This window comes from Subtercola sp. YIM 133946, assembly GCF_036553535.1.
GTDB lineage: Bacteria > Actinomycetota > Actinomycetes > Actinomycetales > Microbacteriaceae > Subtercola.
Window position 1 is genome coordinate 1 of sequence record NZ_JAZHPE010000013.1, and the last position, 57,422, is coordinate 57,422.

The 57,422-nt window shown below is 65.4% G+C and carries 53 protein-coding genes (1 of these 53 running past the window's edge); 35 read left to right on the forward strand and 18 right to left on the reverse strand.

From position 1 onward, the window contains the following. Nucleotides 1–141: 141 nt before the first annotated feature. The gene (locus tag V3W46_RS03190) at nt 142–1,005 is read left to right on the forward strand and encodes a bifunctional 5,10-methylenetetrahydrofolate dehydrogenase/5,10-methenyltetrahydrofolate cyclohydrolase (protein WP_331781648.1); all 864 of its coding nucleotides are present in this window, start codon (nt 142–144) and stop codon (nt 1,003–1,005) included. Nucleotides 1,006–1,057: 52 nt separating this feature from the next. Here V3W46_RS03190 and V3W46_RS03195 read toward each other — a convergent pair whose 3' ends face one another. Together V3W46_RS03195 and V3W46_RS03200 are read right to left on the reverse strand one after the other, a co-directional pair. Further along, complete coding sequence (locus tag V3W46_RS03195) at nt 1,058–1,708, reverse strand: GntR family transcriptional regulator (protein ID WP_331781649.1); 651 nt, start codon at nt 1,706–1,708, stop codon at nt 1,058–1,060. A 45-nt stretch (nt 1,709–1,753) separates the two neighbouring features. Then, complete coding sequence (locus tag V3W46_RS03200; RefSeq protein WP_331781650.1) at nt 1,754–2,209, reverse strand: VOC family protein; 456 nt, start codon at nt 2,207–2,209, stop codon at nt 1,754–1,756. A gap of 142 nt (nt 2,210–2,351) precedes the next feature. Between V3W46_RS03200 and V3W46_RS03205 the strand changes: the two genes are divergently transcribed. Further along, nucleotides 2,352–3,359 (forward strand): alpha/beta hydrolase fold domain-containing protein, encoded by a 1,008-nt coding sequence (locus tag V3W46_RS03205; protein ID WP_331781651.1) that lies wholly within the window; start codon nt 2,352–2,354, stop codon nt 3,357–3,359. A gap of 31 nt (nt 3,360–3,390) precedes the next feature. Here V3W46_RS03205 and V3W46_RS03210 read toward each other — a convergent pair whose 3' ends face one another. The 8 genes from V3W46_RS03210 to acs all read right to left on the reverse strand — a co-directional run bounded on the left by V3W46_RS03210 (nt 3,391) and on the right by acs (nt 15,982). Further along, nucleotides 3,391–4,488, reverse strand: a complete 1,098-nt coding sequence (locus V3W46_RS03210; RefSeq protein ID WP_331781652.1) for a helix-turn-helix domain-containing protein — start codon at nt 4,486–4,488, stop codon at nt 3,391–3,393. A gap of 77 nt (nt 4,489–4,565) precedes the next feature. Then, entirely contained in the window at nt 4,566–5,609 is a 1,044-nt protein-coding gene (locus tag V3W46_RS03215) for an ABC transporter permease (protein WP_331781653.1), read from the reverse strand. After that, nucleotides 5,606–7,162: a sugar ABC transporter ATP-binding protein gene (locus V3W46_RS03220; RefSeq protein ID WP_331781654.1), complete on the reverse strand. Its 1,557-nt coding sequence runs from the start codon at nt 7,160–7,162 to the stop codon at nt 5,606–5,608. Before V3W46_RS03220 ends, V3W46_RS03215 begins: the two co-directional genes overlap by 4 nt. Beyond that, nucleotides 7,159–8,301: a sugar ABC transporter substrate-binding protein gene (locus tag V3W46_RS03225; protein WP_331781655.1), complete on the reverse strand. Its 1,143-nt coding sequence runs from the start codon at nt 8,299–8,301 to the stop codon at nt 7,159–7,161. Before V3W46_RS03225 ends, V3W46_RS03220 begins: the two co-directional genes overlap by 4 nt. A gap of 33 nt (nt 8,302–8,334) precedes the next feature. Further along, nucleotides 8,335–10,557, reverse strand: coding sequence for a hydantoinase B/oxoprolinase family protein (locus V3W46_RS03230; protein ID WP_331781656.1), 2,223 nt, complete (start codon nt 10,555–10,557; stop codon nt 8,335–8,337). Nucleotides 10,558–10,619: 62 nt separating this feature from the next. Continuing rightward, nucleotides 10,620–12,731 carry a hydantoinase/oxoprolinase family protein gene (locus tag V3W46_RS03235; RefSeq protein ID WP_331781899.1) on the reverse strand — a complete coding sequence of 704 codons (2,112 nt, stop codon included), beginning with the start codon at nt 12,729–12,731 and terminating at the stop codon, nt 10,620–10,622. 91 nt (nt 12,732–12,822) lie between these two features. Next, entirely contained in the window at nt 12,823–13,827 is a 1,005-nt protein-coding gene (locus V3W46_RS03240) for an NAD-dependent epimerase/dehydratase family protein (protein WP_331781657.1), read from the reverse strand. Between the two features lie 157 nt (nt 13,828–13,984). Then, the gene (gene acs, locus V3W46_RS03245) at nt 13,985–15,982 is read right to left on the reverse strand and encodes an acetate--CoA ligase (RefSeq protein ID WP_331781658.1); all 1,998 of its coding nucleotides are present in this window, start codon (nt 15,980–15,982) and stop codon (nt 13,985–13,987) included. Nucleotides 15,983–16,134: 152 nt separating this feature from the next. On the opposite strand from acs, the gene V3W46_RS03250 reads away from it, so the two are divergent. Beyond that, nucleotides 16,135–16,857 (forward strand): TetR family transcriptional regulator, encoded by a 723-nt coding sequence (locus V3W46_RS03250; RefSeq protein WP_331781659.1) that lies wholly within the window; start codon nt 16,135–16,137, stop codon nt 16,855–16,857. Between the two features lie 104 nt (nt 16,858–16,961). Here V3W46_RS03250 and V3W46_RS03255 read toward each other — a convergent pair whose 3' ends face one another. Beyond that, nucleotides 16,962–17,819, reverse strand: a complete 858-nt coding sequence (locus V3W46_RS03255; protein WP_443069926.1) for a helix-turn-helix transcriptional regulator — start codon at nt 17,817–17,819, stop codon at nt 16,962–16,964. Between the two features lie 235 nt (nt 17,820–18,054). On the opposite strand from V3W46_RS03255, the gene V3W46_RS03260 reads away from it, so the two are divergent. The 10 genes from V3W46_RS03260 to V3W46_RS03305 all read left to right on the forward strand — a co-directional run bounded on the left by V3W46_RS03260 (nt 18,055) and on the right by V3W46_RS03305 (nt 27,589). After that, nucleotides 18,055–18,999 (forward strand): SDR family oxidoreductase, encoded by a 945-nt coding sequence (locus V3W46_RS03260; protein WP_331781661.1) that lies wholly within the window; start codon nt 18,055–18,057, stop codon nt 18,997–18,999. A 220-nt stretch (nt 19,000–19,219) separates the two neighbouring features. Continuing rightward, a complete protein-coding gene (locus V3W46_RS03265) occupies nt 19,220–19,813 on the forward strand; it encodes an LGFP repeat-containing protein (protein WP_331781662.1) in 594 nt (197 codons plus the stop codon). A gap of 4 nt (nt 19,814–19,817) precedes the next feature. Beyond that, the gene (locus tag V3W46_RS03270; RefSeq protein ID WP_331781663.1) at nt 19,818–21,203 is read left to right on the forward strand and encodes an LGFP repeat-containing protein; all 1,386 of its coding nucleotides are present in this window, start codon (nt 19,818–19,820) and stop codon (nt 21,201–21,203) included. A 321-nt stretch (nt 21,204–21,524) separates the two neighbouring features. After that, nucleotides 21,525–22,661: a M20/M25/M40 family metallo-hydrolase gene (locus V3W46_RS03275; protein ID WP_331781664.1), complete on the forward strand. Its 1,137-nt coding sequence runs from the start codon at nt 21,525–21,527 to the stop codon at nt 22,659–22,661. Between the two features lie 59 nt (nt 22,662–22,720). Beyond that, the gene (locus V3W46_RS03280; RefSeq protein WP_331781665.1) at nt 22,721–23,869 is read left to right on the forward strand and encodes an FAD-dependent oxidoreductase; all 1,149 of its coding nucleotides are present in this window, start codon (nt 22,721–22,723) and stop codon (nt 23,867–23,869) included. Then, complete coding sequence (locus tag V3W46_RS03285) at nt 23,866–24,447, forward strand: amino acid synthesis family protein (protein WP_331781666.1); 582 nt, start codon at nt 23,866–23,868, stop codon at nt 24,445–24,447. Before V3W46_RS03280 ends, V3W46_RS03285 begins: the two co-directional genes overlap by 4 nt. 29 nt (nt 24,448–24,476) lie before the next feature. Further along, on the forward strand, nt 24,477–25,256 hold the full coding sequence (locus tag V3W46_RS03290; protein ID WP_331781667.1) for a class II aldolase/adducin family protein: 780 nt from the start codon (nt 24,477–24,479) through the stop codon (nt 25,254–25,256). Between the two features lie 60 nt (nt 25,257–25,316). Then, nucleotides 25,317–26,252 (forward strand): 3-hydroxyacyl-CoA dehydrogenase NAD-binding domain-containing protein, encoded by a 936-nt coding sequence (locus V3W46_RS03295; protein WP_331781668.1) that lies wholly within the window; start codon nt 25,317–25,319, stop codon nt 26,250–26,252. After that, nucleotides 26,252–27,091: an alpha/beta fold hydrolase gene (locus tag V3W46_RS03300; RefSeq protein ID WP_331781669.1), complete on the forward strand. Its 840-nt coding sequence runs from the start codon at nt 26,252–26,254 to the stop codon at nt 27,089–27,091. Before V3W46_RS03295 ends, V3W46_RS03300 begins: the two co-directional genes overlap by 1 nt. Before the next feature lie 39 nt (nt 27,092–27,130). Beyond that, nucleotides 27,131–27,589 carry a YbhB/YbcL family Raf kinase inhibitor-like protein gene (locus V3W46_RS03305; RefSeq protein ID WP_331781670.1) on the forward strand — a complete coding sequence of 153 codons (459 nt, stop codon included), beginning with the start codon at nt 27,131–27,133 and terminating at the stop codon, nt 27,587–27,589. Here V3W46_RS03305 and V3W46_RS03310 read toward each other — a convergent pair. The 4 genes from V3W46_RS03310 to V3W46_RS03325 all read right to left on the reverse strand — a co-directional run bounded on the left by V3W46_RS03310 (nt 27,586) and on the right by V3W46_RS03325 (nt 31,139). Continuing rightward, nucleotides 27,586–29,127, reverse strand: a complete 1,542-nt coding sequence (locus tag V3W46_RS03310) for a GMC family oxidoreductase (RefSeq protein WP_331781671.1) — start codon at nt 29,125–29,127, stop codon at nt 27,586–27,588. The genes V3W46_RS03305 and V3W46_RS03310 overlap by 4 nt on opposite strands. Further along, nucleotides 29,128–29,859 carry a pyridoxal 4-dehydrogenase, SDR-type gene (gene pldH, locus V3W46_RS03315; RefSeq protein WP_331781672.1) on the reverse strand — a complete coding sequence of 244 codons (732 nt, stop codon included), beginning with the start codon at nt 29,857–29,859 and terminating at the stop codon, nt 29,128–29,130. It lies immediately after the preceding gene. A 3-nt stretch (nt 29,860–29,862) separates the two neighbouring features. Further along, the gene (gene pldA, locus V3W46_RS03320) at nt 29,863–30,618 is read right to left on the reverse strand and encodes a 4-pyridoxolactonase (protein WP_331781673.1); all 756 of its coding nucleotides are present in this window, start codon (nt 30,616–30,618) and stop codon (nt 29,863–29,865) included. Between the two features lie 116 nt (nt 30,619–30,734). Then, nucleotides 30,735–31,139, reverse strand: a complete 405-nt coding sequence (locus V3W46_RS03325) for a hypothetical protein (RefSeq protein WP_331781674.1) — start codon at nt 31,137–31,139, stop codon at nt 30,735–30,737. 184 nt (nt 31,140–31,323) lie between these two features. Here V3W46_RS03325 and V3W46_RS03330 point away from each other — a divergent pair, with 184 nt between their 5' ends. Genes V3W46_RS03330 through V3W46_RS03350 form a run of 5 tightly spaced genes read left to right on the forward strand, consistent with a single transcriptional unit; the run spans nt 31,324 to nt 36,952 of the window. After that, the gene (locus tag V3W46_RS03330; RefSeq protein ID WP_331781675.1) at nt 31,324–32,427 is read left to right on the forward strand and encodes a putative B6 ABC transporter substrate-binding protein; all 1,104 of its coding nucleotides are present in this window, start codon (nt 31,324–31,326) and stop codon (nt 32,425–32,427) included. 5 nt (nt 32,428–32,432) lie between these two features. Next, nucleotides 32,433–34,037 (forward strand): putative B6 ABC transporter ATP-binding protein, encoded by a 1,605-nt coding sequence (locus V3W46_RS03335; RefSeq protein WP_331781676.1) that lies wholly within the window; start codon nt 32,433–32,435, stop codon nt 34,035–34,037. Then, entirely contained in the window at nt 34,037–35,149 is a 1,113-nt protein-coding gene (locus V3W46_RS03340) for a putative B6 ABC transporter permease subunit 2 (protein ID WP_331781677.1), read from the forward strand. The genes V3W46_RS03335 and V3W46_RS03340 overlap by 1 nt, the downstream gene beginning before the upstream one ends. Further along, nucleotides 35,146–36,081: an ABC transporter permease gene (locus tag V3W46_RS03345; protein WP_331781678.1), complete on the forward strand. Its 936-nt coding sequence runs from the start codon at nt 35,146–35,148 to the stop codon at nt 36,079–36,081. The genes V3W46_RS03340 and V3W46_RS03345 overlap by 4 nt, the downstream gene beginning before the upstream one ends. 46 nt (nt 36,082–36,127) lie before the next feature. After that, nucleotides 36,128–36,952 carry an IclR family transcriptional regulator gene (locus V3W46_RS03350; protein WP_331781679.1) on the forward strand — a complete coding sequence of 275 codons (825 nt, stop codon included), beginning with the start codon at nt 36,128–36,130 and terminating at the stop codon, nt 36,950–36,952. Nucleotides 36,953–37,310: 358 nt separating this feature from the next. On the opposite strand, the gene V3W46_RS03355 is transcribed toward V3W46_RS03350, so the two are convergent. Further along, nucleotides 37,311–38,072, reverse strand: coding sequence for a FadR/GntR family transcriptional regulator (locus V3W46_RS03355; RefSeq protein WP_331781680.1), 762 nt, complete (start codon nt 38,070–38,072; stop codon nt 37,311–37,313). Nucleotides 38,073–38,155: 83 nt separating this feature from the next. Between V3W46_RS03355 and V3W46_RS03360 the strand changes: the two genes are divergently transcribed. The 8 genes from V3W46_RS03360 to V3W46_RS03390 all read left to right on the forward strand — a co-directional run bounded on the left by V3W46_RS03360 (nt 38,156) and on the right by V3W46_RS03390 (nt 45,639). After that, nucleotides 38,156–39,673, forward strand: coding sequence for an APC family permease (locus tag V3W46_RS03360; protein ID WP_331781681.1), 1,518 nt, complete (start codon nt 38,156–38,158; stop codon nt 39,671–39,673). Nucleotides 39,674–39,689: 16 nt separating this feature from the next. Then, a complete protein-coding gene (locus V3W46_RS03365) occupies nt 39,690–40,613 on the forward strand; it encodes a dihydrodipicolinate synthase family protein (RefSeq protein ID WP_331781682.1) in 924 nt (307 codons plus the stop codon). Then, nucleotides 40,610–41,902 (forward strand): D-arabinono-1,4-lactone oxidase, encoded by a 1,293-nt coding sequence (locus V3W46_RS03370; RefSeq protein WP_331781683.1) that lies wholly within the window; start codon nt 40,610–40,612, stop codon nt 41,900–41,902. The genes V3W46_RS03365 and V3W46_RS03370 overlap by 4 nt, the downstream gene beginning before the upstream one ends. A 35-nt stretch (nt 41,903–41,937) precedes the next feature. Next, the gene (locus V3W46_RS03375; RefSeq protein WP_331781684.1) at nt 41,938–43,437 is read left to right on the forward strand and encodes an aldehyde dehydrogenase; all 1,500 of its coding nucleotides are present in this window, start codon (nt 41,938–41,940) and stop codon (nt 43,435–43,437) included. After that, nucleotides 43,434–44,540 carry a mandelate racemase/muconate lactonizing enzyme family protein gene (locus V3W46_RS03380; protein WP_331781685.1) on the forward strand — a complete coding sequence of 369 codons (1,107 nt, stop codon included), beginning with the start codon at nt 43,434–43,436 and terminating at the stop codon, nt 44,538–44,540. The genes V3W46_RS03375 and V3W46_RS03380 overlap by 4 nt, the downstream gene beginning before the upstream one ends. Before the next feature lie 46 nt (nt 44,541–44,586). Continuing rightward, a complete protein-coding gene (locus V3W46_RS19600; RefSeq protein WP_443069916.1) occupies nt 44,587–44,889 on the forward strand; it encodes an ArsR/SmtB family transcription factor in 303 nt (100 codons plus the stop codon). A gap of 100 nt (nt 44,890–44,989) precedes the next feature. After that, nucleotides 44,990–45,256 (forward strand): type II toxin-antitoxin system Phd/YefM family antitoxin, encoded by a 267-nt coding sequence (locus V3W46_RS03385; RefSeq protein WP_331781686.1) that lies wholly within the window; start codon nt 44,990–44,992, stop codon nt 45,254–45,256. Further along, nucleotides 45,253–45,639: a type II toxin-antitoxin system VapC family toxin gene (locus V3W46_RS03390; RefSeq protein ID WP_331781687.1), complete on the forward strand. Its 387-nt coding sequence runs from the start codon at nt 45,253–45,255 to the stop codon at nt 45,637–45,639. The genes V3W46_RS03385 and V3W46_RS03390 overlap by 4 nt, the downstream gene beginning before the upstream one ends. Before the next feature lie 179 nt (nt 45,640–45,818). Here V3W46_RS03390 and V3W46_RS03395 read toward each other — a convergent pair whose 3' ends face one another. Next, the gene (locus tag V3W46_RS03395) at nt 45,819–47,057 is read right to left on the reverse strand and encodes a sensor histidine kinase (RefSeq protein ID WP_331781688.1); all 1,239 of its coding nucleotides are present in this window, start codon (nt 47,055–47,057) and stop codon (nt 45,819–45,821) included. Further along, a complete protein-coding gene (locus V3W46_RS03400; RefSeq protein ID WP_331781689.1) occupies nt 47,054–47,803 on the reverse strand; it encodes a response regulator transcription factor in 750 nt (249 codons plus the stop codon). Before V3W46_RS03400 ends, V3W46_RS03395 begins: the two co-directional genes overlap by 4 nt. 107 nt (nt 47,804–47,910) lie before the next feature. Between V3W46_RS03400 and V3W46_RS03405 the strand changes: the two genes are divergently transcribed. From V3W46_RS03405 to V3W46_RS03445, 9 genes are all read left to right on the forward strand, one after another. Further along, entirely contained in the window at nt 47,911–48,504 is a 594-nt protein-coding gene (locus tag V3W46_RS03405; protein WP_331781690.1) for a DUF6790 family protein, read from the forward strand. Nucleotides 48,505–48,649: 145 nt separating this feature from the next. Beyond that, nucleotides 48,650–49,603, forward strand: a complete 954-nt coding sequence (locus tag V3W46_RS03410; RefSeq protein WP_331781691.1) for a serine hydrolase domain-containing protein — start codon at nt 48,650–48,652, stop codon at nt 49,601–49,603. A 250-nt stretch (nt 49,604–49,853) separates the two neighbouring features. Further along, complete coding sequence (gene add / locus V3W46_RS03415) at nt 49,854–50,957, forward strand: adenosine deaminase (protein ID WP_331781692.1); 1,104 nt, start codon at nt 49,854–49,856, stop codon at nt 50,955–50,957. 8 nt (nt 50,958–50,965) lie between these two features. Next, nucleotides 50,966–51,712: a GntR family transcriptional regulator gene (locus tag V3W46_RS03420; protein ID WP_331781693.1), complete on the forward strand. Its 747-nt coding sequence runs from the start codon at nt 50,966–50,968 to the stop codon at nt 51,710–51,712. A 252-nt stretch (nt 51,713–51,964) separates the two neighbouring features. Further along, the gene (locus V3W46_RS03425) at nt 51,965–52,993 is read left to right on the forward strand and encodes a BMP family ABC transporter substrate-binding protein (protein WP_331781694.1); all 1,029 of its coding nucleotides are present in this window, start codon (nt 51,965–51,967) and stop codon (nt 52,991–52,993) included. A gap of 2 nt (nt 52,994–52,995) precedes the next feature. Continuing rightward, nucleotides 52,996–54,477 carry an ABC transporter ATP-binding protein gene (locus tag V3W46_RS03430; RefSeq protein ID WP_331781695.1) on the forward strand — a complete coding sequence of 494 codons (1,482 nt, stop codon included), beginning with the start codon at nt 52,996–52,998 and terminating at the stop codon, nt 54,475–54,477. Nucleotides 54,478–54,479: 2 nt separating this feature from the next. After that, on the forward strand, nt 54,480–55,586 hold the full coding sequence (locus V3W46_RS03435) for an ABC transporter permease (RefSeq protein ID WP_331781696.1): 1,107 nt from the start codon (nt 54,480–54,482) through the stop codon (nt 55,584–55,586). Beyond that, nucleotides 55,583–56,542, forward strand: a complete 960-nt coding sequence (locus V3W46_RS03440; RefSeq protein WP_331781697.1) for an ABC transporter permease — start codon at nt 55,583–55,585, stop codon at nt 56,540–56,542. The genes V3W46_RS03435 and V3W46_RS03440 overlap by 4 nt, the downstream gene beginning before the upstream one ends. Further along, nucleotides 56,539–57,422, forward strand: partial view of an acyl-CoA dehydrogenase family protein gene (locus V3W46_RS03445; RefSeq protein WP_331781698.1) — the 5' portion only. It continues 244 nt past the right edge of the window; the window shows 884 of its 1,128 coding nt (coding positions 1–884); it begins with the start codon at nt 56,539–56,541; its stop codon lies off the right edge, out of view. The genes V3W46_RS03440 and V3W46_RS03445 overlap by 4 nt, the downstream gene beginning before the upstream one ends.

The window sequence follows — 57,422 nt, forward strand, 5'->3', positions numbered from 1 at the left end:
GAAGAACGCAAGAAGGGCCAGGCCTGGGGCATGCAGACCATCTCCACCTTCCACACACACGGCGCCCCCACCGCACCACCATCCGGTCACCTCGCTGAGTCCGATGGCTGAGTCCGAGACGGAGATCGGAGACTCACCGACGTGAGCGCCATTGTGATCGACGGCAGAGTCGTGGCTCGAGCGAGCCGAGACAAGACGGCCGAACGCGTCAGGGAGTTCGTTCGCGTGAACGGGTTCGCTCCCGGCCTGGCAACAATCCTCGTCGGAGGCGACCCGGCCAGCGAGGTCTACGTGCGCAACAAGCGCACGGCCGCCGCCGAAGCAGGGTTCGTCGATTTTCACCGGCATCTCGAGGCGACGGCATCGGAGCGCGACGTCGAGCGGACGATCGTCGAGCTCGCCGCCGACGATACAGTCGCCGGCATTCTGCTGCAGCTCCCCCTGCCCGACGGACTCGACCGTTCGGCTCTCATCGAATGCATTCCGCCCACGAAAGACGTCGACGGCCTCACTACGCTGAGTCAGGGGCGGTTGGCGCGCGGTACCGTGGGGCTGCGGCCCTGTACCCCGAGCGGCATCATCGAGATGCTCGACTTCGCCGGCATCGACATCGCAGGCACGAACGCAGTAGTGGTCGGGCGCTCGGAACTGGTCGGGCATCCCGCAGCAGAGTTGCTACTGCGCCGCGGCGCTACCGTGACGATCTCCCATTCTCAGACGAGAGATCTGCGTTCGGTCACCTCGCGAGCCGACATTCTGGTGGCCGCGGCAGGTATTCCCGGGCTCATCGGCGCTGGGCACGTGAAACCGGGGGCTGCCGTCATCGATGTCGGTATCCATCGAACCGAGAACGGCCTGGTCGGCGATGTGCTGCCCGAGGTCGCCGAGGTCGCCGGCTGGGTCACACCGGTTCCGGGCGGGGTCGGCCCGATGACTATCGCAACGTTGCTGTCGAACACCATCTGGGCTGCAGAGCTGTCGATCGCGGGTGGCGCATCCATCTGACCGGTCGACGACACCCTGCGTCGTTGCCGATGGCGGCCGGCCTCAGTTGCGCTCACCTCGTAGCCGAACCGGGTGAAGACAGAGTGCGCAGGGCGTCGATGACGCTGCGCAGATGAGCCTTCATGGCGTCTTCTGCGCCTCGCGGGTCGCGCGCGACCACGGCGGCGATGACGGCTTCGTGCTGCGGCAGTGACTGGGCCGGGCGACCTGGAACCAGGGCGAGCGAAGACTGGTGGCGCGCCGTCTGGTTGCGCAGCTCACGCAACAGCCGCGCCGATGTCTCATGCCGGGCAGCGGATCGGATGCTCGCGTGAAGTGCAACGTTCAGGTCGCTGTAGACCACGAGTTCGCCGGCCTCGACAGCCGAACGCATTCGCTCGCCGATCACCGACAGTTCTGCTGCCTCGTGGTCGGTGATGCGTTCGGCGGCGAGCGACGCCTCCATTCCCTCGAGCACGACGCGCACCTCGGTGATCTCGATGGCCTCGTCGACCGAGATGCTGCGCACCCGGGCGCCCTTGTTGGGCTGGAACTCGACGAGCCCCTGCGACACCAGCTCCTGCAGGGCGATGCGCACGGCCGAACGGGATGCGCCGAAACGCTCGCTCAGGTCGCTCTCGATGAGACGCTGCAGGGGAACGAATTCACCCCGCAGAATAGCGCCCCTGATTTCGTCGGCCGACCGGCACTGGAGTGTATCCACGCGGCACCGACACGTCGGAGTTCCAGCCCACCGCGACACGAGTGCTCAGTCGGCGTCGGGAAGCATCTTCGGCGTGCGGTTCTGCTGCAGCTTCACGCCGTCAGGCGTCACCGGCGCGTACAGGTTGATCAGCGATCCCTCCGGGTCACGAATCAACACAGATCGGTTTCCCCACGGCATCGTGGTCGGCTCCTGGACGACATCGAGTTCGTCGCCGAACTCTGCCAGCAATGTGCCGTAGAGCGCCTCGACGTCACCCACGAGAAACTCCACAATGGCGGTGTTGTTGGCGCCCGCACGCGGAGTGTTCTCAGTGATGAAGGCGACTCGCTCCGGGGTGCTGAGGGCGAACGTGGCCGAGGGGGTCACGAGCTCCACGAAGTCTTCAGTCAGGTACTGCGGAGTCGCTCCCGTCAGCACCTCATAGAAGCGCACGAGGGCCGGCAGGTCATCAGTGATCACACGGATCGAAGCGAGTTGCACAGAGGTCGAATTCGTCATGGACTCATGCTGCTCGGCGTCGGCCGTGGGCGGGAACCGCCACCCCGCTGCTTGTGGGGCCGAAGTTTCCGCCGTTCGGCGGTAGATTCCCCAGCGGCTAAAATCCAGAATGATCTCTACTGCATGACGAAGAAGGCTCTCCGTGGTTCAAAATGAAGTGGGTAACAACGAGGCGAGGCCCCTCGCTCACCCCCTTGATCCGGAATTGCGCGCGATCCTCGACTTCTATCCGCCCGGTCTGCGCGCAACCGTCACGCCAGACACCATAGGCCCGTACAGGGAAGCGATTCACGCTCGACAGCCCACGCTTGCCGAGCTCACCGCTTCTGGCACCGTCGAGGCGGAGATCCGTTCTATACCTGGGGCGCACGGATCTCCCGACATCAGGATATTGATCCTGCGCAAAGTCGGGGGTTCACGGCGTCCTCGCCCGTGTCTTTACAACATTCACGGCGGGGCCACGATTGCGGGAGACGTGTTGATGCGGGCGGATTCCCTGTCGCAGAGCGTGGTCGAACTCGATCTGGTGGGCATCTCGGTCGAGTACAGGCTCGCCCCCGAACATCCGTTTCCGGCGGGGCTTGAGGATTGCTACTCAGCCCTGGTGTGGATCTCGAAACACGCGGCCGAACTCGGCATCGACCTGAGTCGCATCATCACACAGGGCGCCAGTGCCGGCGGGGGGCTCGCGGCTGCGACCGCTCTTCTTGCCCGCGATAGGGGCGGGCCGGCTATCAGCAACCAGATTCTGCAGTGCCCGATGCTCGACGATCGCACCTCCATCGGTCAGGAGCTGGCGGAGACCGAAGACCTGCCCTGGGGCCATGTGTCCAACGCGACGGGCTGGAGCGCCTTGCTGGGCGGCTCGGCCGGCGGGCCAAGTGCGCCGGATTACGCGGTACCGGCTCGCGCCGTGAACCTGACCGGCCTCCCCACTACGTACATCGACGTCGGCCAAGCTGACATCTACAGGGGTGAGGTCATTGCGTTTGCAGACCGTCTTGCCTCGTCGGGGGTGCTGGTCGAATTTCATCTCTGGCCGGGAGCCTGGCACGGCTTCGACTATGTCGCGCCGTACGCCGCGCTTTCCCAGCTCTCGAATGACACCAGGCACGCCTTCCTGGCTCGTGCTGTGGGTCTCACCAGCTAGGCCTGTTCGACACCCCCTGCGCCGGCACCCCTCACGGAATTGTTCCGTTACGAACGGCGCGAACCAGGGCCAGCCCCACATTGAGCCGAGCCCGACCCGGGGAGTCCAAGCTGTAGCCCAAAGCGATCTGCAGTTGCGTCAGACGAGACTGCAGCGTCGAATGGTGCACGTGAACGCGCTCTGCTGCCTGGCGGAGGCTGTCTGTCGCAGCTATCGCCTCCAAAAATTCCAGGCTTCGCGGGGCGACGCGTTCCATCTCGATCAGACGGATGACATCCGCTGCGTTGGCGGCACCGGCACCCATGGCCTCCACCGCGTCAGCGATCACGCCGACGTCGTCGTATCGGACACGGCGCGGACCGGGCTGGGTTGGCGTACCCTCCCCCGTCAATCGGAGTGCGAGCACGGCCCTTCTCCACGACTCGGGAAGATCGAGAACGCCTCCTGCCGGCCCGATCCCCTGCCTGAGCGAAGCCAGTTCCGCGGGGATCTCCGTTTCACCGCGCGCGAGGATGACCGCGGTCACCCGCCCGATCTGGGTGGTGCGACTCAGGAGCGGAGCCGCGGTGACCGGGAGGGCGGGCCGCACGTGGTCGAGTGTCGCCAGAACCTGGAGGCGCTGCTCGCCCTCGAGTACCAGGCGACGAGCGGCCACATTGCGGTCGACCTCGCTGGTTGCCGAGTCGAGGAGAACATCGACGCTCGCCGGGTCGTGCGTCTCTGAGTGCCGGGTGCGATCGAGCGCGATTCTCACGCCCGCGGCCATACGTTCGAGCACGATCGCATCGAGCGCGCCAGGCGTGTCTCGCCTTTCGATCCACACCTTCGCCGTCGCATCCATGCCCAGTTCGACCGTCGGCCACTCCTCATAGGTCTCGACGTCAGAGGCAGCCCGGCCTTCAGGGGCAGCACGGCCTTCAGAGGCAGCTCGACCTTCAGGGGAGACGCGCAGACGCAGATGCCGTTCGGAGTCGGCGAAGCCGACCACGCTCTCTGTCAGGGCGGCTCCCGCGCGAAGCAGCGCGTCGAGACCGGCTCTGTTGGCAACGAGAGAGTCGAAGTATCGGATGACGCGGAAGGCGTCGGCCGCAGACGCGTCAAGATCGCGCAGACGTCCAAACTCTTGCATGTGCCTCCTTCGCCGCTAAATGTACCGTGCCCCCGATTGCTTTTTCAGCCTTCTGATTTCTCTGTCTGCGACACGGTCTACTGCGCCCGCGTGCTTTTCCTTCGACGCCCAGCGGCCGCCCGTCGCGCGGCGACGACGGCGATGGAGACGGCACCCAGCAGTGCGACCCCATTGAAGGCGTCAGTGATCCACTGTTGGCCACCGACCAGCTGCAGGCCCTTCACCCCAGTAGCGAGCAGGCCGATTGCGATCAACGTGCCCCACACGTTGAACCGCCCGGGCTTGAGTTGCGTTGTGCCGAGAAAGCAGGCTGCGAAGCACGGCAGGAGGTAGGCCGGGCCGATGGTCGGCCCGATGCTGCCGATCTTCGCGGTCAGCAGCACTCCCGCGATACCGGCAGCGAGTCCAGACAGGACGAACGAGAGAAGGAGGTACCGAGATGTGCGCACACCGGCGAGAAAGGCCGCATCCGGTCCCGCACCCGTGGCGTACATCTTGCGGCCGAACGGGGTGTGCTCGAGCACATACCACGCTACGAAGGCCAGCAGGATCGCGTAGATCGCGATCCCGGGGATCCCGAAGGGCTGCCAGGCCGTCACCGCCCCCAGCTCGGCAGGAATCGGGCCGCGGAATTTGTGATCCGACACGATCTGCGACAGAGCGAGAAGGATAGACGTAGTGCCAAGCGTTGCGATGAGGCTGTTGATGCCGACCAGTGCCACGAGCACACCGTTCAGCAGCCCGATGGCCGTGCTGATCAGAATCGCCGCGAGGGCCGAGCTCCACGGGTCCCATCCGCCGACGGTGGAGAGAGTGGCAACGACGATCGCACTCAGACCGAGGTTCTGGCCGATAGACAGGTCGAAGCCGCCTGCTGCGAGGGTGAACAGCAGTCCCACGGCCAGAATCGCGGTCACCGCCTCATCCGAGAAGAGGCTTGCGAGCGTCTGGCTGGTCAAGAAGACGTTGGGCACCCATACGGCGAAAACGATGATGATGGCGGCCCAGATGTAGAGGCCGCTGAAGCGATTGAAGCCGAGTCTGACGCGCCGACGAGGCCTCTCCCGCGGCGGTGCGCTCGCCGGGCTGACCGATTCGACCTGGGTTTCTGTGGTGCTCATGCCGTTTTCCTCTCGTCTGGGGTGTTGCTCATGCACGCCACGAGAAGACGGTCGACCGTCAGGCCCGCCCCCTCCAGCACGGCACCGATACGGCCGCCGTTCATGACCAGCACGCGATCACAGATGTTGCACAGTTCCTCGGCGTCAGACGACGAGATCACGACTGCGGTGCCGGCCGCCAGGGCTTCGTCGAGGGCCGAGTAGATGGCTTGCTTCGCCCCGGTGTCTACCCCGTTGGTCGGTTCTTGAAGAAGCATGACTGCGGCATTGGATCGCAGCCAGCGCGCCAGCACGACGCGCTGTTGGTTGCCGCCGCTGAGTGTCGAGAACTGAGTGGATGGCGCGAATCTGACCTTGACGCGATCCAGCCACGTCGCCGCGTCTTTGCCTTCGGCTCGGTCGCTGAGCCAGAGATTCCGCAGCGGCGCGAGAGCGGGGAGCGTGATGTTCTCGCGGAGGCTCCACGACGGAATGGCGCTCAAACGCTTGCGATCAGCGGGGGCGAAGGTCAGACCGGCACTGATCGCAGCGCGCGGATCACCCGCGGGGATCTCGCGCCCGCCGATCTCGACCACACCGGCCTCTCTCGCCTCTCCGCCAGAAAGGAGAAACAACAGTTCTTCGTATCCAGACCCGAGCAGGCCCGCTATGCCGAGAAGCTCCCCTTTGTGAACGTCGAAGCTGACACGATCCACCGTCATGCCCGACACGTCTCTGACCCGCAGTACGACTTCGGTGCCGGGTTCAGGGCTCTCCGGATAGAAGGCCTCCAGAGGGCGTCCGATGATGAGTTCGACGAGAGACGAGTGGTCGAGTCCATCGACCGCCCTGCTGGCTACCCGGCGTCCATCGCGAAGCACGGTCACGTCATCCGCGATCTCGAACACCTCTTCAAGACGGTGCGTCACGTAGAGCACGCTGTTGCCGCTGTCTCTGAGTCGACGGACCAGCTCGAAGAGAAAGTCGACCTCCTCGCTCTGCAGCGACGCGGTTGGTTCGTCGAGCACTATCAGACGACCAGAACGATCGTTGTCGCTGAGTGCGCGTGCGATGGCCACCATCGTCTGTCGTGCCTGCGACAGCTCACCCAGGGGCACCGACGTGTCGATGTCGATTCCCAATCCCCGCAGCAGTTCGCTCGCGAGTCGCCTTTCTCTGCGGTCTGAAAGCCACCACTTGGATGAGTATCGTCGGCCCAGTCGGAGGTTGTCGGTCACATCCAGGGCCGGCAGGAGTCCAAGATCCTGGTGGATGAAACGGATGCCCAGGTCTGCGGCAGCACTCGGCGACCCGAGCTCGAACGGCTCGCCTCGCACGGAGGCCGTTGCCCCGGGGTCTGGCTGGTAGACCCCGGCCAGCACCTTGATCAGCGTCGATTTTCCCGAACCATTCTGGCCGAGCAGCGCATGCACCGTACCTTGACGTATCTCGAGATCTACATCGATCAGGCCACGACCTCCCGCAAAGGTCTTGCTGAGTGATCGAATCTCGAGCGCCGCCGCACGAGGCGGCGCCGGAACCTCATCGGCAAGCGCTGCTCGGCCGTGACTCATTTCGTGACGCCCCAGGCGCTGAGGAAGGAGTCAGGTGTGCCCGGCGTAGTCGGCACAGTGGTCGTCTCGGTCACGTTGTCCTTCGTGAAGATCTGGTGCCATCCCGCCGGCTCGAACCACTCGTCGTCGGGAGTCTCTCCGAGCGAGAGGCGCGCCAGCCCGTCGATCGCGCGCCAGCCGGCGGCCGTGTTCTCCTGCGCGACCGACGCGAATTCCTTTCCGCTCTTGATGTTGGCGAGGTTCGCGGCCTGGGGAGACAGGCTGACGATCTTCACCTGATCTGAGAGGCCCGCGGCTGCGAGCGCTTCTGGAACACCGGCCGTGTAATCGCCCAAGGCGAAAGCGACGTACTTCACGTTCGGGTGGCTCTGCAGGTAACTCACCACCTGTCCCGGAACGTCTGTGCCGATTCCGCTCGTCGGAGCATCCAGCACATCGGGTTGTGAGCCTGTCTCGGAGATCGCGTTCTTGAATCCCTGGATCAGCGGGTCCCAGATCGTCGACAGGGCAGAATCCCAGACGAAGACCGTGTCTGCGCCGGTGCCGCCATCCGCCACGACGGTCTCACCCATCAGGGTTCCGCTCTGCACGAAGGTCGGCTGGCTGGCGTAGGCGGCGTAGACAGGGCCGTTCTTGTCAGGGCGATCGCCGGCCGGAGCAATCGATACGACGGGGATCTTCAGCGCGGCGGCTGCCTTCAGCTGGTTTGCGATGGCAGCGTCGGGAACGACTGGCGTGTAGGCGATCAGGTCGGGTGGATCCTGCATGATCTGGTCCCACACGGCGACGTAGGCCTCTGGCGTCATCTCAGACTCGTATTGCCGCACTGTCCAGCCGAGTGCTTTTGCCGCCTCCACCGCGGCGTCGGTGGTGGTGTGGCACACCGGGAGGGCGCAGGTGGAGATCGCGATGGTGAGAGCGGCGTTGGGTTTTGATGGCAGAGCCGAGACGGTCACGGGGGGCTGATCGGCAGTGAACGCGGCGACGTCTGCCTGGGCCGCGGCCTGGGCGCCAGACGCTGCCGAGTTGGAGGTAGCGCCGGGCGAAGAGCCGGGCGTACCGGATGAGCAGGCTGCGAGTGCGGTCATCATGACGAGGCCGAGTGCGGCAGCGCCTAGTCGTCGTGCGGGAAACTTCATTGTCTTCCTTCTCTGTGTGATGGTGACTGCGGTTTATCTCATGGTCGGTGTCTCGTTTGCAGGCACTATCTCTGCACGGAGCTGCGTTGCGCATCCCGGGCAGAAGTAGGAACGCAAGACGAGATCGCGGTCGACGTAGTCAGAGGGGCTTGCGAACATTCCGGGGATGGCCGCCGGGAGCTGCGAGTCGCGCGTAGTGACGCCTATGATGAGGTCCGAGCCATCGGGCCCTATGTCTTGACCGCAATGCTGGCAGCGCACAACTGGCGAAGAATCGCCCGCGACCAGCACGAGGTTCTCGTCGATGGCCCTTTCGCCCTCCCCCGGGCGGCGGTCGCCGATGCCCCGTGGGGTTCCTCCGATGCGCTGTGCGCGCAGATCTGAACGCGTGTTCTCGGTTCCGAGCGCATCGACCTCTCCGCTGCGAGACAACACGACGCCGTAGACGTCTGTGCCGGCGCTGGCGCTCACTCTGCCGTTCGCAACGTCTCGGGCTACGTCGGCGGGTGCTCTGAGCAGTGGGTCGCCGTATCCTGCCCCGCCGGTCGGCTGGATGTAGACCGCATCGACGAGGTTGATGAGGGTCTCCAGGCGGTTGGGCACGACCTCGGCGTGGCCCCCGAGCTCGTCGAGGCTGGTCGGGATCGTTCCTGCCGCGAACATCGCCGGCACGTTCGCGCCCCGAACGATGACATCCAGCCCCGGGCCACCCGGGTAGGCGCCGGCCAGGCCGTTGACCTCCGCACGGGCTTTCCCGTTCGACGAGAATGCGCCGAAGAGAGGACTCGGCGTCTCGTAGGGGATCAGACAGGTCGAGGCAGACATGCCGCCTCGGAATCTGCCTGCTCCGCCGGAGTCCATCTCCTCCCGGCGCCACAGAAAGAGGTAGGGGCCCGCCAGCTCCTGCATCTCGACGTCGGGGGCGCGCCCCATGGGAATGTTCAGCGATCCGGCCGTGTCGGCTCCGTCTTCGTAGGGACGTGCGCCGAATCCTCCTGCCATCGGGGTGAACATGATGTTGACGTTGGGCGCGCCCTGGCGGTCGACGCCCGCCAGGGTCACGACGTCGTAGGAGCTGGTGCAGCAGGCCTGTACACGCTCCTTCAGGTCGACGGAGGTGTCGAGCATCCGTCCCAGTGTTTCGGAGACCACGTTCATGGTCGCGAGGCCGGTCGTGATGGGGCCCCAGCCGACGGCCGCGGGGAAGGTCGCGTTGTTGATGGTGCCTTCCTCGGTGACGATGTCGAAGCACCTCATCAAGCCGCCGGCCGACCACGGAATGTCGCCAGCCAGCAACGGCAGAACCGACATCAGCACTCCGGCCCGCATGCCCGAATATGGGCAGTTGATCATGCCGCTCTGCGGGTCTGTGCCCGTGAAGTCGAAGGTCATGTGGTCGTTCTGTTTGGTCAGGGTGACCGCGAGCTTGTGCAGGTTTCGGTCACCGATGCCGGACTGCTCCAGATAGCTGACCGAGCTCCACGACCCATCGGGAATGCTGATGAGTCGGTTGCGAAGCCGCCGCTCGGCGTCGTTCATCATCTGCTTCATGACGGTCTTCACCGTCGTGGCGCCGTACTTCTGCAGGAGCTCGGTCAGACGACGCTGCCCGAGCTGATTGGAGCCGATCTGCGAGCGGAGATCGAGCTCGACGTGGTGCGGCAGCCGCGAGCGCCGGAGGAACGAGTCGAAGATGTCGGCCTGTATTTCGCCTCCGCGCACGATGGCGATCGGTGGCGTCGGTACGGCCTCGGTGAACACATCGGTTGCTTCGAGGTCGGATGAACCGGGTTTGGCGCCGCCGACATCGACGAGGTGACAGACCGCGCTCGTCCAGGCGAAGAGCTCTCCTTCCCAGAAGATCGGCGCGATCAGGGCGGTGTCGTTCTGGTGGAGCCCCCCTCCCACCCACGGATCGTTGCTCAGGAACATGTCTCCCTCGTGAATGCCGGGGCTGTCGCTTCGATGCTGCAGGATCCAGTAGATGGCGAGGTCCATCGAGGCGATCAGGCCCGTGTTGTAGAGCCCGACCTGTACCTCCTGACCGAATTCGTCGCAGATCGCGATATCGAGATCGTTGGCTTCGGTGACGGCGTGCGAGCCCGACATCTTCTTGAGCGTCTCGCCCATTTCTTCGGTGATCGACCACATGCGGTGCCGAATCACCTCGTAGGTCAGCGGGTCGACATCCGGCTGGTCGGCGGGAAGAGAATGAAGTGCGAGTTTGGGCGAGATGCGGGCCCTCAGTTCGCTCATCGGCAGGGGCCGACTCGAGAACTTATCGGGGCCGACGAATGGCATGGAAGTCGTTGCGCCGCTCATTTGCTGTGCCTTTCTGACAGGTCTACTCGGATGTTTCCGTACTCATCGACATACGCTTCGCGGTCGGCTGGAATGGTGACGGTGGTGGTGGCGACCTCGATGATCGCGGGCCCTTCGAATCGGTGGCCGCTGCGCAGCAACGCGTAGTCGTAGATGGCCGTCTTTTCGAACCCGCGCTCGTGCTGGAGGTGCACGTCGCGGAACCCCTTGATGGCGGCGGATGCGTCTGAACCGGCGGTCTGTTCGTGTGCCGGCAGTACGGGCCGGAAGGGCAGCTCACCCACGCCCCGCACCCGATACGAGATGATCTGTCGGCCCGCGTCGGCGAACGCAGAGCCTGCGCCGAACAACTCGCTGTAGCGCTTGTCGAAGGTCTCGCCCATCGCGGCGACGGTGTCTTCGTCGATGGCCTCATCGCTCGGCGCATCGGCGGTCACCTCGAACATCTGGCCGGTGTAGCGGGCGTCGAACTCGCGGTAGATGCTCACGGAGCTGTAGTCGACTCCCTGTCGGTCGAGCGAATCCTTCACCTGGGCGGTGAGGCGGTCGAAGTTGCGTTGTACGTCTGCGGGGTTCAACGGGAACGGTGCGGGGTCAGAAGTCTCTGTGCTGACGCTCACGTCAGACGCAGCGAGCCCGAATGCCGAGAATCCGGATGCCGCCGCCCCGAGGGGAACGACCAGCTCGCTCGCCTTCAACTCTGTAGCAATGGCGGCGGCGTGAATGGGACCGGCTCCGCCAAAGGCGTACATGACGAACCCACGGGGGTCGTAGCCGGATTCGACCACCACCTTCCGGGCGAGGTCGGCGGTCTGCGCATTCTGCACCTCGTAGACTGCCGCAGCTGCCTCTCGAGCGGTCAGGCCCAGCGGGCGACCGATCTTCTCGAGCAGCGCTGCCTCGGCGAGGTCGAGCCGTAGTTGTCGCTTTCCGCCGAGGAAGTAGTCGGGATCGATGATTCCCAGAACCACGTCAGCGTCGGTGACGGTGGGTTCGGTTCCGCCCAGGCCGTACGCCGCCGGCCCGGGCTCCGCGGCCGCACTCTTGGGCCCGACGCGCAGGTTGCCCCCCTGATCGATCCAGGCAATGGCCCCGCCCCCGGAACCGATGGCATCGACTTTGATCGTCGGCACGTTGATGGGGTGTTGGTTGATGATCGTCGACGACGACCGCACTGGCTCGCCGTCGACGACCATGCCGACGAGAAAGGTGGTTCCACCGACGTCGGCGGTCACAACGTTCGAATGGCCCAACTGGCTTGCGAGCCGGGTCGCGCCGACGACTCCACCGCTGAGAACGGAGCCGACCGTCGTGATGGCCGACGCGGGCGCCTCGTCGGCAGAGATGGTGCCACCAGAGCTCTGCATGATGAGCAGGGGCCCGGCGAGCCCGCGTTGCTTGAGCTCCGCGACAAGCGGTCGCAGGTACCTGCGCAAAGCCGGGCCCAGCTGTGCGCTCATGATCGTGGTCGAGCTTCGCGAGAACTCACGGATGCGGGGTGAAACGAAGCTCGACACCGCCACGAAGGTCTCTGGCGACATCTCTGCGATGATCTCCGCCACGCGCTGCTCATGAGCAGGGTTCTGGAAAGACCAGAGGAACGACACGGCGATGGCATGCACGCCTTGATCGAGCAGCCGAGTGACGGCCTCTCGCACTTCAGCCTCGTTGAGCGGAACGACGATGTTTCCGCTCTGGTCCATCCTCTCGGTGACCTCGATGACGCGGCCCCTCGGAACCAGCGGGGCCGGCTTGTGAAGGTTGATGGAGTCTTGGATCGCCTGCGCTGTGAGGCCGAGGTATCGACCTTCGATGTTCATGATTTCGATGGAGTCGCCGTGACCCCGGGTCGTGATGAAACCGACCGGTTCGACGTTTCCTGTGACGAGAGCGTTGATGCTCGCAGTGGTGCCGTGGGCGATGTATTCGGTCGACTCGAGCAGGGTGCGCTCATCCATCCCCAACTGGCTAGCCAGTTCACTGATTGCGGCGAGCACGCCGATCGAGTAGTCCTGCGGAGTGGAGGGAGTCTTCGCACCCGTGATCCGGCCGGAATCGTCGGCTGCCACTGCGTCGGTGAACGTGCCGCCGACATCGATTCCAATCACATATTTCAATTTGACTCCTTCGTCTGTGGGTGTAGCTGTTCGCTGAGGTTTGGTGGATGAGTGCTGAGACCAGCGCTTCAGTCGGCAGGCACTACTTCCATGTCATCGCCGCGACCTGGTCGACATGGGTTGCGCGACGCAGGTCGCTCTCGAACTGTGCCAGGCCCTCCGTCATCGTGAGAGGTGCCGGGATATGCAATTGCTGAAGTGTCTTCGTGAGGTCTGTCGCCCACTCCTGGCGGGGAGGACCGAACATGGAGTCGTCCCGCGGAGCCTCGCTGATGTTCGCGGCAGGAAACCGGGCGCGTAGCGCTGCAGCGAATTGCCCGGTAGACGTCGTCTCCTGCGACCCGATGTTGAAGACCTCGAAGACCTCGTGCCCGTCATACGTCGCCGCACCGAACACGGCTCGGGCGACGTCACCGACGTAGACGTACTCGGACTGCGAGGTCATATTCGAAGGAATCAGAACGTTCTCACCGCGGACTGCGCTGAGAACGAGGTCTTCAACGATCGCGCTCGCAATTCCACCGCCGAGGTTGGGCCCGTAGCCGTAGATGATGGTGGGGCGTATGACAACGATGTGCAGGCCGGAGTCGACGGCCAGGGCACCCAGCACCTGCTCCATCGCAGCCTTCGACGCACCGTAATGAGAGACGTGAGGAGACATGATGGCGGAGTTCTCCGTGAGCCGGCTCCCCTGATCTGGCGCGTAGATTCCCCAGCTGCTGATTCCGACCAGCCGTTCGGCGCCGGCCCTGAGCGCCCACTGCCCGAGCCACACGGGCATCTTCACATTGACATCGACGGTGAGGATCGGGTCTTCCTGCGCTCGCGCAGCCACCAACGCGGCAGTGTTCACCACGACGTTCACGCGCAGACCGTCGAGCGCCTCCTCGGTCGCAACCTCGTCGCTGAGATCGACCTGCACCGTTGTCAGGCGATCGGGGTCACCCAGGATGTCGTGCAGATAGCCGTGCTGCAGGGCTCGATCGACAAGCGTGACGCGCCAGCCCTGGTCGAGAAAGACCTTCGCTGAGTGCGCTCCCAACATGCCCGCACCGGTGATGAGAACATGCCGCTCTTCGGGTGCCATACGGTGGAGCCTCTCTCTCTACGGGCTCACCTTGGCTCTCCTCGATGAGATCCCCGTAGGTTCAAGACTGGCAGCGGGCATCATTTGGTCACTACCGCCGTGCGTATGGTTTTGCCGGACCTTCCCAGCCGAATGGCGGACTCGACTCGTAGTCCGCTCAGGAGCCCGCGCGCAGGCTTTCGGTGATGACGCGCATGGCGGTGGTGTCGGCGAGGGTGGCGGTGTCTCCGACGGTGCGGTTCTCGGCGACGTCGCGCAGCAGGCGGCGCATGATCTTTCCCGAGCGGGTCTTGGGCAGCTCTGGTACGACGAGGATGCGCTTGGGCCGGGCGATGGGCCCGATCTCGGTGGCGACGTGCTTCGCGAGGGCGGCGACGATCTCGTCGTGGCTGAGGCCGAGTTTCTCGCTCGAGCCGCGCAGGATGACGAAGGCGACGATGGCCTGACCAGTGGTCTCGTCCGCAGCGCCCACGACGGCCGCCTCGGCGACCGCGAGGTGAGACACCAGCGCGGATTCGACCTCCATGGTCGAGATGCGGTGCCCGGAGATGTTCATGACGTCGTCGACCCGGCCGAGCATCCAGATGTCGCCGTCGGCGTCGTATTTGGCGCCGTCGCCGGCGAAGTAGTAGCCCTGTTCGGCGAACTTCTCCCAGTACACCTCGCGGGCGCGGTCGGAGTCGCCCCAGATGCCGCGGGTCATCGACGGCCACGGTTTGTCGACCACGAGGTAACCCCCCTCGCCGGGCTGCACGCGCACGCCGTTCTCGTCGACGATCTGCACCGATATGCCGGGCAGGGCGCGCTGCGCCGAGCCGGGTTTCGTGGCGGTGACACCGGGCAGCGGTGCCACCATCAGAGCGCCGGTCTCGGTCTGCCACCAGGTGTCGACGATGGGCGCGTGCCCGCCACCGATGTTGGTGCGGTACCACATCCACGCCTCGGGGTTGATGGGTTCGCCGACACTGCCGAGCACCCGGATCGACGACAGGTCGTATGACGCGGGCACGTGGTGGCCCCACTTCATGAACGTGCGGATCAGCGTCGGCGCGATGTAGTAGATCGTAACGCCGTAGCGCTCGATGATCTCGAAGTGCCGGCCCTCGTGCGGCGTGTTCGGCGTGCCCTCATACATCACCTGCGTGACCCGGTTCGCGAGCGGGCCGTAGACGATGTAGCTGTGCCCGGTGATCCAGCCGACGTCGGCGCCGCACCAGTACACGTCGGTGTCGGGCTTGAGGTCGAACACGGCGTCGTGGGTGTAGGCGGCCTGGGTCAGGTACCCGCCCGACGTGTGCAGTATGCCCTTCGGCTTGCCGGTCGTGCCCGAGGTGTACAAGATGAACAGCGGATGCTCGGCCCCGAACGCTTCGGGCGTGTGCTCGGTCGACGCACCGCCCACGGCCTCGTGCCACCAGAGGTCGCGCCCCGCCTTCATATCGACGCCATCTCCGACCCGGCGCACCACGAGCACATGCTCGACCGTCTCCGCGCCCTCGAGCGCCTCATCGACGTTGGCTTTCATGGGAGCCCCGACACCGCGGCGGTACTGGCCGTCAGACGTGATCACGACCCGGGCCTGCGCGTCGTCGACCCGGGCCCGGAGCGCGGCCGGCGAGAACCCGCCGAAGACCACGCTGTGCACCACGCCGAGGCGGGCGCAGGCCAGCATCGAGATCACGGCCTCAGGAATCATCGGCAGCTGAATGACCACTCGGTCACCCGCGACCAGGCCGAGCGCGACCAGCGCGTTCGCGGCCTGCGAGACCTCGTCTTTCAACATGGCATAGGTGATATCGCGGGTGTCGCCGGGCTCGCCGACCCAGTGCAGGGCGACCTGGTCGCCGTGCCCCGACTCGACATGCCGGTCGACGCAGTTGTACGCGACATTGAGCCTGCCGTCGGCGAACCAGCGCGCGTTCGGCGGGTCTGACCAGTCGAGCACCTCCGTGAACGGCTTCGCCCAGTCGAGCCGCAACGCCTGCTCACGCCAGAACCCGTCAGGGTCTGCGGATGCACGGCCGTACGCCTCGGCCGTCACATTCGCCCGCGCAGCGAACTCCTCCGACGGAGGGAACGTTCGCGTCTCGGTCAGCAGATTGTCGAACACCGGAATATCGTGCAGCTCGATGGAGGTGCTCGAATCGTCAGCCACAGAGATCTCCTCATTGAAACTCAGGTCACAGATGCATCGGATGCCGAGACCCGCCTGCGGGCGGCTTCAGTTTTGCATCCGGTGCCAGTATCCTGTCACTCAGTGCCATGTCGTCGCAACTCCTTCGACGCGGCCCGCACAGAAAGCGCACTATGAGCGAAGACACCACGAGCCGCGCCGCCCCGCGTCTGACGGCCGCCCAGAGCGCCCACATCTACGCTCCGTTGCGCGCGGCAGCGCTCGACCTGTTCGAAACGAAGACCTTCGAGGCCACTACGGCCGAAGACATCGCGCTGGCCGCCGGAATCAGTCGTCGTACGTTCTTCCGGTACTTTCCTGTGCGCGAAGACGTGCTGTTCTCCGATCATGCGGGCTACCTGCTCGCGGTCGAGGAGCGGCTGCAGGTCTCTACAGGCGAACCCATCCGGGTCGCGGGGGGCGCGCTGACCTCTGTGATCGAGGGGCACCTGCTCGACACCGACTTCGTGATCCGCCGCGCCGCGGTGGTGCGCGCAAACCGCGCCCTCCACGACCGCGAGGTGCTCTGGATGCGCGAATACCAACAGCTGCTCGGCGCGTACCTCAGCCGCCAGCACCTCGGGCAGCGTAGTGCGATCTTCGCGCAGATCGTGGCGGCCGCACTTCTCGCTGCGCTCACCCAGGTGCTCGATCGTTGGGTGCAGTCGCCTGCCACTGAAGATCCTCGCGGCCTGTTCGCCGAACTGCTCGATGAGGTCGCCGAATCGATGGCAGACTCCGGGCCGCGGGGTGCCGCACCGGCGCCCGGGCATCCGGAGCGCCCCGGCATCGTCGTCATCAACTCGGGTCTTTCAGCAAACGAAATCGCCGCGCTCATCGAGGGGGCTCAACCGTGACGAGGCTGATGCTCAGGGGTCGCCGATCGACTCACAACCGTCCAGGGTGACGGAGACCTCTTCGGGAGGGATTCGCTGTGGGTCACCCTGGGTTACGAGGGGTGCTACGCGATACCCGTCACGGTCATCCGGGGCCGCGCTCCTATGACTGAGAGGAGTTGGAGTTTCTCGTAGCTCTCGCTTCCGGGTACTGCCGTGTAGACGAGGAGGGAGTGCGACTGGTTCGGTTCGGTCAGGGATTGGCAGGTCAGCTCGAGGGTGCCGAGCTCGGGGTGCACGAAGCGCTTGACCTCGTTCGGGCGGATCCCGACCTCGTGACGTTCCCAGGTCTGCCGAAACTCCGCGCTTCGCGTGAGGAGCGTGTCAGCGAGCTGGGCTGCCCGGGAACCCGGGCCTCGCAGCGTCGCGACGCTGCGCAGTCCGGAGACCCAGAGACGCGTGAGGAAGGGATGATCATCCGGTGAGTACAGCTCACGGGTCTGCGGCATCGTGAACCATCGGTAGCCGATACTTCGCTCTGGGCCACGGTAGACGGAGAGGTCGCCCGTGAGGGCCACGCCAAGCGGAGTCTGCCGGAGGGTTTCGCCGAGCTCGGTGACGATCTCTGCGGGGGTGTCTTGCAGACGATCGAAGATGCGAAGCATTCCAGGGCTGATGTAGTCACTGTCAGCCCCGCGCGGTGGCGGTCGCTGACCGGCAAGCCGAAACAGATGGTCGCGCTCGTCGAGTGAGAGGTGGAGGCCTTGCGCGATCGAGGTGATCATCTGCTCTGACGGTTGCGGCCCGCGCATCCGCTCGATACGCGAGTAGTAGTCGGTCGACATGTTGCACAGCGCCGCTACTTCTTCACGCCGAAGCCCGCTGGTTCTGCGACGCTGACCGCGTGGCAGGCCGACATCTTCGGGCTGTATCGCTTCGCGTCGGCGGCGGAGAAACTGCGCCAATCCGATTCGGTCGATCACCATGCGGCCTCCTGGTTCTGTTCCATTCTTACTCGAAAGGATCCCGGGTCAGCCACGGCCTGCCAATCCCATCCTCCTCCCCTCCTCCTCCCAGCCGCCCCGACTGTGTCTCGCGTGATCGGGGTACGCGTGATCGGGGTACGCGTTATCGGGGGATCAGGCAGCCCTGAATAAGACCGACGCTCTCCGCGACAGTGGAGTGACAACCCACCATCCATATGCAGAGGACGTGCACATGCCACGCAACCCGATCGATCTCAGCGTTCCCGACCTGACGGGGAGACGCGCACTCGTCACCGGAGCCAGCGACGGGATGGGCGTCAGTCTGGCCGCGCGGCTCGCCGCGGCCGGCGCGAGCGTCATTCTTCCCGTTCGGAACGGAAGCAAGGGAGAGGCCGCCGCCGCGGTGATTCGGCAGAGCACCCCCGACGCAGACGTCTCACTGCGAGAGCTCGACCTTTCCTCTCTCGACTCCATCGCAGCACTCGGTTCTGCCCTTCGCGCTGAGGGCGATGCGATCCACATCCTCATCAACAACGCCGGCGTGATGACACCACCAGCCCGGCAGACGACGGCTGATGGGTTCGAGCTTCAGTTCGGCACCAACCATCTCGGCCACTTCGCGCTGGTCAGTCAGCTGATGCCGTTGCTCCTGGCCGGCCGCGCGCGCGTCACGTCGCAGCTGAGCGTCGCCGCGAACAGCGGCGCGATCAACTGGGACGACCTGAACTGGGAACGCTCGTACGACGGCATGAAAGCGTACAGCCAATCCAAGATCGCGCTCGGGCTGTTCGCGCTGGAACTCGAGCGGCGCAGCGAGGCCAATGGATGGGGGATCGTCAGCAATATCGCACACCCCGGCGTCGCCCCGACCAACCTCCTCGCCGCTCGACCCGAGCTCGGTCGGGCCCGCGACGCGTCAGGTCGAAGAATCATCCGGGCCCTCTCCGAGCGCGGCATACTGCTCGGAACAGTAGACAGCGCGAAGCTTCCCGCCCTCTACGCGGCCACCTCACCAGACGCGAAGGGCGCCGCGTTCTACGGCCCGCGCGGACCTGGGCATCTCGGCGGCCCACCCGCCGAGCAGAAGCTCTACTCGCGCTTGCGCAGCACCGACCAAGCCCGACGCACCTGGCAGCTGTCGGAAGACCTCACCCGCATGAAAATACCCAGCCACTAGATCCTCCGTTCGTCGGATTGGCTGGTGGTCGGCTGACGTCAGGCTGCTCACCCGACTGCGCACGATACTCGCCGGCGAAGGGCTTGGCGACAACACCGTCTGAGCCATTCAGGTGGCGGCGTTGAGCGAACCTCCCGACGCTTGCTCAATTCCCTTGTCGCGGTCGTGTCGCTCGTGCCACGATGAGGTTCTCAGCCTGCTATGGGAGTAAGGAACTGCGATGACGACACCTGCCGTGAATGTTCTGGGAGCAGATGCGATCGCCGCGAAATGGCAGGAACTCGGGGGCGAGGCAGGAGCGCTCGGTGCAGCCGATTCCCCGCCGGAAGATGCTGGCTTCGGTGGGGTGCTGCAGAGATTTCGAGGAGGATCCATCGGTTGGCAGGAACAGTTCGGTGCCCATGCGCTGTTCGGCACGATCAGTGCTCGCTGGCTGGAGAGAACCAGATTCCAGTACACGGCGTTCCCCGTTGAGGATCAGCGGTCGGTGACCGACGGCACCGGTTCCGTTGCACTCCTCCGCGCACTGGATCCGACCGGCAAGCCGGTAGACGAGTTAGCCCTGTGCGCCACCACCGACGGTCGCGCATCCGAGATCGACGGCGCCATCTGGCAGCACTGGTCGACATCCGGTGAGGAGTCGAGCCCGGTCGGGTTACCGGTCGACACTGCTGGTACCACCATCGACGGCCTGGGCTCGCGCCAGGAATTTCAGCACGGGTGGATGTGCTCGCATCCCGCAGTCGGGGCGGCGATGCTCAACGGCCAGATCTCAGACCGTTGGGCTGAACTCGGCTTCGACCGGTACGGCTAACCCCATGGCCGATCAGGAAGTCCTCCCAGATGGGCGCGGCCAGCGCGCTCAGCTTGCGACACTGCAGGCCGACGGCACGAGCAAGGCCGGCCCGCTGCTGTACTGGACAGACGATTCCGGCGCGTGGGAGGTCAGCGGCGATATCCAGGCTGAATGGACGCGGCGCGGTCGCGAGACGGGTGAACTCGGTTACCCGGTGGGGCCGCCGAACGATCGAGTCGGCAAACCGGGCGCCGAGCAGTTATTCGAGAATGGGCAGATCGTCTGGCCGCCGGATCCGCCCGGTACCCCGGCACCCGTGGTCGCTACCGGATCGATTCGGTCTGGCGGCGCGGCTGCATTGGGCGGGAGGGTCACGGTTCAGGTCAACCCAGATGGGTCTGTGCAGTGGTCAGGTCACGCACACGACAGCGGTGCTGACAGCTACGACTACGCCGTGCGGGCGCTCCTTCGCTCACCGAATCCAGACGCCCCCACGATCGTCGTTGGGCACTCGGGCAGCGTCTACGGCACCCTTCACTCGGGCTCACGCAACGACGACTGGAGCGAGCTCATCCCGTCACTGGACTCAGACGGATCAGCCCTGCTCGAGCTGCTGCGCGGGTCGAAGCTGGAGACCGCGACCGAATACGAGAGCGCAATTGCCGGGGTACTGGAGACCATTGCCGGGTGGGCGATCAAGGCCGCGGTCGCCTACACAGCGGGAGCCGGCACGATCGTCCTGGTGTTCGTCGGCGTCGAGGTCGGCAGCCTGGCGGCCACCGGATCACTGCTGCCCGGCGCGCAGGTCATCAATGATATGTACTGGATGGCCGGGCCCCTGGGAACCCTCGTTTCACTCGGCGCGGAGGCGCTCATCACGGCCGGCAGCGCGGAGACGGAGGTGACGCAAGAGCAATACGACTGGGCGAATGACACCGTGTTCAAGGGCTCACTGCCGCCGCGCGAGCTGCTGAGAGTCACAGACTGGTCTGGCGTGGATGATCGCGCATTCACCTTTCCCAGGTTCGACGGCAAGATCACCCTCAACATGGGGCGCTCTGGCTACCCCGATCCGCGTGAGCAGCACACGTCACGGCCGGAGCCCAAGACGTACGGGCAGACTTTCGTGCACGAACTGGTGCACGCCTGCCAAGCGCATCACGACAAGATGGGTCTTTCGTACCTCGGCAAGGGCGTCTCCGCCTGCGTGGAAGGGAAGTCATCATACGACTATCCGACGACCGCAGACTTCGACTACACCACGATGGGATTAGAGGCTCAAGCAGCGATCGTCAGCGACTGGTACGGAAGGCACTATTCCGCGGATCGCACCGGGCCGTGGCCCGAGCGTTTCGACGACCCGTTCGACCGATACATCACCGACAACCTCCGGATGGGCTTGTTCTAACGGGGTTGCAATAACCGATAGATCCTGAAAACACGTGCTGGCGACCTCGATCGGGGCGCACCAGCTGCCGGCATGGTCGGCTCGGTCGCGACCCTCTGCGCCACCGCGGTGATGGGCCGGCCCCTCAGTAGGGTTCGAGTCATCCAGGTGCTGGCTGCGTGCGCTCACGACCGGCGGAGGGGCGCAGACAACCATTCCTCGTCAGCACGGTGCTGTGTTAATACCGTGTTACATCTCCACAACACTCGAATCGATTTGCCAAGCTGTGTCATATGATGAATGGAATATCCACATGGTAAGAAAAAGTGTCGGGAGTGTGACATGGCAGGCAGTTCGACCGATCGGGCGTACCGGGACGCCGTGGCCGAGGTCGCCCCTCAGATCGAGGCGGCCGTCGGCTTCGTCACCGAGCATCCTGAACTGGCTCACGAAGAAACGCAGACGGCCGAGTACCTCGTGGAGCAGCTCAGAGGTGCCGGTTACTCCGTGACAACCGGCATCGCAGGCATGCCGACGGCCTTTCGTGCCGAGCTCGCCTTCGGCCTCCCGGGAAGTACCGTCGGAGTCGTCGCCGTCTACGATGCCCCCGCATCGATCGATGCCGAGGGGTTGCTCGACCCCGTGCACTCCTGCGGTCATGGCCCACAAGCCGGCGGAGTGATCGGAGCAGCCCTGGCGCTGGCCCGCATTGGCGACGAACTCTCTGGAACGGTTGTCATCGTCGGCTGCCCGGCTGACGAGATCCACTCGCCGATGACGAGGCGGCGGGGAAGCGGCAAGGCACTGACGGCCGAACACGGCGTCTGGGACAGCATCGACTTCGCTCTCTACCCGCATCCCGAGTTCATCGACACGGTCTGGCCGTCGTCGCTCTGGATGCGCCGGGAGACGGCGCGGGTCGTCGGGCAGCGAACACTGCGGCGCGATGTGGTCTCGACCCCGCTGCAGGCGCTTGCGAACGTGACCGCGATCGCAGAGGCGTTCGACCCCGCGACGCTCATCATCGAGACGGTAACCGTTGACGGAGATGTCGAAGAGGCGGCCGGCATGTCGTTCGAGGCCAGCTTTCTGCTATTCGCACAGACCGAGCTCGAACTCGACGAACGTGCGGGCGAGCTGCGCGAGCTGCTCGGCCCCGCCTCGTGGACGAGTTCAGCGGCGATCGCCGCAGTGCGACCCGACGCCGCCGTCACGGCCGTGGTCGGTGACGCCTTCCGCGCAGCCGGCCGTGATTTCGACGCCACCCCGCCCGCCCTCGGGTTCGCCACCGACTTCGGCAACGTCAGCCGGGTGGCCCGGGCGGCTCTCGTCGGAGTCGGGCGGACTGAGGGCTGGCGTTACCACACTGCGGAAGGCGCAGAAGAGTTCGCGGGGCCGGCCGGAAGGGATGTAGCCGTTGCGACCGCCGAGGTCATCGGCCTCTCTGTCATCAGGCTCGGAGCCGCCACGGCGCTGTGAAGCTCCGCCCACGACCGGCAGCACCCCCACACCACCAGAACAGAACAGGAACTCCATATATGACCGACAGCCGACACGTCGCCGAGATCTCGGGCGGAGGGTTTGCAGGTCTCACGGCGGCCACTGCCCTGGCCCAGATGGGATGGAGCGTTCGGGTGCACGAACAGGCCAGCGAGCTGCGGGCCGAGGGCGCCGGGATCGTGCTGTGGAACAACAGCCTGCAGGTGCTCGACAAGATCGGCGCCAAGCCGGATCTCGAGTCGCGTTCGATGACCCCGCCGGCCTACGAGACGCGCATGAACAACGTCATCCAGTCGCAGGAGACGCTCGATGGCATCCGCTGGCGGACGATGACCCGCCCGCACCTGCACCAGACTCTGTTGACGGCGGCGCGGGAGTCGGGCGTCGAGGTCATTGCCGGTTCAGCGGTGACGGGGGCTGCACCCGATGGCACGATAACCCTCGCCAGCGGCGAGACCGCCACCGCCGACCTCGTCATCGGGGCCGATGGGGTGACCTCGGCAGTGCGGGACTCCCTCTCGATTCCGATGACTCGGCAGCGCTCGGGTGATGGGATCTCCCGGTTCCTGGTGCCTCGCCGCAAGGCCGAACTCCTGGCGTTGGAGCCCGAGACCGAGTGGGACAACGTGATCGACTTCTGGAACCTCTATCCGCGGGTGCTGCGCGTGCTCTACACTCCTGCGAACGACGAGGAGCTCTACCTCGCCCTCATGTCTCCCTCGGCTGATGCCGACGGGTCACGGGTGCCGATCGACCTCGCCCTCTGGATCTCGATCTTTCCGCAGCTCGCACCCGTGCTCGAAGACGCCGCGAAGATCCAGGGGCGCTATTACGGCTACCAGACCACCCGACTCGACCGCTGGACCGAGGGAAAGGTGGCGCTCATCGGCGACTCCGCCCACGCCATGTGCCCGGCTCTCGCTCAGGGCGCCGGCACGGCGATGCAGAATGCCTGGACCCTCGCGGTCGCCGCGACCGAGGCACTGGCCGCCGGCGTCGACCTGCCCGCCGCGCTCACCGAGTGGGAGCGACTCGAGCGGCCCTACACCGACATCGCCCAGGACCGTTCGCAGTGGTACGCCGACACCCGCGAGATGGCCAAGGGCAACCAGTTCACCGGCGAGAGCGTCGTAACCGCTCTCTACAACCCGACCGACCCACACCGACACGAGGTACATGCAGCATGAACATCGATCCCTACTACAGCGTGCGCGCCTGGCACTCCTTCGTGCAGGAGTCTGTGCACGAGCTGGGCCCGGCACCCGAGCAGCCGCTCGTGAAGGCCGCCGTCGCAGTGGTCTTCACGAACCCGTTCGCCGGCCGGTGGGTCGAAGACCTCTCACCGCTGACCGATGCGAGCGAAAGCCTCGGCAGAGAGCTGGGCGCCCGGGCAGTGGCCCTGCTCGGCGGTCGCCCCGTCGAGAGCTACGGCAAGGGCGGGCTCGTCGGCGTGAACGGCGAGCAGGAGCACATCGTCGCCTGCGTCACGACCGTCTTCGGGAACGCGCTGCGCGCCGCGGTCGGTGGGGGCGAGGCCTGGATCTCGTCGGCGACGAAGGTCGCGGCCACAGGGGCGTCGATCGATGTGCCTCTGGCGTATAAAGATGAGGTGTACGTGCGCTCGCACTACGACGCGATCACACTGACACTGCCGGATGCGCCACGACCCGACGAGATCGTCGTCATCGCGGCCGTGGCCACCGGTGGCCGGCTCAACGCCCGGGTCGGCGGCTTGACGGTCGCCGACGTCGTCGCCGGCAAGTGATCGAATCGAACGGATAACGAGGAGCCGAAGTGACCTACACGCACACGCAGTACTACGAAGACCAGTCCATCGCGAGCATCCTCGCCGACGCAGCCCGGGCCCATCGCATTCTCGAACTCGAGGGCCACGGCGACATGTCGATGGGGCACGTCTCGTTCCGAGACCCCTTCGGTCGCGGTCTCTGGCTCAAGCGAGGCAACCTGGCGCTCAGCGAGGTCGAAGGCGACGACTTCATTCTGATCGGTTTCGACGGCACGATGCTCGAGGGAACGGGGCTGCGCCACCTGGAGTGGCCGCTGCACGCCGAGATCATGAAGGCGCGCCCCGACGTCAACTTCGTCGGGCATTCGCACCCGCACTTCTCAACCGTGCTCGGCGCGTCTGACGAGACGTTGAAGCCATACAACAACCACGGCGTGTGGTTCGCCTACGAGGGCGTTCCGCGGTTCTCCGAGACGAGCCACATCATCACGACGGTTCCGCTCGGCGTCGCTGCAGCGAAGACCCTGGGCAACGCGCAGGCGCTGCTGCTCGCCAACCACGGGGTGGCCTTCGTCGGTAGCACGGTGGCCGAAATGACCCTGACCGGCATCTTTCTCGAGAAGGCGGCCCGCTTCCAGGTCGACCTGAAGGCATCCGGCTTCACCCCCCTTGAGCCCGATGCGGAGGAGACCAAGGAGAAGTTCGACCGCATCTACCCGCCGAAGGCCCAGCACAATTTCTGGACCTACTTCAACCGCCGTCTCGAGCGCGTCGAGGCCGCCTTCGGCGTCGGCATCTCACCGATCGGGCTTCCCCCGGCCATCTGACCACTCCCCTCCCCCGTTTTCACCGACCTCCCCCCACCCCTTCGTGAAAGAGAGCAACAGATGAGCAGTCTTCCCTCCATCGCCACCGTCATCGGATCTGGCACCATGGGCCCCGGCATCGCGGCCGTTCTGGCGCGGGCAGGCGCCACGGTGCGTCTGTGCGACATATCCGAAGACGCGATTGCCCGCGCCGAGGCCGCCTATGGCGTCGTGCAGGGTGTGCTCGAGGCCGTGGATTCACCCTCAGCACCCGGCGGGTCTGTCAGCTTCGGCACCGACCTCGATGAGGCCCTGACGAACACCGAGCTGATCATCGAGGCCGTGCCCGAGATTCTCGAGCTCAAGCAGAAGGTGTTCGCCGATCTCGAGGCGCGCATCGGGGATGACGTCATCATCGCCACCAACACCTCCGGCATCCCGATCAGCGCCATGGCGACGTCGATGACCGTGCCCGCGCGCCTCATCGGCATGCACTGGTCGAACCCGCCGCACCTCATCCCGATGATCGAGATCATTCCCGGCGCCGCCACCGATCCTGCCCTGGTGGGTCAGCTCACCGAGATCGTCAAGGCCTTCAACTACGTGCCCGTGCTCGAGAAGGAGATTCCCGGCTTTGTGGAGAACCGGGTGCTCTACGCGATCCTCCGCGAATGCATGGCACTTCTCGAAGAGGGAATCGTCACGCCCGAGGGTCTGGATGCCTGCGTGAAGTGGGGCATCGGCTACAAGCTCTCTGTGATCGGCCCGACGAGACTGCTCGATATGGCGGGGCTCGACATCTACCAGGCCGTCTCGGGCTACCTGAACAAAGACCTCGACGTCAGCACCGACACCCCGCAGTTCATCAAAGACAAGATCGCAGCGGGCAAACTCGGCTTCAAGTCGAACGGCGGCATGTACGAATACGGCGAGGGCGATGTCGACGCCAAGCGCAAAGAGATCATCACCGGTCTCATCGCCGCCCGCAAGACGCTGGCCACCATTCCCAACGTCTGATGGCGAGCGCCCCAGCGGTAGAGAGCATCGGCGATGGTCTCCACCGCACCCGGAACGCCCCGGTCGACATCGCGTTCCGGGTGCGGGGCGCCGGTCCGGCCGTGGTGCTGCTGCACGGCACCACGGCCAACCATGCCGTCTGGGAGCCGGTGGGCGACGCGCTCGAAGGGCGGGCCACCGTGATCGCTCTCGACCAGCGCGGCCATGGGCGCAGCGACAAACCGGCCGAGGGCTACTCGGGTGACGACTTCGTCACCGACGTCATCACGGTGCTCGACGCCCTCGGGGTTCAGCAGGCCATGGTGGCCGGCCACTCTCTCGGCGGGCGAAACGCTTGGCTCGCTGCGGCGCAGCATCCGGATCGGGTCATGGGAGCAGTCGTCGTCGACTACACCCCCTACGTCGAGATGCCCGTGCTCGACCAGCTCGAGGAGCGGGTCGCCCTGGGCTTTCGGCCGTTCGCCTCAACCGACGACATCGAGGCCTATCTTCGAGACCGCTACCCGGCCATCCTGCCCGGTGCGATAGAGCGTCGCGCCCGGTGGGGCTACCGTCTGCTCGACGACGGCCATTGGGTACCGAGGGCGTCAGCGCCGGCGATGGCGAAGCTGATCGACGGCTTTCGCACCCCCTACGACCGCGAGTTCCGCGAGGTCGCCGCGCCGATGACCCACCTCCGCGGCAGCGAGAGCGCCCTCGTCAGCCCTGCCGCCTGGCAGAGTGCCATCGCCGATCGGCCCGCAGACCACTGGGTCGAGGTCGCCGGAGCCGACCACTATATTCCCGAGGAGCAACCCGAGCTCGTCGCCGACGAGATCGCCCGCGCTCTCATCACCTGACCGACGCTCTCATCACCTGACCGAAAGGAACACCCCCACATGGCCCTCTTCATCGACAAGCTCGCCGTCGCGAGCCCCGACTTCGCCACGCTCGACCGCATTCCGGTCGCCTTCAGCGCCGACGGCGGCAACGCCACCCCGACCATCGAGATCTCGGGCGCTCCGGAGGGCACGGTGGAGTTCGCCCTCATCGTGAACGACCCCGATGCTCCACTCCCGCAAGGGTTCACGCACTGGGTGGTCTACGGCATCCCGGCCGACACGACCACGCTCGACCTGGCCGCACCCGGGGTGCGGGTCGCCGCGAACGGCGCCGGTCTCACCTCGTACTTCGGCCCCCAGCCCCCGGTCGGGCACGGCGAGCACCACTACTACTTCTTCGTCTACGCACTGAAGACGGCTGTCGAGGGCGAGCCCACGCGCGAGGAGTTCCTCGACCGCTACGCCGACTCGATCATCGAGCAGGCCCGCACGGTGGGGCTCTTCCGGCGCGACTAAGCCGGGTACGACGCGGCGAACGTCTCGGCGATCGCAAGAACGGCGGCATGCACCGGCCCCGCCGTGATGGAGGGGATCACCGAGGCGTCGACGACGCGCACCCCCTCCACTCCTCGCAGTCGCAGATCTGGGGTCACGGGCGCCTCCTCGGAACACCCCATGCTCAGGGTGCCGACCGGGTGGTGGTGCGTGATCGCGGCGCGGGCAATGAACGCATCCGCCTCCGAAGCGGTCGAGAGCGGCCCAACGGGCAACACTTCGGCGCGTCGCCAGTGCGCAAGACCCTTCGACCCCCCCACCAGCCGGGCGTGTTCGAGCGCCAGCCGAAATGTGTTGCGATCGTGCTCGGTGCTGAGGTAGTTGGGATCGATCACCGGTTCGTTCTCGATGTCAGGCCCCGAGATGCGAAGCGAGCCGCGGCTCGTCGGATTGGTGACGCCGAACAGCAGCGTGTAACCCTCCCCAGGGTGCACATCGGCCGCACCGGGCGCCAGCGACTCCGAAGCGCTCGGGCCGACGACGCAGCCCACGACCATGTCGACGACTCCGGATGTCTCGGCGAGCCCGTTCCGCGACAGGTAGGTCATCGACTCCGAGAGTTGCAGTCTCGTCGGCGGAACCGGTCTGCGCGACGAGTACAGGTTGCCGGCGCCGAGCAGATGGTCGTGCAGGTTGGTGCCGATCTGCGGCGACTCGACAACGGTCTCGACACCAGCCGCGCGCAACACCTCCGGGTCGCCGATACCCGACCGCATGAGCAGCAGCGGGTCGCCGACCGATCCGCCGCAGAGTACGATCTCGTCGGCCTCGAGTACTTCGCTCTGGCCGTTCCGAGTCACGGCGACACCGGTGACCCGGCCGTGGTCGAGTATCAAGCGGTGCACGGTCACCCCGGTGAGAAGCGTCAGGTTGGGCCGGTCGAGCACAGGGTCGAGATAGACGTCTGAGACGGTCACCCGTTCGCCGCCCCGAATGGTCAGCGAGTTGGGGGTCGCCCCGATCATCTCGCCGTGATTGTGGTCGGGGATGCGGGCGACACCGAGCGCCTCCCAGGCGGCGAGGTAGTCGAGCACCAGTGGGCTCGAGATCTCGGGGCCGGGAAGCAGCACGGGGAGCGGACCGCTGTCGCCGTGCACCGCGTCTCGCCCACCCGAGAAGCTCTCTGAACGGATGAAGGCCGGTAGCAGGGAGTCCCACGACCAGCGGTCGTCGCCGGTCAGCTGTACCCAGCGCTCGAAGTCGGCTCGGCAACCGCGCATGTGCGCCATCGCGTGCACCAGGCTCGACCCACCGGGGCCTCGGCCGCGCGCCCAGTCGAGTGAGCGCCCCGCCAGACCAGCCTGCGGTGTGGTGCGGTAGGCCCAGTCGTACGACCGGCCGTGGATGAACGGCCACAGTTCGGGCCGGCGCATCTCGGGGTCAATCACCCGGGTGCCCGCCTCGATTACTGTCACGCGGCGGCTGGGATCGGCGCTCAGCCGGTTGGCGACAACGCTGCCCGCAGAGCCCGCCCCGATGATGAGAACGTCGGCGGCCATTCAGTTGCGCGTGTGGCCGGCATCGACCACGAGGGTCTGGCCGGTGATCCAGGCCGCTTTCTCGGAGGCCAGGAAGGCGACGGCCGGCGCTACGTCACGGGGAAGACCACGGCGATTGATGGCCTGCATCGGAACCACGAACTCGAACCCGGCCTCATGCGGCCCCGACAGCACGCCCTCGCTCGCGATGATGCCGGGAGCGACTGCGTTGATGGTGATGCCCAGGGGGCCGAGTTCTCCGGCGAGGCCACGAACCAGCCCGATCGACGCCCCCTTGGTGGCGACATAGTGGGCGCAGTCCGGCGTGCCGGCCACGAAGGTGTTGGAGGCGATGTTGACGATGCGACCGTAGCCGGCCTTGCCCATGACCGCGGTGACGGCGTGGGTCGTCAGATAGATGCCGTCGAGGTTGACCGACATGACCTTCCGCCACTCTTCGAACGAGATGTCGGCCCAGGGCGTGAGAGGCACGAGCGCGGCATTGTTGACGAGCACGTCGATGCGCCCGAACTCGGCCACGATCTCGTCGACGACGGTCTGCACCCTCTCGGGGTCGCTCACATCGAGCAGCTTCGCTACGCCGGAGTTACGGGCGGCGACCGCCTCGGCACCCTCGAGGTTCACATCGGCGACGACCACCAGCATCCCGTCGGCGGCCAGCTCGTCGGCGATCGCCGCCCCGATTCCCTGCGCAGCGCCGGTGACCAGGGCGACGCGTTGTGTCTCAGCCATGTTTCATCCTCCGTAGTAGTCGGGCGCGAGCTTCCACTCCTGGAACGACGCGAGTTCGTGCGAGGGGTAGATGTCAGCGTCTTTCGTGCGCGCGAGATAGTTGAGGCGGCGGATCGCCTCGACCGACTTCGTGGGGTCGAGGTGAAAGCCCGCGATCCACTCCTTCTCGAGCGTCGTACGGGTGTACGCGGCATCGCCGCAGAACAGCATGCTGCGGTCGTTCTCAAGCTCGACCAGCAGCGAGTAGTGGCCGATGGTGTGGCCGGGGGTTTCGAACAGCCAGACTCCCGGAACGATCTCGTAGTCGCCGGAAATAGGACGGTACGTCACGTTGGCATGGTCGAACGACAGGTCAGAGTAGCCGAGTCTCTCGAACGGCTCGGGCACCTTGGCGTGGCGGAGCTCCTCTTTGTGCACCAGGGTCGCCGCCTTCGTGAGGTGCTTGTTACCGCCGACATGATCGAAGTGAAAGTGAGAGTTGACCACGATGTCGACGTCGTCGGGGCTGAAGCCGCAGGCGGCGAGCTGCGCCGGGATGGTCTGCTCGGGGGTCTGCAGCGGCAGCTCGAACGGCAGCACGGCGTTGACGTGGTCGAGATCGAAACCGGTGTCGTAGAGGATCAGGGCGTCAGGATGCTCGACCAGCACGCTGTACACGGGAAAACGCACGGGGTTGCCCGCGTTGATGTGCCAGTGCACGTCGGACTCATCGATCACCAGCGTTCCACCGTCGAGCAGGTAGACCTTCGGGTCTGTCATGGGTTCCCGCTTTCGAAAATTATCATCAGACGTTAATGATTGATCACGCTATGAGAATCGTGACAAGCCTGTCAAGGATGGGCACGGGAGTTTACGAGCCGGTAACACGGGGCCGCTCATCCGGCCGCGACGGCGGGAGCGTCTTCGAACCGGGGCGTTCCCGTGTAGTAGGCCCAGCGGTAGCAGTGGTCGAGCATCGGCTGGGCGTCGAAGTCGCCGACGCAGGTCGCGTCCTGGTAGCGGTCACCGGTCGAATCGACGTAGTGCGTTCGGCACAGAACGCGCCAGGTGGTGGCGCTGACCGTCTCGTCGACGACGAGGTGGTCAGACGGCAGCCAGCACTCCGTGCCGGTGATCTCCGCCGGGTCGACGTTCGACGTCGGACCGGCCACCTGACCCAGCGTCTTCAGCGCGGCGGCATCCTCAGACGACAGCGGGCTCGACGGTTCGGGCGAGCCGGAACAGGCCGTGAGCGCCAGTGCGAGCGCGACGACGAGTGCCATGGGGGTGCGGCGTTTCATGGAACAACCTCCTCGCTCGTCATCGTCGGCGGAGCGTGTTTCGGGCGTGTAACAACTGAATTTCATGCTTGGCATCTGTTGTTAATTCTCATATCGTAGCGTCACCCCTGCACAATGTAAGAGAACTTTCGCTTCACAGCACCTGAACCCGGGGGCCCATCACCTTGAGAGGAAGATCCCGGCAATGACAAGTCTCATCAGCGGCAGCCGCCGCAGCACCGCCCGGCGCCTGACGGTCATCACCGTCTCCGGCGCACTGGCCCTCAGCCTCGCCGCCTGTTCATCGGGGCGCGGTTCCAGCGACTCAAGCAGCTCTGGAGCATCGTCGGCCGCGACCACGGTCACCCAGTTCGCGCTGGTCGCCCCCGAGAACGAGTCGGACTACGGCTACAACCAGGCCGGCATCGACGCGGCGAACGGCGCGGCCAAAGAGCTCGGCATCGCTGTCACCGTCGTGCCCGACGCGGGCTACGACAACATCGAGACGGTACTCACCCAGGTGGCCGACGGAGGAGCGCAGTTCATCGTCGCCCACGCCTCCGGGTACAACGTCGGTGCCGCCAGCACCGCGGCAGCCAAGAAGGTGCCCATCCTGATTCAAGACGCCGGCGCCGACGAGAACGTGCCCGGCCAGATCGCGGCAGCCAAGCCCGAAGGCCAGGAGGGCGGCTACCTCGCCGGTATCGCCGCGGCGATGTCGACGACCACAAAGAAGGTCGGAATCGTGGTCTCGGCCGACAACGCCAACTGGTTCGCCATGTCGTCGGGATTCGCCGAGGGCGTCTTCAGCGTCGACCCGAACATCCAGGTGCTCTACACCTCCGTCGGCCCGGCGGCGTACGCCGACGCAGCCGGCGGCAAGACCGCCACCGAACAGGTCATCGCCTCTGGAGCGGATGTCGTGTTCGGAATGGGCGATGGTGCAACGCACGGTTACCTGCAGGCGATCGACGCGGCGGCGGGCGTGAAGTACATCGCTGACATCGGCGACGTCACCCCCGGCCTCAGTGACCCGAGCAAGCTGCTCACCTCGGTGCGCTGGAACTACGAGCCCGCGTATGTGGCCGCGATCAAGGATGTCGACGCCGGCACCTTCGGAACGAAGACCTACCCGGTCGACGTCGAGAATGGCGGCATGTACCTGCAGAAGACCGATGCGATGACCGCCGACATCACGGCAGCCGTCGACAAGGCCTCGAAGGGCATCATCGACGGATCGATCAAGCCGACGATTGCAACCTCGGCGGCCGAGGTCGCTGCGGTGATCGCCGCCAAGAAGGGCGCCTGAGCACGATGAACACCGCCGGTGCACTGGCCTCGGGTGACGTCATCTCCCTGAGAGGCATAACCAAGGCGTTCCCCGGCGTCATCGCCAACGACGACGTCTCCCTCGACATTGTCGGAGGGCAGGTGCACTGCCTGCTGGGTGAGAACGGGGCGGGCAAGTCGACGCTCATCAGCATCCTCGCCGGAATGCAGCAACCCGATTCGGGAACGGTCGCCATCGGCGGCGAGATCATCGACATCTCGTCGCCGAAGGTGGCCGTCGACCACGGCATCGGCGTGGTGCACCAGCACTCCACCCTCGTGCCCGCCTTCACCGTGCTCGAGAACTTGATGCTCGGCGAGACTGGTGTGCTGCTCGACAAGAAGCGTGCGGCTGAGCGGCTCGCCGAACTCGCCGACCTGCTCGGGGCACAGATCGACCCGCACGTGCTGGCCTCTGACCTCGGTCTGGGGCAGCAGCAGCAGGTCGAGATTGCCAAGGCGATGTGGAAGGGCAGCCGGCTGCTGATTCTCGACGAACCCACGTCGATGCTCACCCCGCAGGCCATCGAGCATCTCGGTGAGAGCATCGCCCGGGTCAAGGCCCAGGGCCTGGCCGTCGTGCTGATCACCCACAAGCTGCGCGAGGCGTACGCGATGGGTGACTGCGTGACCATCCTCCGCGGCGGCCGCAACGTCGGCACCATCGGGGTCGACGAACTCGCCTCGTACACCGAAGACCAGGCTCGTGACGCGATTCTGGCCGCGATGTTCGGCGACGACCTCGCTGCGGCCGGCGACAGCGCCTCCGAACTCGCGGGCGCGGCCGAAGCCACCCTCGAGGCGCGTTCCATCGACGCCGAGAGGCGCCCCGTGCGCCTCGAACTGAGGGGGGTGACCAGCCGCGCCGGCGGTCGCGACGTGGAGGCCGAAGACGTGACGCTCACGGTGCGTGAAGGCGAAATCCTCGGTGTCGCCGGCATCGACGGCCACGGCCAGGCAGCTCTCGCCGAGGTCGTCGCCGGGCAGCGCTCGGCGTCATCCGGAGTCGTGATCTTCGACGGCGTCGACATCACCCGCTCGGGTGTGCACAGCCGTCAGCAACTCGGCGTGCGGTATGTGACAGATGACCGGCTCTACGAGGGCACGGTGGGCTCGATGTCGGTTGCACTCAACCTCGTGATCAAACGCATCGGGCAGCGGCCCTTCTGGCGCTCGGGTCGCATTCAGCCGAAGGCCGTCGACACCGAGGCCAGACGCTTGATCGACGAGTACGGTATCCGTACCCCTTCACCGAGCACTCGTGCCGGAACCCTCTCCGGGGGCAACATCCAGAAGATCCTCCTGGCCCGCGAACTCACCAACGGCGCGCGGCTCGTCGTGGTCAACAAGCCCACGTACGGGCTGGATCTGAAGACCGTGCATCTGGTGCGGGAGATTCTCATCGACTTCGCGGCGAAGGGCGGGGCGGTGCTGTTGCTCTCCACCGACCTCGACGAGCTCATCGAGCTCTCCCATCGCATCGACGTGATCTCGAGGGGTCGCCTCGTGGGTTCCGTCGTGAATGACGGAGTCGGAACGGCAGAGAAAGTGGGCCAGTACATGACCGGCGCGATCGAAGGCACTGACTGATGAAACCAACCGGCTCGGCTCCTCGACTGGCTCAGGGTCTGGTGCGATCTGTCGTACCCGTGCTTCTGGCCCTGCTCGTCTCGGGCCTGATCATGCTCGCCATCGGCGCCCACCCGCTCGACTTCTTCGCCGGGGTGTGGAAGTACGGCATCACCGGCAGCAACTGGCAGCGCAGCCTCTCTCTCATGTCGCCGCTGCTGATCGTGGCCATCGGGCTCATCGTGGCCTTTCGTGGCCAGCTCTGGAACCTCGGCTACAACGGTCAGTACCTGCTCGGTGCCGTCGTCGCGTCGGGGCTCGGGCCGATGCTGTTCGCGGTGATGCCCACCGCTCTCGCCACGATCATCGTCTTCATCGTGGCCATCCTGACCGGCGCCGTGTGGTCGCTCATTCCGGCGCTGCTCAAGGCCCGGTACGGCACCAACGAGATCATCACCTCGCTCGTGATGTCGTTCATCGCCGTGGGGGTGGTGAACCTGCTCATCAAGGGGGTGTTCAAAGACCCCGGCACCTCGACGCCGCAGACCACGGTCATCGCCGACACCGATCTTCTGCCCTACATTCCCGGCACCGAGATCCACATCGGCTTCGTGCTGGCGATCGTGCTGGCCGTCGTGGCGCAATACGTTCTGAGCCGCACTTCCTTCGGGCTGCGGGTGGACATCTTCGGCGCGAGCCCCAAGGCGGCCCGCCACATGGGGCTGAACTCGACCTGGATGGTCATTCTGCTGTTCGCTCTCTCGAGCGGCCTGATCGCGTTCGCGGGATCGATCGACATTCTCGGCCAGTTCAGTTACCAGCGAGCCGACTGGGACCCACGGTACGGCGACGCGGTCATGCCTCTCGTGTTCCTCGCGAGGTTCCGGCCGGTAGCCGCCATTCCGTTCGTCGCGTTCTACGCCGTGCTCGCGACCGGTGGAACGCTGGCCAGCCAGCAGGCGGGGCTGAACGTGGACTTCCTGCTGGTGATCGTCGGGCTCATCCTGCTCTTCATGACCGTCACCGAGTACATCGGAGAGCGCCACCGGCTCGGCCAGAGCTACCTCCCTCCGGGCCTCAGGCGCAGCCTGCCGATTCCCGTCCGTAACGAATCCGAGAGGATGCCGGTATGAGCGACATGCTCTCAGCAGCCTTCGTCACCGTCTTCATCGCCACGGTCATCGCGCAGGCGATGCCGCTTATGCTGGCCGCTGTCGGGGAGACCATCGGCGAACAGGCGGGGGTGCTCAACCTCGGCATCGAGGGCGTGATGCTCGTCGGCGCCTACACCGGGTTCGTCGTCACACTCACCACGGGCAGTTTCTGGATCGGGATGCTCGGCGGCGCGATCGGCGGTGTGGCCGCGAACCTGGCCATGCTCATCCTGAACGTGTGGCTCGGCCTGAACCAGATCGTCATCGGGCTCGCCATCACGCTGATCGGCGAGGGCATCACGAGCGTGCTGTACCTGCAGAACTACACCAAGTCGCCGGCGAGTCTGGGTCAGCAGCCGCAGCTCGCGCTACCGGGGCTCTCCGACATTCCCGTGATCGGCCAGGCTCTGTTCCAGCAGTCGGGAATCTTCTGGGTCTGCATCCTGCTGACCCTCGGCTTGGCCTTCGCCCTGGCGCGCACGAACTGGGGCCTGTCCACCCGTTCGGCCGGGCAGAAACCGTCGTCTCTCGACGCGGCCGGAGGCAGTGTGATGCGCACCCGGTCGATGGCGGTGCTGCTGAGCGGCGCCCTCGCCGGCCTGGGCGGCGCCTACCTCTCGCTGCTGACGACGGCGACGTTCAGCCCGTTTCTCACCAACGGACTCGGGTTCATCGCGATCGTCATCACCATGCTGTCGCGCGGGCGCATCCTGGTCGTCATGATCACGTCGCTCGTCTACGGTCTCGCCGTAGCGGTCGGTCCGGCGCTTCAGGTGGTCGGCTTCACCGTGCCCGCCGACATCATCAAGATGCTGCCGTTCATCATCGTCATCGTGATGCTGATCGTCTTCGCGAGAAGCTCCGTCGTGCCGCCCGCCCTGGGCGCACCGTACACACGCGGAGCACGGTGACGGCCCGCCTGAAGCAACGCGCGGCTAAGATCGCTTGGAGCCGACTATGAATGCCAACGACAACAACGCCGAGCTAGCCCCATCCCCCGCCGAAAATGGTGGGCAGGCAACCCCCGAGCCCCAGCGCACGAAAGGTGTCGACAGTGCCCGTCGCGCACTCCAGATTCTGCTCGAGTTCAGTGAGCAGATGCCGGAACTGACGGTCGACAACATTCTCGAGAAGCACGACATCTCGGTGCCGAGCGCCTACCGCTATATCTCGCTCCTACGCGAACTCGACCTCATCGAGGAGCGCGACAAGGGCCGCTTCGTGCTGTCGCCCCAGGTTCTGCGGCTCTCCCGCGCGGCGGAGGCGACTATGGACTTCCGCACGCTGGTGCAGCCCATCCTGGACACCATGGCCGAAGAGACCGGCGAGACCGCACTGTATCTCCGACGGGTCAACGACTCGGCGGTCTGCCTGGCCATCGCCAAGTCTGATCATCCGATCTCCATCTCGTTCCAGCCCGGCAACCGCATGCCCCTGCACGGCGGTGCCGGCGCGAAGCTGCTCCTGAGCGAACTGACCCCTTCGAAGCTAGCCCAGTACTTCAACCGTCTCGTGCCGGCGCTGTCGGCACCTGCCCAGAAGAAACTCGAAACCGATCTCGAGACGCTCCGCACGACGGGCTACGCCGAGAGTGCCGGCGAGGTCGACCATGGCGTCTGGGCCAGCGCGGCGAGCGTGCACACCAACGGCACACTCGTGGGCGCACTCACGATCGTCGCCCCCGACTACCGCCTCTCAGACGAGCGTAAGACCGAGATCGCCCGTTCGGTGCGCGCGGGCGCCGAAGAATTTCGCTCCGCCCTCGACGGTCGCCGCCGCTAGACCGTGATGCCGCAATTGTGCAGCGGCTGCTGCACTATTACCACCCCGGCGTCTGCACTGGCGCGTCTCGGAAATCCCGAATCGAAGGTGCGAGACACGCAAGACTACGAGATGAGTTTCCTAGACACGCAGATTCTGAAGCATCTGGAGCTTCACGTCCCCCGCAGCCGCGGAGAGCGGTGTCTCAATAACCTTTAGATTTGCGAGGCACGGTGTCAAGAGACGTCCGGCGCACCTCGGGATTTGCTCAGACGAGCGGATCCACGTCGTCAGACGGGAAAAGTGAGGTCGCCAGCACGTTCGGGCTACTGCGGTTTGTTGGTGTCGATGATCCCCCCGCGATAAGGAGCTCCGGCGGCTATTCGCGGGGACTCTCAGCGCGGAGTTCCAGTGCAGAGTTCACTTCGACGTGTCGGAGCATGGCTGCGTGGGCTTCCGTTGGGTCCCGCGCGGCGATTGCCTCGACGATGTCGCTCAGTTGTCGCGCCTCGTCGTTGCGGTCCACCGTAGTTGCCCCCAGTGCCAGTGAGGCTTCACGAACAACCCTGTTGATGCCTAGAGAGATCCCTGCTCTGATCTCATTGCCGGATGCGGCCGCGACCTGCTGGTGAAGTTGTAGGTCGAGCTCAACCAAGCCCGACCAGGCGCCTGCGATCTGGTCCGAGTAGGACTCCACAAGGTGCCGAAGGGCTGCGATTTCATCGTCGGTCACGCGTTGGGCCGCCCAGCGCGCGTTTTCCGCTTCGAATCCCGGCCTAAATTCAACGAGTTCTCCAACGCCGGCTCGACGAAACCTGATCAATGATTCAAGGGCGGACGCCACGCCCAGGGCGTCTGGGTCACGAACGAAGACTCCACCTTTCGCTCCCCGCTTGATGGTGACCCTGTCCATGCCTTCAAGCAGCCGGAGTGCTTCGCGGACGGTTCCCCTACTGGCACCGAAGACGCGAATCAATTCCCGTTCGGCTGGCAGGCGTTCGCCGCTTCGGTATGTTCCGTGATCGATCGCACTCTGTATCTGCGCAACGATGTCATCAAACGACCGGCGCGCGGGCCGAAAAGCCTCACCAGATGGTTCCGATGGTTCTTCCACGCGAGGGTTATCTTCGGTACCGGTCACAAACGACACTCTATTCTCCATGGCGACCTCGGACGTAAGACTTGACGAAATCATCCCAATAGTGAATGCTCAGACCATTACAAATGACGATGGGAATTGCAATGACGCTTCAAGACCCGCCCCACCGCTCCACAACTGAAAGTCGTTCCACGCACGGAGACGCTGCGCTCGATGCCGGGACGAAAACCGACTCGGAGTACCTGGGCCAACTCGGATACAAGCAGGAACTCAAACGCGCGCTCGGTCTAGTGTCGTCGTTCGGAATCCAGTTCAGCGCCATTGCTGTGGCGTCCGCGCTCTTCACGACCATCGGCGTGGGGTTCGGCTACTTCGGGCCAGCCTCATTCTGGTCTTTCGTCATCGGTGGCGCGTTCCAGGTCTTCTTCGTGGGAATCGCCATTGCCGAGTTGGTCTCGGCATATCCGCTGTCGGGCGGCGTGTACCAGATCGTCTCGCGCCTGACGAAGAAGCCGTGGCTCGGCTGGCAGACCGGGTGGTGGATCGTCATAGCCCACATCGTGTCCATTCCGGCGATCGCCGTTGCGATTGCGCCAGCGGTTGCCGGATGGTTCGGGGTCGAGTTCGCTGACCCCGGTGAAGCTCTGCCCTGGGTTCTCGGCATCATCGTTGCCGGCACCATCGTGAACATCGTCCATGTTCGCATCGCAACCGCTGTCAACAATGTCGGCGTGATCTGTGAGCTCGTCGCCACTGTCATCGTTGTGGTCGCTCTTATCGCGGTGCCTCACCCGACCCAACCGGCGTCCATCCTCTTCGATACGGCAGGGACGACCGACGGCGGCTTCATCCTGCCGCTGTTGCTCGCGTTTGTACTGCCGGCCTTCATCATCTCCGCGTTCGACGCAACCGGCAACGCAGGTGAGGAGACGAAGAACGCATCACGCACCGCTCCGCTGGGTCAGTTGCTGGCCAACGGCGCAGGTTGGCTCTTCGGGTCCATCTTCTTGTTCCTGCTGATGATCTCGATTCCGGACGTACGGGCAGTGATGGCGGACAGCTTCCCAGGGAAGCTGATCCTGGAGAGCGCGATAGGGCCGGTCCTGAGCAATATCTTCGAAGTACTCGCGATCATCGCGCTCTTCGCCTGCAACTGCATCATCCAGCTCACCGGAGTACGGGTGCTGTGGTCGCAGGCACGCGACGGTCAGCTCCCCGGATCAACGTGGCTGAAGAAGGTCAACCGGTGGGGTGTTCCGGTAAACGCAACCCTCGTCTGCTTCGCAATCGCGATCATCTTCGCCGTGTGGTCATCCGCGCTCTCCGTACTGACGGCGATGGTGGCTCTGTCCTGGGCGCTGGCCTACACGGTTGCGGTCTTCGTCGGATTCTGGGCCCTGATGCGCAAGCGGGTACCAGCTCGACCATTCACCACCGGGAGGTGGTGGCCGCTGGTGTTCGGCGTAGCCGCACTGTGGTCGGTTGTGCTCTGCACAGCCATCGTTCTCACTGACCCTTTCGCGGTGGGTGGCGGCATGGTCCTCGTCATCGCGGTGGGAATCGCCATCTACCTTCTTATCCCTAAATCCCGCCGGGGCAAGATTCAAGGAATCACCACCCCGACCAGCACCGTCAACAAGTAAAGCCGAGGAAACAACCATGATCTATACACCGATGTCCGGAATCTACACGGCCCTTGTCACACCCTTCCACGACGACGAACGGTTGGATGCCAACGGTTTCGGCCATCTCGTCGACGACCAGATCAACGCCGGCATCGCCGGACTGGTCGTCAACGGATCCACCGGGGAGTTCCCATCGCTGACGAACGAGGAACGGCGTACAAGCGTCGAGGCGGTCACCCAGGCCAGCGGTGGCCGCGCCGAGGTCGTCGTCGGCGTCGGAGCCATGACCACGAGGGAAGCCCAGGGCTACGCCGAGCACGCTCTCGCGGTGGGTGCCAAATGTGGCCTCTTGGTCATGCCCTATTACGAGCCGCTCTCGACCCAGGAACTTGCACGTTTCGTCGAAGATATCGCCAGCGTCGGGCTGCCACTGATGATCTACAACAACCCAGGCGGCACCGGGATGTCTCTCACGCCTGAGTTCATCAACGAACTGAGTTTCATCGAAAACGTCGTGTCCATCAAAGACACCACGCCCGAAGTTTCCCGCCTGTTCGCCATCGACCTTCTCACCGAGGGTCGGCTGGATGTTCTCAGCGGGCACGACAGCAGCACGATCTACGCGTTCCTCTCCGGCAGGGACGCCGCGGTGTGGGGTGCCCCCAACGCGCACCCTGCTGCATGTGTCGCTCTGTGGAGACTCGCCCGCGAAGGACAGGCCGCAGAGGCGCTCCGGCTGTGGAAAGACCTCTACCCCCTGCAGGCGTTCCTCGAGAGCCACAACTACATGGCGTCGACGAAGGCAGGCGCGAACGCGCGAGGAGTGTCAGTCGGTCAGCCGAGAAAGCCGATCCTGCCGCTTCCCGAAAGCGAGCGGTCGGAACTGGCCGCCGTGATCGAACGTCTCGATGAAGTCATCGAGACGTTCGACATCGCTCCCCGAGAGGACATCGCATGAGACGAGTTTCGACCGACGATTACGTGCGGACCACTGTCGGTCCCGAAAGGTGGCAGAACTGGGCGCAGAATCAGACATTCCAGGCCGAGACGGCGTTGGCCGACTCAGAAACAGGCATCCAGCAGATCGTCCGCGAAATAGCAGAGGCCGGCGGCGGAGTTCGTGTAGCCGGATCGGGACACTCCTTCACTCCCATCGTGGAACCGAGCACCACCCTCCTCCGGCTCACCGGTCCGCGCGGAGTCATCTCTGCAGATCGCGGCAGCAAGGTTGCGGAGATGTGGGCGCATACTCCTCTGCGGGAGATCGGGCCCGAGCTGTGGAATCACGGCCTCTCACTGCGGAACCAAGGCGACACGGACGCGCAGACGATAGCTGGGGCGACCGCAACGGGTACCAAGGGTTCCGGGCGAAGCTTGAGCAGCCTGTCGTCAGAAGTACGGTCCGTCACTCTCATCGATGGATGCGGCGAATTGCGCCGTATCGAGGCAGACGACGCTCAGCCCGAGGAGCTCCTCGCAGCGCAGGTCAGCCTTGGCCTGCTGGGCATCGTGTCCCGGGTGGGCCTGAAGACCGATACCGCCTACGGACTGGAAGAGCACAACTCGATCGATCCGTTGAGCACCGTCCTCGAAACGCTCGAGGCCGACTCCCGAGACGTTCGCCACTACTCCTTCTGCTGGTGCCCATCCGACGAGACGGCTGCGCGTTTTGCGCTGCCACCAACCCCCGCGGACTCCTGCTGGGTCAAGAGGCTCACCACCACCGCCGCCGATCATCCAGCTCTGACTTCCGGCACTGGGGTGAGCGGAGAACCGGGTCGCCGAATCGGCCGCTCCTACCTGATCTATCCCGACTGGGCAGACCAGGATCCCGAACACGTGGAACTCGAATACATGATTCCTGCCGATCGCTGGACAGAAGCGTTCAGCGCGCTGCGCTCACTCATGCTCCGGGACTTCCCCGAGGAGATCTCCATGGTGCAGGTGCGCTGGCAAGCCGCAGACTCCGCCTACCTCTCGGCGCAGCACGACACGAACACCGTTTCGTTGGCGCTGGTGAGTGACCGGGAGGGGAACTACGACACCTTCCTCCACGCCGTGCACGACACTCTCATGCCCTACGGGCCGCGTCCACACTGGGGAAAGATGCACTACTTCAGCCCAGCCGAGATCGCTGAGGCTTTCCCAGCCCTCGGCGAGTTCCGGGCAGTCCGAGAGAAGTTCGATCCATCCGGCGTGTTCTCAAACCCGTCGCTCACCACTTTGCTCGACCTCCAGTCGGCGTAATCTCACCCGAGGGCGGCACCTGGTGCGAGCCCGCAATGAAGGAAACCGTGACAACACAATCCATCGAGGAAACCCTCCTTGCCAGTCCCGCGCTGGCCATCATCGGGGGCAGCTCCGTGCCCGGTCTCCGTGAGCAAGTTTCGACGACCCTGAATCCTGCCAACGGTCAGCTCATCGCCGAAGTGGCCGAACTCGACGCCACCGACGTCGACCGCGCCGTGCAGGACGCACGGACATCATTCGAATCCGGTGCTTGGAGCGCCAAGAGCCCCGGCGAACGCAAAACCACGTTGCTCGCTTTCGCTGATCTCATCGAAGCGAACGCACCGGAGATCGCGTTGCTGGACACCATCGACGCGGGCAAGCCGATCATCGACACCACCGAGACCGACCTCCCCGATGTCATCCACACCATCCGGTGGTATGCAGAGCTGGCCGACAAAGACTTCGGCAAGGTCTCACCCGCTGGACTGAGTTCATTGGGACTGACCGTTCGCGAACCCGTCGGGGTCGTCGGAGCGGTGCTTCCCTGGAACTTTCCGGCGAGCATGCTGGCGTGGAAGATCGGGCCAGCACTCGCGGCCGGCAACTCCGTCATCGTGAAACCACCGGAACTTGCACCCCTCAGTACCATCCGTATCGCCCAGCTCGCTCTGGAGGCAGGCATCCCGGAAGGTGTGCTGAACGTGGTGCCCGGCCGCGGCGAAATCGCCGGTCGAGCACTCGGGTTGCATCCCGAAGTGGACATGATCACCTTCACCGGGTCCTCCGAAGTCGGGCGGGCATTCCTGGGCTACTCTGCTGCATCGAACCTGAAGAAGATCGTTCTGGAGATGGGTGGGAAGAGCCCTCAGGTCGTCCTGCCCGACGTCGATGACCTCGATGCTGTCGCCACGCAGTTGGCAACAGCGGGCTTCTGGAACGGTGGACAGAACTGCACCTGCGGCTCCCGGATCATCGTTCACGAATCCATGAGAGACGATCTCGTCGAAGCCCTCATCCGAGCGAGCCGTGACTGGACCGTCGGCAACCCCCGCGACGCCGCCACACGCGTCGGCCCCATGATCGAGGAAGCAGCCTTGACGCGGATCCTCGCTCACATCGACGGAGCTCGCCAGGACGGCGCGACAGTCGCGCTGGGAGGGGGTCGAATGCTGCAGGAGACAGGCGGCTGGTATGTGGAACCGACAATACTCACCGACGTGCGGGCCGACATGGACGTCGCGCGCGAGGAGATCTTCGGTCCCGTTGTCTCTGTGCTCACCTACCGCACCGAGGCTGAAGCGATCGCCATGGCCAATGACACCGTGTACGGACTCCACGCCAGCGTGTACACCAACAATCTCGACGCGGCGTTCCGCGTCTCACGCGCGGTGCGGGCTGGCACTGTGTCAGTGAACGGCTTCAGCGAAGGGGACATCACGACACCGTTCGGAGGCTATCGGCAGTCGGGCTTCGGTGGGCGTGACAAGGGTGCGGAAGCGCTGGACCAGTACACCGAACTGAAAGCAATCTGGATGGAGCTCAAGGCATGAAGATCACAGCTGTCGACGTATTCGAGTATCAGCTGCAGTACGCACACGGGGCATACGTGATGTCCCACGGTCGCTCGCAGACACACGAGCCCTCCCTTGTCGTGCGTCTGACCGGAGAAGACGGAACGGTCGGTTGGGGCGAGACCTGCCCCCACGGGTCCACCTACCTCCCCGCGTTCTTCGAGGGTGAGAGAGAAGCGCTGAAACTCCTCGGTCCTGCAATCATCGGCTTGGACGCAACCGAACCCGCCATCGTTCACGCGGCGATGAGTGGGACCCTTCTCGGTGGCATGGCCGCCAAGAGCGCCATCGATGTTGCCTGCTGGGACCTGTTCGGGAAGACGACGGGACTGTCGATGACAACATTGCTCGGCGGCCGTGTGCGCGAAGAATTCCGAATCTTCGTTCCTGTCGCACTCGACACCCCGGCCCGAATGCGAGACTACGTCAGCGCAGAGAGAGCGAAGGGCACGATCGACTTCCAGCTCAAGGTCGGAAATGATCCCTACGAGGACGCCGCGCGAGTTGCAGCGGTGATGGACGTCGTAGACGACACATGCACAGTCATCGCCGACGCGAACGGTGGCTGGAATGTGCAGCAAGCCTTGCAGGCGGCGCATGAACTCCGAGACTTCCGCCTCTATTTGGAACAACCCTGCCTCAGCCTCAGCGATTGCGCCGAGGTCAGAAGGCGTTCGGATCTCCCTCTGATCGTGGACGAATGCGTGACCACAGTCGATGATCTCATCCGTGCGAAAACCGAAGCGCACGCCGGCGGCGTCAACATCAAACCCGGTCGGGTGGGCGGGCCCAGCGCAGCAATCAAACTGCGCGACACTGCCGCCGCGCTCGGAATGATGGTCACGATCGACGAGACGTGGGGCGGAGCGCTCGTCACCGCCACCCTCAGCCACCTGGCAGCGAGCACACCCGCGAACGCACTTCTCACAACCAGCTTCTTCTCCGAATGGACGACGCCGGACATCGCCACGCCGCCGAAGAAAGACGCGCGAGGACTCGGCCAATCTCCCACCGGTCCTGGCCTGGGCGTCGACGTCGATGCGGCACTCCTCAGGCAGCCGGTCTTCAGTACTCGCCGCTAGGGGATCAGGCGTACGACAAGACTCCGAATACGGAGAGGAGAGGCCAATGGATGGACTTACTCTGCGCGCCATCACCGCGTTCGGCGCCAGCCCAACTCGGGTCGAAATAGTGCGTTTTGCGACAGGCCATGTTGAGTTCTCAATCCACGACATATGCGTCGAGACCGGGCTCTCGCGGCCAAGCGTGCGAATGCACCTCGGGGCTCTTGAAGCGCTCGGACTTGTCACATCTCGCCGAGATGTGCAGCCTAGAGGCGCGGGAGCCATTCGGTACTGGAGCGTACGTCCGAGCGAAATAGCCGACGTTCTCGATGATCTCTGCCTGTACGTTTCATCAAGCCGTGGGTGAAATGAGACCCCTACTGTGAACCGATAACGGTCTCCATGTGCGATCGCGCTCAAACGTATGAAGCCCGATCAGCTGTGCTACGGGGTGCTACTGTGAGTTCATGGACACGATCACTCACCGTGAGATGCGGAATCAAAGTGGCGAGATCCTGCGCAGAGTCGAAGCGGGGGAGTCCGTGCAGGTCAGTAACAACGGCCGGCTGGCTGCTCTCATCATCCCAATCGGCGGTAATCCCCTCGACGGCCTCATCGCGCGCGGAGAGGCGCGGGCTGCTCGATCGAACACCGATACGCTCGTCAAGGTGCAGCGCGTCGCATCGACGCTCTCTACGAAGCAGATTGTTGATGACAGTCGGGGCCTCTGGTGACCGTGGCGTATCTCGACACGTCAGCAGCGATGAAACTACTCGTGGAAGAAAAGGAGTCGGCGGCGCTGCTGACGGCGCTGACTACGTCGTCGCGTCGACTGGCTGCATCGTGGTTGCTGCACACCGAGCTCCACTGTGCGGCAGGACGGAATCCGGCGATAATCGAGGCGGCGTCCATCTCTATCGTGCTAGACGCGGTCACTCTCGTCGACGTGACGCGTGGAGACTTGCTCGCTGCAGGAACGCACGCCCCCCTGCGCTCGAACGATGCGATCCATCTCGCCACTGCCCTTCGGCTGGGAGCAGACGAAATCGTCACCTACGACGACGAACTGGCTCGCGCTGCTGATGCCGCTGGACTCCGCGTCGTCGCCCCAGCCTGAACGACCCGACTCGCTTCGTCGAGTCTGCGGCCCCGGAGTGTAATCGAGGCTTGAGGCTCGCGCGCCTAACGTTTCCGATGTGTGCATCGTCGAGGCTTGCGACTTGCGCGAGTCTCGCCCGTTAGAGAGTGGGGGAAGTGGTGCGGCTCATCGATGGGTACGTCGCTGACTCGGAGTAATCAGTACCGGGAAAGACGTGGATCTTCAATGGGAAAGGTTGCTCGCACGATGGTTCCGGCACCCTGATGTGTGTCGAGGTTCACGGTGCCGCCGAGACCGTGGATGCGCAGTCGGTGTGAGGCGAGACCCACGTGGCCTCGCCGTTCCGCCTCGCCTGAGGCGGACGCATTTACGTCGAAGCCGTCGCCGTCGTCGGTTACGGACAGCACGACCTGCTCGCCCCGCTGGGTGAGGGTGATGTCGATGCGGGTCGCGTGGGCGTGGCGCTGCGCGTTGGTGACGAACTCGCGGCAGGCGCCGAACAGCGCGGTCTCCCTTTCGGAGTCGATCGGGGGCAGGGGCTCGACCGCCGCGAATACCGGTACGGCATCGCGTGACGCGGCGGTGCGTGCCAGCTCTGTCACTGCTGCGGCGAGCCCGAGTTCCGAGAGGACCTGTGGGTGGATGCTCTGAACGGTGCCGCGCAGATGGGCCGTTGTTTCCTCAAGGATTTGGGCTGCGGTGTCGACGCGGTCGGGTTCGGGTGACGTGTCGCGGATCTGCTCGAGCAACCGCCGCACGGCGATCACGTCTTGCAGCGGGCCGTCGTGCAGATCGTTCGCCAGCCTGGTGTTTGCGCGGTGATCGGCGGCGAGCACCTGAGCGATCAGTCTCGTCTGAACGTTGCGCGTCTCGGTGTCGGCGCGGGCGCGGTGTGCCAACACGAGGGACAGAGCGGTGGTGGTCAGCGCCATCCAGGTCAGGAGAAGAAAGTGCATCCACACGATGCCCGGCTCGTCGGGGCCGCCGCGGACGGCGAGGTTCTCGAGCCACACGGCAGCGTACCCGCCCGCCACGATGCCCCCGACGGCGGCTGTGAGGGCGGGTCGGGAGTAGAACACCGAGAAGACGGGGTAGAGGTAGAACACTGGGGTGATGTACGAAGTCGCGCCCGACGAACTCACCGCCATGGCGATGAAGAGCACCAGATCGACGATGATGCTTGCCGCTCCCGCACATGAGGGCACGGGCCGCCGCACCGACCACCAGACGGTGAACAGCCCCCAGGCTCCGAAGACCGCTACCAAGACCGCGAATGCCGTGGCACCCTCATCGGCGGTATCGGCCAGGAAGACATACAGTACGACCAGGGGCGGGAGCAGCGCCAGGCGAAGGAGCGCTGTGACGCGATGAACTGAGCTCAGAATGCGGCCGCCGAGCGAATGGGATCGCCCGGCCGTGATGGGGCCCGTCGTCAACTGAAGAGATCCTGTCGCATCGCCTCGGCGATGGCGGCACCGCGGCTGCCGACGCCGAGTTTCTCGTAGAGCCTGCGGAGGTAGGTCTTCACGGTCGAGGTGGAGAGGTGCATCGACCGGGCGATGTCGGGTGTGGACCGGCCGGACGCCGCCGCTGCGAGGATTTCACGCTCTCGCGGGCTGAGGGTGACCGCCGCCCGGGTCAGGCTTCGTCGTTGCCGGATTTCGTCGAGCACGTCGCTCACGAACTCGGGCGGGAGCACATCGGCGCCCGTTGCAACGCTGTGGATAGCGGCGATCAGCGTGTCGCGGTCGACGTCTTTGGAGAGGAACCCTGCCGCGCCATTCTCGAGGCAACGGAATACGATGGCCGGTTCGGTGTACGCCGACAGCACAAGCACCCGGGAAGACAGCTGCTCCTGCTGTACTGCGAGTGCGAAGGCTGCCCCATCCAATCCCGGCATGCGGTAGTCGGAGAGGACCACCCGAGGTGTGAGTGCTCGAACGGTATCGAGCAGTTGGGCACCGTCGTCGGCCTCGGCCACCACGTCGATCAGGTCTGACGCCGTGAGCATCTGCACGAGCCCGGCGCGCACGACCGGGTGGTCATCTCCGACCGCGACAGTGACTTTCATGAGTACCCCCGACCCGGGTCCGATTTGGCCCTCACGACCATCATCGTGTCTCGCCAGTTGTCGACCAAACCAGCGTCTCAGAACTGATAGGGGGACGACAGCGGGTGTCATCCGGATGGATGACGGCCGACCGCCGGGCAGACAGGGAGCGTGCCGGCATCTAGTGTCGAGCCGGTGGCGCGCAGCCGACGGCACCGACGTCACTCGGGGAAGCGACCATGATCTCAGACATCATCTCCACCATTCTCACCGCCGTGATCGGCAACTACCTCATCAGCTGCTTCGTGCTCGGCCTGATCGTGGCCGCCGTGAAGGTGCTGCGCCGCGCCGGGCACCATTCACGCGCCGAGGTGAGCGGAATTTTCTTGAATGAGTTCATCTTCTACGCCCTGGGAGTGGCCTTCACGATCAACTTCGTGATGCACTCGGTGTTTGGCGACTATGCCGCGAAGACGATCGGGTGGGCGCAGTCGCCCTTCCAGCTTGAACTCGCCTTCTCGAGCCTCGGCTTCGCACTGATCTGCTTCCTCGTCTACAGCCGTAAAGCACAGTTCCGCGCCAAGGTCGGCGCAGTCGCCGCCGCCGTGATCTTCGGCTTCGGCGCCGCCGGCGGGCATATCTACCAGTCGGTCGTGAACAACGACTACGCGGTGAACACCGGTCTGCCGCTGATCGGCGACATCGTGATCAACGTCGTCGGCCTCGTCTTCGTGATCTGGCACGCGATTTCCCGCCGCAGCGAACCCGTGCACAGCACCGATGCCATTACGTCTAGGGTCACTGTCGACGCTGACATCGCAGGCCGGCGATGACTGCCCCACAACTCACGAGTGTTTTCCTCAACGCGATGGCTCATTGCCCAGATGAGGCAAGTGCAACAATCGGCGACCGGGAAGGCGGCCATCGGTGAGTGCAGTGATGAGGCGGTATCGCCGAGGTGTGTTAGCAGGTGTGGCAGTGAGCATTGCAGGGGCGCTCATGCTGGTGACTCCTGCGGCGGCGACAGCGGCGGCGACGCCCGCAGCTTCCGCCGAATCCTCGGTGACCATGACCCCCGAACTAAAGACGCAGATCCAGGGGATGGTCGAAGGGTTTCTCGCCGATAACACATCCGTGCCGGGGATCTCTGTCGCGGTCGTCACACCGGGCCCGATGGGAACGGATCCGGTCATCACGACCTTTGCCGCGGGTGTCGAGGATCGCATCAGCAATGCCCCTGTCGGAGCCGCGACGCAGTTCGAGCTGGGCTCGGAGACGAAGGTCTTCGCCGCTGACCTGCTCGCCTACCTCGTTGCCAACGGCACCGTATCGCTCGACGATCCCCTTCAGAAGTTCGCGCCAAGCGGCGTCGTTGTGCCCGAGTGGGAGGACCCGGACACGCACGACAAGACCCCCATCACATTGCTCGATCTGGCCACACACACCGCCGGACTCACCGACGCCGCGCCGAACCTCCAAGACGGCTGCCCCGCGGTAAACCCCGACTGCGCCAACCCAAAACCCGGGTACACACCGACGATGCTGTGGAACTCCTTCACGAACGACTGCGCCGACACCCGGCAGTGCCCACTCTGGAAGCCACGCAGCGCCTGGAACTATTCCAACTGGGGCTTCGCATTGCTCGGCAACATCCTGGCCGGACTCATCACGCCGGGCTCAGTCCCGCCCGGCGAGACCGGGCCAGGGGAAGTCTTCCAGGACTCGCTCGAGACGACGTTCCTCAACGACCTCGGCATGACCTCAACGACAGTCGAGTTCCCTGACACCGATCCGGCGACCCCGTACGACGGCGACGATCCCACCCACCGGTGGAACAACTACGACGCCTACGTCGGTGGTGGCGGTCTGATCTCCAACGCCGACGATATGGGCGCCTTCGTCGCCGCGAGCCTCGGATACCTCCCCGACTGAGGTCGAGGGTCCTGAGGTCACCGCGATGTCCTGGCGGCCGCGCGCGCTTTCGTCCATGCGGGCTGAGCCGTCGACCGCAGAAGCGCCTCCCTTGCTCAGCAGGGTGCAGCTCGGCACGTTCCAGCAGGTACGAGACGCAGGCACACGTAGTCGTCTAGCGCTTGTCAACAAGCAGCTTTTCATCGGATATAGTTCCCGAGCGGGCCGAACGGTGCGCAGGGTAAAACGACGACAGGGCGCGCCTAAGCCGATGACTGACCGAGCTGAGACAACGACCGCGCCGCGAATCGACGAGGAGTGGATTCGAACGGTGCCGAAGGCTGAGGTGCACGTGCACCTCGAGGGCGCCTTCGAGCTGATCGATCTGCTTGAGCTCGCCAAGGCGGCGGGAGAGCCGCTACCGGGGCCGGCGCGGTCGCTGTTCGACATCGGTACGCACCACGATTTCCGGGTGCCGACAATCACGACGGGCGGCGCCGAGTCGGGGGCCGGGGCTGGCGGGCTCACTGGGTTCCTTCGGTTCCTCGACTGGGAGTGCGGGCTGGTGCGGTCGCCAGAGCAGGCGGCGCGGCAGGCCTACGCGTTCGCCGCGCGGCAGAGCGCCTCAGGCATCCGGTACACCGATGTGATCGTGAACCCGACGCACTGGCGGGCGTGGCGCGGTCGGCTCGGGGACCTGCTTGACGCCTTCGCTGCGGGTTTCGAGGAGGCCGAGCACGACGGGCTCTGCGTCGTGAACCTGTGCGTCTCGATTCTGCGGCAACAGACGTCGGAGGAGGCGGCCGAACTCGCCAGGTGGATCGTGCGCACCGAGCCTCGACGGGTCGTCGCGCTCTCGGTCGACGGCGACGAGCGCACCATGAGCCGAAGCGGGGCGCGGTTCGCCGAGGCGTTTGGCATCGCACGAGATGCGGGTCTAGGGCGCACGGTGCATGCTGGCGAATCGAGCGGGCCAGAGAGCGTGTGGGATGCCCTGCGGCTGTTGCACGCGCAGCGCATCGATCACGGGGTGCGCGCCATCGAAGACGCCGCGCTCGTAGCCGAGCTTGCGTCATCGGGGGTCTCGCTCGGGCTGTGCCCGCGTTCGAACGTGTCACTCGGCGTGACCCGGTCGTGGGCCGAACATCCCTTCGCCCGGCTGCGTGACGCGGGGGTGACAGTCACTCTGAATACCGACGACCCCGCCCCGCTCGGCAGCACGTTGGTCGGCGACTGGGCCTTGGCGGCCGAGACCTTCGGATTCGGGCGTGCCGACCTGCTTGCGCTTGCCGAGTCGTCGGTGAACGCGAGCTTTGCGTCACCCGATTTCAAGCGCGACCTGCTCGCAGAAATCCGGGCGATCGGCACGCGATAGGGTGGGGCATGGCCTCGCGCGAGATCTTTGCCGACCGATCCAGTCGCGACGATTCGCTACACCGCTCCCTGTTGCGCCTGGCGCGCGAGGCGGCCGCCGCGGGTACCGCGCTGCCCGGCGAGTTCGAGCTGATCGACCGACTGGGCTGCACCCGGCAGCAGCTGCGCAACGCGCTCGCCGACCTCGAACGCATCGGCATCGTGCAGCGCCGGCAGGGCGCGGCGACCACGGTCGACCCCGTCGGATTGATGATGAGCGTGCGCCTCGAAGAGCAGTTCGAGCATAGCGAGCTGCTCGCACGGCTCGGCTACCGCTCGAGCGTCGAAGTGCTCGAATCGGTGCCCGAGCCGCTGCCGCCACACATCGCGGCGCTGCTGCAGGTGGAGGCTGGGCATCCGTCGGTTCGCACCACCAAACGCTGGCTGGCGGATGACCGGCCGGTCATGCTCGCCTCGGGCTACATTCTGCTGCCCGACTTCGAGCCGCGAATGCTCAATGACTCGGTGTTCACGGCGGTGGCCGACGTCTGGGGCGAGTCGCTGGTGTGGGAGATCGCAACCCCGGGGGCCGAGAATCTGCACGGTGATGAGGCGCGGCGGCTGGAGATGAGCGAAGGCTCGGCGGCGGTCACACTCGAGCTGATCGGTGTGGCGGCCAGCGGGCGGCGGCTGTTCTACGCGTTTGAGCATCACCTGCCGGAATTCATCCGGTACTCGCTGGTGCGTACGGTGCGACCGCCCTGGAGCGGCGCCTGAAGCTGGCCCGCATACGGCGCAGGTTGGCCGGCCTGCGCCGCTGACGTAGGTGCACGAAGGCTATCCCGGGGTGCGTGTTACGGCCTGTGTTACCGCGTGTGGCGAAATGTTTCGACCCGACTCGACGGGCTGACGGCCCTCGGGATAGCGTGGCGTCAACTTATCGATAAGTTGCCCACCCATAGCCCACCTATAGCCCTCCTGGATTCCGCCTCGCGTTCACAGCACGCACCGACCCGAAAGCCTCTGCTCATGAAGTCTCGAAAACTCCTCGCCATCGGTATTGCCGCCGCTCTGACCATCGGGTTCACCGCGTGCTCGTCGAGCGCATCGACCAGCAGTAGCAGCTCGACCTCGAGCGCTGCTCCGATCAAGGTCGCCGTCGTTCTCGGCGGCCTCTCGAACGACGGCGGGTTCAACCAGATCGCAGCCGACGCCGCCAACGCCCTCAAGGGTCAGGGCGACATCGACGTCTCGATCAAAGAGTCGGTCACCACCGACAGCGACGCCGAGGCCGCCTTCCGCCAGTACGCGTCGCAGGGCTACGACCTCGTCGTCGGCTGGGGCCTCGACTTCTCCGACTCCATTTTCAAGGTGGCGCAAGAGCTGCCGAATACGCACTTCGTCGCGACCGGCTCGGCCGGCATTCTGCAGAAGTCGACTGCGAACGTCGAGACCTGGAGCTATGCCAGCGACCAGCAGGGCTACCTGACGGGCTGGGTCGCCGGCAAGACCGGGCTCAGTCCGGTCGGCGTGGTCGACGGCGAGCTCGCCCCATTCAACGAAGTTTCGTACAAGGCGCTGACGCTCGGCCTGAAAGATGCCAACCCGAGCGCAACCGAGCTGCAGCCGATCTTCACCGGCAACTGGGAAGACGCGAACCTCGCCAACCAGGCCACGAAAGCCCAGGTCGCCTCGGGCGCCAAGCTGATCATCACCGCGGCTGAGGGGTACACCCCCGGCGTTCTCTCGGCGGCGAAGGATGCCGGCATCGCCACCATCGGCGCGTCGAGCACCTCCTCCTCAGACGCCTCCGACGTGAACGTCGGCCTCGTCACGATCGACTGGACGCCGACCCTCACCGACATCGTGAACGACGTGAAGACGAGTGCCTTCGGCAGCAAGTCGTATAACTCGACCATCGCCAACAAGGGCCTCGTGTTCACCGACTTCAACCAAGTGGGTGCCGCCCCGCAGCTGACCGCCGACATCGAGAACCAGATCAACGACCTGGCCGCGAAGCTCGCCTCGGGCGCCGTCACGATTCCCGCAGTGCAGTAGCGATGCCGACCATTTCACTCCTGGGCGTCTCGAAGTTCTTCGGGGGCGCCCAGGCGTTGGATGGTGTCGACCTCGTTCTCGAGCCCGGCACCGTTCATGCCCTGGTCGGTGAGAACGGTGCCGGCAAGTCGACCGCGCTGAAGGTGCTGGCCGGCCTCGAGCAGCCCTCGAGCGGGCGTTTGACGCTCGACGGCGTCGCCGTTGCCTTCAGCGGTCGCCGGGCATCCATCGACCACGGCGTCGGGCTCGTACCGCAGCAGCTCAGCCTCAACCCCGAGATGACGCTAGTCGAGAACTTTGTGCTCACCCGGCCCGCCCTGCTCGCTCATCGACGCGAGGCACAGCGCATACTCGAACGGGTGGCGGCGGATGCCGGACTCGCCGTGCCGCTGCGAACCCCTGTTCGCCAGCTCGCGCTCGCCCAGCGACAGCTGGGTGAGTTGGCCATCGCGCTCGCTCAAGGGGCACGGATTCTTCTGCTCGACGAACCCACCTCGGCACTCGGGCCGTACGAATCCGATGCGCTGTTCGAGAAGATCGCGCAGCTCGCCGCGGATGGCGTGGCGGCGCTTCTCATCACGCACCGCATCGCCGAGGTGCGCTCGGTGGCTCGCGACGTCACGGTGCTGAGTCACGGGCGAGTCACACTGTCGGCCCGCGTCGCCGACGTGACCGATGACGACTTGGTCACCGCCATGGTCGGGCAGATTCCGGCGCCCGAGGCCGCGGTGCCGTTCGTGCACGGCGCCGATGTGCTGGTGCTCGACGACGTGGTGCTTCCGGGCTTCGGCGGCGGCCGCATCGATCTCACGGTTCGGTCGGGCGAGATTGTGGGCGTGCTCGGCGTGGCTGGTAACGGACAGGGTGCGCTCGCCGACACGGCTGCGGGAGTGACTGCGCCCGGGCACGGTAGGGTTCTCGTGAACGGGGTGGAGGTCGCCGGGCGTCCGCAGCGGGCCGACCGCGCCGGGGTCGCCTACGTACCCGAAGTGCGCGCCGACTTTCTGCTGCCCGATCTGCCGCTCACGCATTCTGCCGTGCTGCGGCGGCTACGGGATGCGCGGTTCACCCGCGCGGGTCTGATGCGCTGGAAGGCCGTGCGGGTCTTCACCGACGAATTGCTCGAACGGCACGACGTGCGGCCGCGCAACGCGTCGCTCGCCGCCTCCAGTCTGTCGGGCGGTAATCAGCAGAAATTCCTCGTGGGGCGCGAACTCGACGGGGCGCCGGCAGTCGCGGTGCTGCACGGGCCGACCCAGGGTCTCGACCTGTACGCGGCGTCGGCCATCCGGTCGGAGATCCGCTCGGCCGCTGCGCAGGGAACCGCCGTATTACTCGTCTCGGCCGACATCGACGAGGTTCGTGATCTCGCCGACCGCGTGGTGGTGCTGTCGAAGGGCGGTCTCGCCGACGAATTCGAGGTCGGCGATTTCGACGTGCAGCGTGTGGGGCGGGCCATGGCAGGCCTCGCGACGGGAGCCTGACCGTGCGCCGATCTTCCGTGCGCGTGCGCACCCTCAGCACCGCGGCCGTCTACGTCGTGCTCGGCTTCGTAGTGGTCGCCGCCCTCGTCGTCTCGACGGGCGCCGGGCTCGGCGACGCCCTGTCGGGCTGGTTCGTCGGTGCCTTCGGCAACGGCTACAACCTCGTGCAGACGCTGTCGAACGCCACACCGCTCGCACTCGTGGCCGTAGGTGTCGCCATCGCTCTGCGCGCAAACGTCATCACCGTCGGTGCCGAGGGGCAGATGATCGTCGGTGCCATTTTCGCGACCGGAGTCTCGCTGTGGCTCGGCGACTCGGTCGCGCTGCCGATCGGTCTGCTGCTCGGCGCTCTTGCGGGCATCGTCGGCGGCGCACTGTGGGCTCTGCCCGCGGCGCTGGCGAAGGTGCGCTGGAACGTCAACGAGATCCTCTTCACTCTGCTCGCCAACTACATTGCCACGTACCAGCTCGTCTTTCTGCTGCGCACAGTACTGCGCGACCCCACGAGCGCAGGCAGTCCGCAGAGCGCGGAGCTGCCCGGCGCCTTCGTGCTCTTTCAGCTGCCACTCCCGGGCCGGCTGCACTTCGGCGCGGTGATCGTGGTGGTGATCGTGGCGGCTGCGGTGTGGTGGAACGCCAGCCGCTCGGCTTTTCTCGTCGATGTGTACGGGCAACGGCCCATCCTCGCCGCCCGTCTCGGACTGACACCGGCGCGCGCGGTCATCGGCACGATGCTCGTGTCGGGCGCGGCGGCGGGTCTGGCGGGCTGGATGCAGGTGGCTGGTGTCACGCAGCGCCTTGAGCCCGATGTCAGTGGGGGTATCGGATTCGCCGGTCTCGCCGTCGCCGTGCTGGGCCGTGGCAACCCCGTCGGCATCGTCATCGCGGCCATCGTCTATGCCTCGCTCGGCACCGGCGCCAGCGGGGTGCAGATCGCCACCGGAACCGTGCCGACCTCGATCGGCACCGTCTCCCAGGGCGTGCTGTTGCTCGCCGCCGCCCTCGCGCTGTCGGCCGACAAGCTGGCGGCCCGGTCGGCGGCGCGTTCGGCCGCTCGCTCGGGTGTACGTTCGGGCGCCGAACAGCGAGCGAAGGAGGTGTCGGCATGAGCACCCTTGACTTTCTCGCGGTGCTGGTCGCCGGCGCTATCGGCCTCTGCGCCCCGATCATCGTCGCGGGCCTGGGCGAAATCTTCCTCGAACGGACCGGCGGCTTCAACGTGGGCATCGAGGGCATCATGCTCATGGGCGCCGTGGGCGGCGTGCTCGGTTCGCACGTGGCCGGCGTCTGGTTCGGGGTGCTGCTGGGCATCCTGATCGGCGCCGTGTTCGGCCTATTGCTGGGTGTGGCGACGGCCGTGGGTCACGCCGATGTGATCATCGTCGGCATCGCGATCGGGCTGATCGGCACGGGCCTCAGCATCTTTCTGTACCAGGCGCTGAACCCTGCCGGCTCGACGAACGCCCGAGTCGAGACTCAGCCCGCGTTGCATCTGCCGCTGATCGACCAGGTTCCGGTCATCGGGCCCGGTCTCGCCGACGCGGGCATCTTCTTCTACCTCTCTCTCGCGCTCGTCGTTCTCTCATGGTGGGTGCTGCGCGGCACACGGTTCGGGCTACGGCTGCGGGTCGTCGGCGACGATGAGCAGGTCGCAATGACCCGCGGCATCGCGGTTCGCCGCTATCGCATCGTGGCGGCCGTCATCGCGGGCGCGTTCGCGGGGCTCGGCGGCGCCTTCGTGCCACTGTCGAGCATCGGCACTTTCTCGCCCGGCATCACGGGTGGCTCGGGATTCATCGCTCTCGCGGTGGTCATCATCGCTCGGCGCACACCGTTCGGCCTGCTCGCCGGCGCCGTGCTGTTCTCGTTCTTCAACAGCCTCGCCCTTCTCGGGCAGACGCAGAACCTCGGCCTGCCGGTCGAGCTGCTGCAGGCCCTGCCGTACATCGTCACACTGGTCGTTCTCTGCGTCGTGTCTCGCCACCTCTGGGCGCGCGCCCGTCGGGGCCACACGCATCCCCGGGCACCAGCCACAGGCACCACCGAAATAGAAGGATCATTATGACCACCTCGCGCCCCTACGGACCGACGGATGCCGAGCAGACGCTGCTCGATCGAGTGCGCGAACTCACCTCCGACTTCGCCGCGAACGCCGCCGGCTATGACGAGCGCGCCGAGATCGCGGTGGGCAACCTCGAGTCGCTGCACGCCGCCGGGGTCACCCGGGCGATTCTGCCCGAGCACCTGGGTGGCGAGGGCATCGGGTACCAGGCGTTCGGCGAGCTCGTGCGTGTCGTTTCCGAGGCTGATCCGTCGACGGCCACTCTGCTCACAATGCACTCGGGGGCGGGCGTCGGGCTCGCCGAGCTCACCCGTGACACGCTCGGCGACTTCTTCGCCACTGAGTTTCTCAGCGGCAAGCGCTTCGCCAACGCCCTTTCGGAGCCAACGAGCGGTAACCGGTTTCTCAATCCTCAGCAAGAGGCGGTGCCCGTCGACGGCGGCTGGTCGCTCGACGGCGCGAAGCGGTTCGTCTCGGGCAGCGAGCTCGCCGACTACTTGCTCGTGAACGCGCTGGTGCAGGGCGAACCCACCTTCTTCGCCGTCGTTCCCGACGAGACGGTCACGATCATCCCCATCTGGGACACGCTGGGCCTGCGAGCGACCCGCAGCCAGCTGCTGTCATTCAGCGGTACAGTGCTGCGCGCAGACCACCGCGGCCGGTCGCCGCGGCCGGGCGACTTCGCCGTCGTTCCGGCGGGGCTGCCAGCCATCTCGCTGGGCATCGCCGATGCCGCACTCGCCGCGCTGGTCGCTCACGCGAGCGGGCGGCAGATTCTGGGGCGGCCGCTCTCGCACCAGCAATGGGTGCAGCACGCGGTGGCGGATGCCCAGACCAGGCTCGAAGCGGCGCACGCCCTGTTCCAGCGCAGCCTCTGGCAGGC

Coding starts and splice junctions, on each gene's coding strand:
- V3W46_RS03200 (WP_331781650.1), bottom strand. CDS start 2,209: ATGACGAATTCGACCTCTGTGCAACTCGCTTCGATCCGTGTGATCACT.
- V3W46_RS03210 (WP_331781652.1), bottom strand. CDS start 4,488: ATGCAAGAGTTTGGACGTCTGCGCGATCTTGACGCGTCTGCGGCCGAC.
- V3W46_RS03215 (WP_331781653.1), bottom strand. CDS start 5,609: ATGAGCACCACAGAAACCCAGGTCGAATCGGTCAGCCCGGCGAGCGCA.
- V3W46_RS03220 (WP_331781654.1), bottom strand. CDS start 7,162: ATGAGTCACGGCCGAGCAGCGCTTGCCGATGAGGTTCCGGCGCCGCCT.
- V3W46_RS03225 (WP_331781655.1), bottom strand. CDS start 8,301: ATGAAGTTTCCCGCACGACGACTAGGCGCTGCCGCACTCGGCCTCGTC.
- V3W46_RS03230 (WP_331781656.1), bottom strand. CDS start 10,557: ATGAGCGAACTGAGGGCCCGCATCTCGCCCAAACTCGCACTTCATTCT.
- V3W46_RS03240 (WP_331781657.1), bottom strand. CDS start 13,827: ATGGCACCCGAAGAGCGGCATGTTCTCATCACCGGTGCGGGCATGTTG.
- V3W46_RS03250 (WP_331781659.1), top strand. CDS start 16,135: ATGAGCGAAGACACCACGAGCCGCGCCGCCCCGCGTCTGACGGCCGCC.
- V3W46_RS03260 (WP_331781661.1), top strand. CDS start 18,055: ATGCCACGCAACCCGATCGATCTCAGCGTTCCCGACCTGACGGGGAGA.
- V3W46_RS03265 (WP_331781662.1), top strand. CDS start 19,220: ATGACGACACCTGCCGTGAATGTTCTGGGAGCAGATGCGATCGCCGCG.
- V3W46_RS03270 (WP_331781663.1), top strand. CDS start 19,818: ATGGCCGATCAGGAAGTCCTCCCAGATGGGCGCGGCCAGCGCGCTCAG.
- V3W46_RS03275 (WP_331781664.1), top strand. CDS start 21,525: ATGGCAGGCAGTTCGACCGATCGGGCGTACCGGGACGCCGTGGCCGAG.
- V3W46_RS03280 (WP_331781665.1), top strand. CDS start 22,721: ATGACCGACAGCCGACACGTCGCCGAGATCTCGGGCGGAGGGTTTGCA.
- V3W46_RS03285 (WP_331781666.1), top strand. CDS start 23,866: ATGAACATCGATCCCTACTACAGCGTGCGCGCCTGGCACTCCTTCGTG.
- V3W46_RS03295 (WP_331781668.1), top strand. CDS start 25,317: ATGAGCAGTCTTCCCTCCATCGCCACCGTCATCGGATCTGGCACCATG.
- V3W46_RS03300 (WP_331781669.1), top strand. CDS start 26,252: ATGGCGAGCGCCCCAGCGGTAGAGAGCATCGGCGATGGTCTCCACCGC.
- V3W46_RS03305 (WP_331781670.1), top strand. CDS start 27,131: ATGGCCCTCTTCATCGACAAGCTCGCCGTCGCGAGCCCCGACTTCGCC.
- V3W46_RS03310 (WP_331781671.1), bottom strand. CDS start 29,127: ATGGCCGCCGACGTTCTCATCATCGGGGCGGGCTCTGCGGGCAGCGTT.
- pldH (WP_331781672.1), bottom strand. CDS start 29,859: ATGGCTGAGACACAACGCGTCGCCCTGGTCACCGGCGCTGCGCAGGGA.
- pldA (WP_331781673.1), bottom strand. CDS start 30,618: ATGACAGACCCGAAGGTCTACCTGCTCGACGGTGGAACGCTGGTGATC.
- V3W46_RS03325 (WP_331781674.1), bottom strand. CDS start 31,139: ATGAAACGCCGCACCCCCATGGCACTCGTCGTCGCGCTCGCACTGGCG.
- V3W46_RS03330 (WP_331781675.1), top strand. CDS start 31,324: ATGACAAGTCTCATCAGCGGCAGCCGCCGCAGCACCGCCCGGCGCCTG.
- V3W46_RS03335 (WP_331781676.1), top strand. CDS start 32,433: ATGAACACCGCCGGTGCACTGGCCTCGGGTGACGTCATCTCCCTGAGA.
- V3W46_RS03340 (WP_331781677.1), top strand. CDS start 34,037: ATGAAACCAACCGGCTCGGCTCCTCGACTGGCTCAGGGTCTGGTGCGA.
- V3W46_RS03345 (WP_331781678.1), top strand. CDS start 35,146: ATGAGCGACATGCTCTCAGCAGCCTTCGTCACCGTCTTCATCGCCACG.
- V3W46_RS03350 (WP_331781679.1), top strand. CDS start 36,128: ATGAATGCCAACGACAACAACGCCGAGCTAGCCCCATCCCCCGCCGAA.
- V3W46_RS03360 (WP_331781681.1), top strand. CDS start 38,156: ATGACGATGGGAATTGCAATGACGCTTCAAGACCCGCCCCACCGCTCC.
- V3W46_RS03365 (WP_331781682.1), top strand. CDS start 39,690: ATGATCTATACACCGATGTCCGGAATCTACACGGCCCTTGTCACACCC.
- V3W46_RS03370 (WP_331781683.1), top strand. CDS start 40,610: ATGAGACGAGTTTCGACCGACGATTACGTGCGGACCACTGTCGGTCCC.
- V3W46_RS03375 (WP_331781684.1), top strand. CDS start 41,938: ATGAAGGAAACCGTGACAACACAATCCATCGAGGAAACCCTCCTTGCC.
- V3W46_RS03380 (WP_331781685.1), top strand. CDS start 43,434: ATGAAGATCACAGCTGTCGACGTATTCGAGTATCAGCTGCAGTACGCA.
- V3W46_RS19600 (WP_443069916.1), top strand. CDS start 44,587: ATGGATGGACTTACTCTGCGCGCCATCACCGCGTTCGGCGCCAGCCCA.
- V3W46_RS03385 (WP_331781686.1), top strand. CDS start 44,990: ATGGACACGATCACTCACCGTGAGATGCGGAATCAAAGTGGCGAGATC.
- V3W46_RS03400 (WP_331781689.1), bottom strand. CDS start 47,803: ATGACACCCGCTGTCGTCCCCCTATCAGTTCTGAGACGCTGGTTTGGT.
- V3W46_RS03405 (WP_331781690.1), top strand. CDS start 47,911: ATGATCTCAGACATCATCTCCACCATTCTCACCGCCGTGATCGGCAAC.
- add (WP_331781692.1), top strand. CDS start 49,854: ATGACTGACCGAGCTGAGACAACGACCGCGCCGCGAATCGACGAGGAG.
- V3W46_RS03420 (WP_331781693.1), top strand. CDS start 50,966: ATGGCCTCGCGCGAGATCTTTGCCGACCGATCCAGTCGCGACGATTCG.
- V3W46_RS03425 (WP_331781694.1), top strand. CDS start 51,965: ATGAAGTCTCGAAAACTCCTCGCCATCGGTATTGCCGCCGCTCTGACC.
- V3W46_RS03430 (WP_331781695.1), top strand. CDS start 52,996: ATGCCGACCATTTCACTCCTGGGCGTCTCGAAGTTCTTCGGGGGCGCC.
- V3W46_RS03440 (WP_331781697.1), top strand. CDS start 55,583: ATGAGCACCCTTGACTTTCTCGCGGTGCTGGTCGCCGGCGCTATCGGC.